The 41568-nt window shown below is 49.9% G+C and carries 39 protein-coding genes; 26 read left to right on the forward strand and 13 right to left on the reverse strand.

What is annotated here, in order from left to right:
* Positions 1-261: 261 nt before the first annotated feature.
* Positions 262-636 carry a hypothetical protein gene (locus FS806_RS18015; protein WP_144939412.1) on the forward strand — a complete coding sequence of 125 codons (375 nt, stop codon included), beginning with the start codon at positions 262-264 and terminating at the stop codon, positions 634-636.
* Positions 623-1090: a hypothetical protein gene (locus FS806_RS18020; protein WP_144939414.1), complete on the forward strand. Its 468-nt coding sequence runs from the start codon at positions 623-625 to the stop codon at positions 1088-1090. The genes FS806_RS18015 and FS806_RS18020 overlap by 14 nt, the downstream gene beginning before the upstream one ends.
* 237 nt (positions 1091-1327) lie before the next feature.
* Here the strand turns inward: FS806_RS18020 and FS806_RS18025 are convergent, their stop codons facing one another.
* Positions 1328-1753, reverse strand: coding sequence for a DUF2621 family protein (locus tag FS806_RS18025; RefSeq protein ID WP_144939416.1), 426 nt, complete (start codon positions 1751-1753; stop codon positions 1328-1330).
* Between the two features lie 146 nt (positions 1754-1899).
* On the opposite strand from FS806_RS18025, the gene FS806_RS18030 reads away from it, so the two are divergent.
* The 8 genes from FS806_RS18030 to tkt all read left to right on the forward strand — a co-directional run bounded on the left by FS806_RS18030 (position 1900) and on the right by tkt (position 12503).
* Positions 1900-3030: a deoxyribonuclease IV gene (locus FS806_RS18030; protein WP_144939418.1), complete on the forward strand. Its 1131-nt coding sequence runs from the start codon at positions 1900-1902 to the stop codon at positions 3028-3030.
* Between the two features lie 83 nt (positions 3031-3113).
* Complete coding sequence (purU, locus tag FS806_RS18035) at positions 3114-4019, forward strand: formyltetrahydrofolate deformylase (RefSeq protein ID WP_144939420.1); 906 nt, start codon at positions 3114-3116, stop codon at positions 4017-4019.
* Positions 4020-5053: 1034 nt separating this feature from the next.
* Positions 5054-6106, forward strand: coding sequence for an ABC transporter ATP-binding protein (locus FS806_RS18040; RefSeq protein ID WP_144939422.1), 1053 nt, complete (start codon positions 5054-5056; stop codon positions 6104-6106).
* The gene (locus FS806_RS18045; protein ID WP_144939424.1) at positions 6099-6977 is read left to right on the forward strand and encodes a carbohydrate ABC transporter permease; all 879 of its coding nucleotides are present in this window, start codon (positions 6099-6101) and stop codon (positions 6975-6977) included. Before FS806_RS18040 ends, FS806_RS18045 begins: the two co-directional genes overlap by 8 nt.
* A gap of 33 nt (positions 6978-7010) precedes the next feature.
* On the forward strand, positions 7011-7841 hold the full coding sequence (locus tag FS806_RS18050) for a carbohydrate ABC transporter permease (RefSeq protein WP_144939426.1): 831 nt from the start codon (positions 7011-7013) through the stop codon (positions 7839-7841).
* A gap of 26 nt (positions 7842-7867) precedes the next feature.
* Positions 7868-9178 carry an ABC transporter substrate-binding protein gene (locus tag FS806_RS18055; RefSeq protein WP_144939428.1) on the forward strand — a complete coding sequence of 437 codons (1311 nt, stop codon included), beginning with the start codon at positions 7868-7870 and terminating at the stop codon, positions 9176-9178.
* A gap of 39 nt (positions 9179-9217) precedes the next feature.
* Positions 9218-9985 (forward strand): glycerophosphodiester phosphodiesterase family protein, encoded by a 768-nt coding sequence (locus FS806_RS18060; RefSeq protein WP_144939430.1) that lies wholly within the window; start codon positions 9218-9220, stop codon positions 9983-9985.
* A 511-nt stretch (positions 9986-10496) separates the two neighbouring features.
* Positions 10497-12503, forward strand: coding sequence for a transketolase (gene tkt / locus FS806_RS18065; RefSeq protein ID WP_144939432.1), 2007 nt, complete (start codon positions 10497-10499; stop codon positions 12501-12503).
* 77 nt (positions 12504-12580) lie between these two features.
* Here tkt and FS806_RS18070 read toward each other — a convergent pair whose 3' ends face one another.
* Positions 12581-13474, reverse strand: a complete 894-nt coding sequence (locus FS806_RS18070; protein WP_144939434.1) for an NAD(P)-dependent oxidoreductase — start codon at positions 13472-13474, stop codon at positions 12581-12583.
* A gap of 249 nt (positions 13475-13723) precedes the next feature.
* Between FS806_RS18070 and FS806_RS18075 the strand changes: the two genes are divergently transcribed.
* The 3 genes from FS806_RS18075 to FS806_RS18085 all read left to right on the forward strand — a co-directional run bounded on the left by FS806_RS18075 (position 13724) and on the right by FS806_RS18085 (position 17067).
* Positions 13724-15079 (forward strand): glucose-6-phosphate isomerase, encoded by a 1356-nt coding sequence (locus FS806_RS18075; protein WP_144939436.1) that lies wholly within the window; start codon positions 13724-13726, stop codon positions 15077-15079.
* Positions 15080-15281: 202 nt separating this feature from the next.
* Positions 15282-15923 carry a YigZ family protein gene (locus FS806_RS18080; RefSeq protein WP_144939438.1) on the forward strand — a complete coding sequence of 214 codons (642 nt, stop codon included), beginning with the start codon at positions 15282-15284 and terminating at the stop codon, positions 15921-15923.
* A gap of 781 nt (positions 15924-16704) precedes the next feature.
* Positions 16705-17067: a DUF4383 domain-containing protein gene (locus FS806_RS18085; protein WP_260982155.1), complete on the forward strand. Its 363-nt coding sequence runs from the start codon at positions 16705-16707 to the stop codon at positions 17065-17067.
* A gap of 124 nt (positions 17068-17191) precedes the next feature.
* Here FS806_RS18085 and FS806_RS18090 read toward each other — a convergent pair whose 3' ends face one another.
* Complete coding sequence (locus FS806_RS18090) at positions 17192-17599, reverse strand: secondary thiamine-phosphate synthase enzyme YjbQ (RefSeq protein ID WP_144939442.1); 408 nt, start codon at positions 17597-17599, stop codon at positions 17192-17194.
* A 160-nt stretch (positions 17600-17759) separates the two neighbouring features.
* On the opposite strand from FS806_RS18090, the gene FS806_RS18095 reads away from it, so the two are divergent.
* Entirely contained in the window at positions 17760-17981 is a 222-nt protein-coding gene (locus FS806_RS18095; protein ID WP_144939444.1) for a DUF1128 domain-containing protein, read from the forward strand.
* Positions 17982-18040: 59 nt separating this feature from the next.
* On the opposite strand, the gene FS806_RS18100 is transcribed toward FS806_RS18095, so the two are convergent.
* From FS806_RS18100 to FS806_RS18120, 5 genes are all read right to left on the reverse strand, one after another.
* Positions 18041-18355: a DMT family transporter gene (locus tag FS806_RS18100; protein ID WP_144939446.1), complete on the reverse strand. Its 315-nt coding sequence runs from the start codon at positions 18353-18355 to the stop codon at positions 18041-18043.
* Positions 18355-18702 (reverse strand): DMT family transporter, encoded by a 348-nt coding sequence (locus tag FS806_RS18105; protein WP_144939448.1) that lies wholly within the window; start codon positions 18700-18702, stop codon positions 18355-18357. The genes FS806_RS18100 and FS806_RS18105 overlap by 1 nt, the downstream gene beginning before the upstream one ends.
* A 72-nt stretch (positions 18703-18774) precedes the next feature.
* Entirely contained in the window at positions 18775-19356 is a 582-nt protein-coding gene (locus FS806_RS18110; protein WP_144939485.1) for a TetR/AcrR family transcriptional regulator, read from the reverse strand.
* Positions 19357-19631: 275 nt separating this feature from the next.
* Positions 19632-19895, reverse strand: coding sequence for a zinc ribbon domain-containing protein (locus FS806_RS18115; RefSeq protein WP_144939450.1), 264 nt, complete (start codon positions 19893-19895; stop codon positions 19632-19634).
* 191 nt (positions 19896-20086) lie between these two features.
* The gene (locus FS806_RS18120; RefSeq protein ID WP_144939452.1) at positions 20087-21058 is read right to left on the reverse strand and encodes a helix-turn-helix transcriptional regulator; all 972 of its coding nucleotides are present in this window, start codon (positions 21056-21058) and stop codon (positions 20087-20089) included.
* Positions 21059-21368: 310 nt separating this feature from the next.
* Here FS806_RS18120 and FS806_RS18125 point away from each other — a divergent pair, with 310 nt between their 5' ends.
* The 6 genes from FS806_RS18125 (at position 21369) to FS806_RS18150 (ending at position 27873) form a co-directional block, all read left to right on the forward strand.
* Positions 21369-23540 (forward strand): PrsW family glutamic-type intramembrane protease, encoded by a 2172-nt coding sequence (locus FS806_RS18125; RefSeq protein ID WP_144939454.1) that lies wholly within the window; start codon positions 21369-21371, stop codon positions 23538-23540.
* A 17-nt stretch (positions 23541-23557) separates the two neighbouring features.
* The gene (locus tag FS806_RS18130; RefSeq protein WP_144939456.1) at positions 23558-23989 is read left to right on the forward strand and encodes a hypothetical protein; all 432 of its coding nucleotides are present in this window, start codon (positions 23558-23560) and stop codon (positions 23987-23989) included.
* A 275-nt stretch (positions 23990-24264) separates the two neighbouring features.
* The gene (locus tag FS806_RS18135; RefSeq protein ID WP_144939458.1) at positions 24265-24867 is read left to right on the forward strand and encodes a pentapeptide repeat-containing protein; all 603 of its coding nucleotides are present in this window, start codon (positions 24265-24267) and stop codon (positions 24865-24867) included.
* A 127-nt stretch (positions 24868-24994) separates the two neighbouring features.
* Positions 24995-26047, forward strand: coding sequence for an ABC transporter substrate-binding protein (locus FS806_RS18140; RefSeq protein WP_144939460.1), 1053 nt, complete (start codon positions 24995-24997; stop codon positions 26045-26047).
* 81 nt (positions 26048-26128) lie between these two features.
* Positions 26129-27079: an ABC transporter permease gene (locus tag FS806_RS18145; protein WP_144939487.1), complete on the forward strand. Its 951-nt coding sequence runs from the start codon at positions 26129-26131 to the stop codon at positions 27077-27079.
* A complete protein-coding gene (locus FS806_RS18150; protein WP_144939461.1) occupies positions 27079-27873 on the forward strand; it encodes an ABC transporter ATP-binding protein in 795 nt (264 codons plus the stop codon). The genes FS806_RS18145 and FS806_RS18150 overlap by 1 nt, the downstream gene beginning before the upstream one ends.
* A gap of 339 nt (positions 27874-28212) precedes the next feature.
* Here the strand turns inward: FS806_RS18150 and FS806_RS18155 are convergent, their stop codons facing one another.
* Both FS806_RS18155 and FS806_RS18160 read right to left on the reverse strand, forming a co-directional pair.
* Complete coding sequence (locus tag FS806_RS18155; protein ID WP_186328419.1) at positions 28213-28701, reverse strand: GyrI-like domain-containing protein; 489 nt, start codon at positions 28699-28701, stop codon at positions 28213-28215.
* 316 nt (positions 28702-29017) lie between these two features.
* Positions 29018-31654 carry a PQQ-binding-like beta-propeller repeat protein gene (locus FS806_RS18160; protein WP_144939465.1) on the reverse strand — a complete coding sequence of 879 codons (2637 nt, stop codon included), beginning with the start codon at positions 31652-31654 and terminating at the stop codon, positions 29018-29020.
* Positions 31655-32237: 583 nt separating this feature from the next.
* Here FS806_RS18160 and FS806_RS18165 point away from each other — a divergent pair.
* The 6 genes from FS806_RS18165 (at position 32238) to FS806_RS18190 (ending at position 38580) form a co-directional block, all read left to right on the forward strand.
* Positions 32238-33542 carry an ABC transporter substrate-binding protein gene (locus FS806_RS18165; protein WP_144939467.1) on the forward strand — a complete coding sequence of 435 codons (1305 nt, stop codon included), beginning with the start codon at positions 32238-32240 and terminating at the stop codon, positions 33540-33542.
* A gap of 112 nt (positions 33543-33654) precedes the next feature.
* Entirely contained in the window at positions 33655-34596 is a 942-nt protein-coding gene (locus FS806_RS18170; protein WP_144939469.1) for a carbohydrate ABC transporter permease, read from the forward strand.
* A gap of 3 nt (positions 34597-34599) precedes the next feature.
* Positions 34600-35511: a carbohydrate ABC transporter permease gene (locus FS806_RS18175; protein ID WP_144939471.1), complete on the forward strand. Its 912-nt coding sequence runs from the start codon at positions 34600-34602 to the stop codon at positions 35509-35511.
* A 134-nt stretch (positions 35512-35645) separates the two neighbouring features.
* Positions 35646-36839, forward strand: coding sequence for an acyltransferase family protein (locus FS806_RS18180; RefSeq protein WP_144939473.1), 1194 nt, complete (start codon positions 35646-35648; stop codon positions 36837-36839).
* 83 nt (positions 36840-36922) lie between these two features.
* The gene (locus FS806_RS18185; RefSeq protein WP_260982156.1) at positions 36923-37861 is read left to right on the forward strand and encodes an AraC family transcriptional regulator; all 939 of its coding nucleotides are present in this window, start codon (positions 36923-36925) and stop codon (positions 37859-37861) included.
* 251 nt (positions 37862-38112) lie between these two features.
* Positions 38113-38580 (forward strand): GNAT family N-acetyltransferase, encoded by a 468-nt coding sequence (locus FS806_RS18190; protein WP_397347783.1) that lies wholly within the window; start codon positions 38113-38115, stop codon positions 38578-38580.
* A gap of 518 nt (positions 38581-39098) precedes the next feature.
* On the opposite strand, the gene FS806_RS18195 is transcribed toward FS806_RS18190, so the two are convergent.
* From FS806_RS18195 to thyX, 3 genes are all read right to left on the reverse strand, one after another.
* Positions 39099-39635: a DUF2812 domain-containing protein gene (locus FS806_RS18195; protein ID WP_144939479.1), complete on the reverse strand. Its 537-nt coding sequence runs from the start codon at positions 39633-39635 to the stop codon at positions 39099-39101.
* Complete coding sequence (locus tag FS806_RS18200; protein ID WP_144939481.1) at positions 39636-39950, reverse strand: PadR family transcriptional regulator; 315 nt, start codon at positions 39948-39950, stop codon at positions 39636-39638.
* Positions 39951-40613: 663 nt separating this feature from the next.
* Positions 40614-41300, reverse strand: a complete 687-nt coding sequence (gene thyX, locus FS806_RS18205; RefSeq protein WP_144939483.1) for an FAD-dependent thymidylate synthase — start codon at positions 41298-41300, stop codon at positions 40614-40616.
* Between the last annotated feature and the right edge of the window lie 268 nt (positions 41301-41568).

Consider the following 41568-nt stretch of genomic DNA (forward strand, 5'->3'; position numbering starts at 1 on the left):
GTTAATTGCGCACGTACGGATCTGTGAGGGGTAAGGGGCACAATCCTCGAAGGAAAGGCCCCGCCTACTCGACCAGGTTTTAATCCAGAAGTCTAGGAACTTATCAAGTTTTTTTAATGCCCTACTAGCAGGTGAAGTGAGAGAGAGACTCCGACAAGTAGGGTTTCCGATTTCCGCACGGTTGAAACTGATTATTTGACTTTTCGAAGATTCATAATGCGGCATTCGCAAAAAAATTAAACACGCAAAGGAATTGAAATAATGGATAAATTTAAAAAATACGTGGAGAACCAACTGGACAAAGTAAAACGGTCGGCATCCCATCTGGTAGCGGACAAGCCGGGATCGGATGGTCAGGAGGAAGATGCCTCCATTGAGCTTGATCCGCAGGATTTCGAGCGTTTGAAGAACAAAGCTGCGCGGGAGCGGACAACTGTGCAGGCTTTGATCAACCGGGCGATCCATAATTTGCTGAACGAGAGTCAGGGCGGGGGGAACATCCATGTGACCGAGGAACAGAAACGAAGAAATCCGTTATTATGCTTGGATGGTATGACTCGCCGTACGGATTTCGGACTTGGAGTCGCGGCTGTGCATGGATCGGGAATGGAGGAGGAAGAAGATGAGAGACAGTGAAAACTGGGATTACCAGAAATCTGTTTTTTTGGATGAGAGCGCCCTGGCGGCATATATGAATCCGGACCATCCCCACTATGGGAAAGCGAGATCTTTCATTATGGATATGGAGGACATGGATCGCCCCTTCGTAACGACCAGCCAAAATATCTTTGATCTGCACGAATGGCTGCGTGATAACTACGGGTATTCCCATGCCGAATATTTTCTTGATATCATTGACCGTTCCGTTCAATCCGGAAGATTGCTGCTTATCTCGGGCAACCCGCAGATTGAGAAGGAGGCGAAGCAATTTCTGATTCAATGTCCGGAGCTCCGCTATTCCCTGCATGAAGCGACCACGGCGGTCGTCCTGCTTACCTATCGGATTCGGCGTATATTTACATTCAATCGCAGCTATCTCAAGCTTCCCGCTCTATACCAAGAGATCCGGGTCATCCCGAGTTCCTTGTAAAAGCGGCATCGTTCATTGAGCCTTCCGATTGGAAGACGTTCGCAAATGATAGAGGTTTCGATCGGCGGATTCATTTATAGCAAGCGCAGCTACGGGACCTTCGTGTTATTGAAACGGGGGTGCATTTTCTTTAGCGGGTAGTCTTCTATTCCCCACCAGCAGAACTAACCAAAAAACAAGGGCCGGGAACCATCAAGAGTTCCGGCCCTATATTTATTTTGGGAATCACCTTCGCGATCATTTGCCGTGCAGCAAATGGCGGAAGGGGGTATAATCGATGTTCTGCTTCTCCAGGAAGGTAACAAGTGCTTTGTAGTCCCTTCTTGGCGTAGCGAGAATATATCCTTCTATACAATGCTCGCGGGTGACTTCATTCGCTCCGCTTTCCAGCGCGACCTGCCCGATCTTCGCGGCAATGGAGTGTCTGGCTATGTCTCTGAATGGGCTTGGCACCGGTTGGACGAGCTTATCCAGAAAAGCCTTGCTCTCTTCCGTCCATAGATGGCGGGAGGCCTCAACATAATGATTCTGCCAGTCCAGTTTAGACATTCCGTCGTTCTTGGGCAGCACCTTCATAAATTTGCGGAACATAAAAAAACCGCCGACGCTCATGAACGCAAGGAGAGCAAATCCCCAAATAATAAGTGTCCATTGGAAGAGCACACATCTTCACCTCGTTATACAGCCTTGTTCGTTCTTGGATTAGTTAGTGATTATAAGGAAATTATACCGCATTTCTGGATTTATTTCGAGTTTATTAGTAAAATAGCAGGAAGGATTCATTTTTATAATGAGTGAGGGAGAGGCCGATGTTAAAAATAGGTTCACACGTTTCCTGTTCGCCTAAAGGGCTTTTGTGTGCGGCGGAAGAAGCCGTATCATACGGGTCCAGCTCGTTTATGATTTACACCGGGGCACCTCAGAATACGAGAAGAAAGCCAATTGAGGAAATGTATGTTTCCGAAGGCTTGGAAGTGATGAAACAGCACGGCATCCCGGAAATTGTCGTTCATGCACCCTATATTATCAATTTGGGCTCCTACAAGGAGAGCACTTATGAGCTGGCGGTCCGGTTTCTCCAGGAGGAGATTAAGAGGACTCACTATTTGGGCGTTCGTAATATAGTGCTCCATCCCGGAGCCTATACCGATAAAGATGCCGAATACGGAATTGCTAGAATTGCCGAAGGGCTTAACGAGGTTCTTAAAGGGGTTAAAGATACGGAGGTTAAAATAGCTCTGGAGACGATGGCCGGCAAGGGTACGGAAGTCGGTCGTTCGTTCGAGGAGCTGGCGGCCATTATCGATAAAGTGGAGGACAATGATCAATTGACGATCTGTCTGGACACCTGCCATATTCATGATGCCGGATATGATATAGTCAATGATTTGGACGGAGTGCTGGAGGAGTTCGATCGGGTGATCGGATTGGACAGGCTAGCCGTCGTCCATCTGAACGACAGCAAGAATCCGCGGGGAGCGGGCAAGGACCGCCATGCTCCTGTCGGATCGGGATACCTTGGGTTCGAAACGATCAGCTCGGTTGTCAATCATGAGAAGCTGAAGCATCTGCCGATGATTCTCGAAACTCCTTGGATCGGGGGCAAGACGGATCAAGGAGAGCGGCCGATGTATGAGGCCGAGATTGCCATTCTTCGCGGAAATGCGGAAGAACGCCTGGGATCGGAGTATCTTGAGGATGTGGACAGGCTCAACCATTTCTTCACCAAGCAAGACCTGGACTCCCGCAAATATGTGTTGGGAGTATGGGATCTTCTGAAGAATGATGCCAAAGCGAAAAAAGAGGATAAAAGAGAGCCCATGGAGCGTTTATACGATATGGTAGTCGCCGAAAATCTGTTCCCCGAGCTGAATGAGGAGCAGATCAATCATCGGCTGACGGGCTGGTTTGCCGCCAAGAGCGTATTGCAGCTGGCTTGAATAAGCTTGTATTCTGACGGGAATTGAATCTATTCATTCCCGTTAGCTAAGGAACAGTGCAACAAGAATGTGGAGGATAGAAGATGAATCGAGTAGTCACTAACGCGCAGCGTAAGAAATTAACCCAACAGAATGAGAATCGTGCGAGAATGCTGATTTCCTGTCCGGATCAGCCGGGAATCGTCGCTGCGGTTTCCCGTTTTTTGCATGAGCATGGCGCCAATATCGTTCAGTCGGATCAATATACGATGGACCCTGCAGGCGGCATGTTTTTCATCCGCATTGAATTTGACTTGAACGATCTGGAGCGCAGACTTGAGCCTCTGGAAGTGGATTTCCAGGAGGTCGTGGCCGAGAAGTTCCAGATGAACTGGAGCATTCATTGCGCAAGCAGGAAGAAGAGATTGGCCATCTTCGTCTCCAAGGAAGACCATTGTCTTCTGGAGCTGCTGTGGCAATGGCAGGCCGGGGATCTGGATGCGGAAATAGCGATGGTGATCAGCAATCACCCGGATATGAGGGAATTGGTCGAATCGTTCGACATCCCGTATCATCATATTCCGGTCACCGCGGATACCAAACCGGAAGCGGAACGAAAGCAGCTCGAGGTGATCGGCGATCAAGCGGATACGATCGTTCTGGCGCGCTACATGCAGATTTTGTCTCCAGTGTTCATTGAGCAATATCCGAATAGAGTAATCAATATCCACCATTCCTTCCTCCCGGCTTTCGTCGGAGGAAAGCCTTATGCCCAGGCTTATGAACGGGGGGTCAAAATTATTGGAGCTACCGCACATTATGTAACCGAGGAATTGGACGGAGGTCCTATTATCGAGCAGGATGTCCAACGGGTAAGCCATCGGGATGATGTGGAAAGTTTGAAGCGCATAGGCCGCCACATTGAGAGGATCGTGCTGGCGCGGGCCGTTTCATGGCACGTCGAGGATCGGATTTTGGTTCATCAGAACAAGACGGTAGTCTTTAATTAATATTTTGTAAATATCAGATGAGAAGAACAGAAGGCCTTGGGAAACCGGGGGCTCTGTTCTTTTTTTTGTACCCGCAAATAGGGAAGGAACACCTGAAGAATAGCTTCTTCTTTTACTTTCGAAAACCGGCATTTCCCCTCATAAAACCAAACGCCAATCGATAATTATTGACAATAAACGATAATATATTAAAATAAAACATGACTATTTAAAAGTAAAAGGTAAATTACGAAAGGGTGACCGCTGCCAAATCATAGCAATTATTTAAAATCAACAGAAAATGATAAGCGAGCTACTGCATTAATGTTTTTTTGAGCATTTACTGAAAGCGCTGTATTTCTTTTGAAAATGATTATGAAAACCCGTAATATCACTCGGTTTACAGATTTTTAACGGAAGGAATATCAATTTCTTATTGACATAAATCATTTTCTGCGTTAACTTATGAACAAAACAAGCAAAAATGAACCGTATGTAGCCATATTTAAGTAATAATTTGCTTGTAAATGTTCTATAAAGCTTAAATCGGACTGAGAATTTGGTAACCACTGGCTTTTCCCTTGGAGAAATATAGAAGAGATAACCGGTGATGTTACAATCATGCTCAGTAGCAGCAAGGTTTTTCGAAAGATTTTTATAGCATGAATGATTTAAAACGACTTTCTGCGTATAAATGAGCGTATATGCACTTTTAGATTTGCCAAACTCTCTCGTTGTCTTTTTATAAAATATAAGAAAGTATAAGTTTCGCCTTATACTTGTTCTCATATTTCATCGGTAAACGCGCCCGTCCCAAGGAAGGCGATAGCCGTTTATCCTTGTTTGTTCGTAATCGTTAAGGAGATATACGCAGACTTTTTTGGAGGAGGTGATGGATAGATCGTTGCATGGTTTTGTGGAAAGCGCTGTCAATGCAGTGATGCATTAAATTTGAATGGTTATTGTTAGGAGCGGGTTGAAGCCGGCAGTAGGTTAACGGATAAGAACGAACAGAGAAGTACTAAGAGAGGTTGATTTGGAAAGGAAGATGGCTCTTGGCATCTATTGAATTTGTGCAGGTTACGAAATCGTTTGATAAGCATGTCATCATCGACAATCTGAATTTAACAATCGAAGACGGGAAATTCACTGTCCTGGTCGGCCCGTCAGGCTGCGGGAAAACGACTCTGCTTAGAATGATTGCCGGACTTGACCCCCAGACATCCGGAAAAGTGCTCATCGACGGCAAGGATGTCACCAGCATAGCCCCCGGCAAGCGAGGGGTGGCGATGGTATTTCAAAACTATGCGATCTATCCGACGATGTCCGTACGGGAAAATATCGAGTTTGGTTTAAAAAATAATAAAGTCGGCAAGGAAGAAAGGACGCGCTTGGTGGAGAGCATCAGCGCGACGGTCGGATTGCAGAATTATCTTGACCGCAAGCCGTCCACCTTATCAGGCGGGCAGCGCCAGCGCGTAGCTCTAGCCCGCGCCATGGTCAAGAAGCCTTCCGTGTTCCTGATGGATGAACCACTCTCCAATCTGGATGCCAAGCTGCGGGTGCAGATGCGTCTGGAGCTGATCGAGATGCATAAGAAGCTGGGTTCCACCTTCGTCTTCGTTACCCACGATCAGGTGGAGGCTATGTCCATGGCGGACACTATCGTTCTGATGAATCAGGGGGAAATTCAGCAAGAGGCGCCGCCGGATGTTATCTACCGCGAGCCCAGCAATTTATTCGTCGCCCAGTTTATCGGCTCACCCCCAATGAATGTAGGCGATCTGGGCATCGATGGGGTCAAGTTCGCCTTTCGTCCGGAAAGTGCGGTATTGTCCGAGCAGCCCGGGGACTTTCATTTTTCCATTAACGGGGTTATTGCAACGAGGGAAATGCTGGGTTCGGAAACGATCTATCAAGTCAGGGCGGAGGAACATTCCTATATGGTGAAATGCACCGAGGACCTGTTCACCGTTGACCAGAAAATTCATCTGGGAGTGGATGCTTCCAAAATTTATTTATTCGGAGCAGACGAAAAACGGATTCATGATGATCATGTCCGCTACACCGATTATATGAGAGCGCTGAGAGGGTTAAGCCATGGATAAACGCAAACTCTGGGAGACGCTCCGCCCGTATTTGTTGATTCTACCCGCCATGGCAGGCATATTCCTGTTCGTTCTGTACCCGGTCGTTTATTTAATCTACTTAAGCTTCTATAAATATAATCTGCTCAACAAAGATAAAAGCGTGTTCGTCGGTTTGGATAATTTCAAACAAATCATGGGCCGTGAAGACTTCTATATATCCGTCGGGAATACTTTCGTCTATACCTTGGGAGTCGTCTTCTTCACCATGATTCTGTCTCTGCTGATAGCCGTATGGCTGAACAAGAAGACCCGTTTCAACGCTCTGGTGCAAGCCGGGATCTTTACTCCGCACATTATTTCCATCGTCTCCATTGCCCTGGTCTGGATGTGGATGATGGAGCCCAGTCACGGCTTGCTTAACTTTATTTTAAAAGCGGTCGGTCTCCCGCCTTCCCAATGGCTGCAGAGCTCGGGAACAGCAATGATCTCCATCATGATCGTTTCCGTATGGCACAATATCGGTTACTTCACCTTAATCATTTTGGCGGCTCTCCAGAGTATTTCTCCGAGCATTTATGAGGCGGCCGCGCTGGACAATGCCAGCAGATATAAAGTTTTTTACAAAATTACTTTGCCTTTGATATCACCGCAGCTGTTTTTTATTTTGATCATTATGACAATCGGTTCCTTCAAAGTATTCGACACCGTAAGAATCATGACCGGCGGCGGTCCCAACAACGCCACGACAACGCTGGTCTATTACATTTATAAATTTAGAACAACCAATATCGGATACGCTTCCGCAACCGGAGTAATCCTGATGGTGCTCATTTCGATTCTAACCTTTGTCTATTTCCGGCTGCTGGCCAAGAGGGTGCATTATCAATGAGATCAAGATGCCAAACAAGGAGGTGCGTGAACAATGACCTTTGATCTCCATCTGATCCGGCGAGTACTCAATTTTGTATTGAAAGCGATCGTTTTGATCATATTTGTGTTTCCGTTTCTTTGGATGATTTCAACTTCGTTGCAGACGTTTGAGGAGACAATGGCGTTTCCGCCCACCTGGATTCCGGCTTGGCCTCAGTGGAAGAACTTTGCTGATGCGATGAGCGCCGGTCCGTTCCTTACTTACTTTAAAAACTCGGTCGTTATCACGTTCTCGATTATCGTTATTCAATTCATCGTAATGATTCCTGCCGCCTATGCTTTCGCCAAATATGAGTTCAAGAGCAAGAAGCTTCTGTTCGGGCTCGTTCTTCTGGCGTTCATGATTCCGGGGCAGGTCACCTTTATCCCCGTGTATCTGATGCTGGCCGACTGGGGGATCATCAATACGTTATGGCCGCAAATCATTCCGTTTATGTCCAATGCTTTCGGCATTTTCCTGCTGCGCCAGTATTTCATGCAGATTCCGCAGGAGCTTATCGAGTCCGCCAGGCTGGACAATGCCAGCGAGTTTAAAATCATTTGGAAAATTATGATACCGATGTCGATTCCCGCATTGGCCACTATCGCGCTATTCAGCTTCGTCAGCCATTGGAACGATTACTTCTGGCCGCTGGTGATGACGGATTCCTCGGCTGTCCGTCCTCTGACGATAGGAATCTCCATGCTTAGAGAGACGGAGGGAATAAGCAACTGGCATATTATTATGGCCGGTAACGTGGTGCTGGTGGTCCCGATCTTGATCGTCTATCTGTTCGCTTCCAAACAAATCGTCCGGGCCTTTGCTTATTCCGGGATTAAGTAAGAAATCGAGAAGAGGGGGATTTTCTAATGAAGAAGAAATTATCCGCTATTTTATTGACCGCTGCCATGTCATCCGTTATGCTGGCCGGCTGCGGCGGGGGTACCGCAGAGGAAAACAATGGAGGATCCGGGCCCAGTCCGGAAGCGAAGACGGAATCTCCCGGAGGTAAGACCACCGTTCAGTTCTGGCATTCCCTGGGAGGGAAAAATGGCGAGTACATAAGTGCCGCCATCGACCGCTTCAACCAATCTCAGGACAAGATTGAAGTGGTCGGCACGTACCAGGGCTCTTATGTGGAGACGGTAACCAAGCTTCAGCAGTCCGTCGCCGCCAAGACCGGCCCGGATATCAGCATGCTGGAGCGCGCTTATGTTCAGATGTTCGCGGACTCTGATGTGCTGGAGGACCTGAAGCCGTACCTGGAGAAGTCGGGCATGAGCCAGGACGATTTCGTCGCCGGTTTGATGGGGCACTCCGTCTTTAACGATCAGCTCGTTTCCCTGCCGTTAAACCGCTCCACCCCGATTCTGCATGTGAACAAAACGATGCTCGACGAACTTGGACTGGAGGTGCCCGGCACCTGGGAGGAGCTGAAAACCGTCGCCGAAGCCCTGGTAATTAAAGGAGGCGGTGAGAATGAACGTTACGGCCTGACGATGCCTTATGACACATGGTATCCTATGGCGATGATTACTCAGGCCAAGGGCAAATTCTTCAACGATGACAATACATCCACCGGATTTGAAGCGGAAGGGGTCAAAGTATTCAAGTTTCTTAAAGAGCTGCAGAATGCAGGCGCCCTTTATTATCCTCCGGCCCAGGATTCCGGCAACATCGTCAATCAGATGTTCGTCAACGGCAAGGTCGGGATGATGTTCCAGTCCACCGGTGTGATCGGCACCTTCTCGAGCAATGCGAAGTTCGATTATGTGACGGCCTTCCTGCCGAAGGACGAAGTGTATGCGACTCCTACGGGCGGGGCTAACATTGCGATGCTGTCCTCTTCCAAAAATAAAGACGCCGCATGGGAGTTCATCCACTGGCTGATGACCGACCCTCAGGGTTCCCTGCAGTTTATTCTGGATTCCGGCTATCTGCCCTTCACCAAGTCTATGGTAGAGTCTCAGCAGATCAAGGATCTCTGGGCGGAAAATCCGAACCGCAAAGTGGCCTTCGAACAGCTTGAGCATGCCATTGACACGAATAAAGACGTAGCCTGGCCGCAGGTCGAGCAGGAGTTTTTCTCCGCCATACAGGCGATCATGTACGACAATAAAGATATAGAATCTACGCTTGCAACCTTTAAAAAAGAGACGGAACGGATTCTCGGCAACTAGCACGGATCCCGTTCCGAATGGAGAAGAGAGGAACTATACATGATAGAAAGTGTTGAAAATCATAATTCCGTCGTTGTGTCTGGGCATCGGGGATACAAATCGGCTTATCCGGAAAACACGCTTCTTGCCTTCGAGCAGGCGATCCGATTAGGAGTGGATATGCTGGAGTTCGACCTGCGGTTGACCAGGGATCAGGAAATTGTCGTGATCCATGACGAAACGGTCGACCGGACGACGAACGGCACCGGGAGGGTAAGCGACTTTTCCCTGGCTGAGCTTAAGGAGCTGGATGCGGGAAGCTGGTTCGGAGACGAATTTGAAGGGTTGAAAATTCCGACTCTGCAAGAGCTGTGCGAGCTGCTTCAGGCATATCCGCAGACCCTCTTGAACGTTGAAATCAAACGCGGTCCCAACGCTAAAGAGGCGGCTGACCGGGCAATCGCCATGCTTGAAGAATACGGGTATCTTCCCCGCTGCGTATTCACCTGCTTCGATGCCGATGTGATCGCCCACATCTATGACACTTATCAATTGAGAACGCAGGGCTTCCCGGAACAACTGATGTCCAATTTCCGCCCGGGGCCGGGCGGAACCTTCAGTAAAATGTGGGCGGTAGGGATCAGTATGGAGCTGTTATCCCCGAAGACAGTGGAGGAGTTCCAAGCCATGGGCCTGCTGGCCTGGTGTTACTGTCCTGACAACGACAAGCAAGTGTATTACGCATTGGGCTGTGGAGCCACTCTAATGACCTGCAACGATCCGCTGCCGGCTCTGCGCATACGCAGCCAGATGGGAACTCATCAGTAAAGCGAGCAAAACCATACTCAGCGCTCATACCGTTTTTAATCGGCCGGTCCTGGCAAGATGCCCGGCCGATTTTCCCGTATAACGGAGCATGATATTTACTTAGTCTAGTCACCTTCCAAGCGCTTGGTTATACCCGCTTCCTGACAGCATCCTGCCGAAAGTTAGGGATAATTTTACCCGGCTAATATGGCACAGTTGAAGAGGGAATGGTACAATAAGGGGAATGGACAATCGATCATCGGCCATCCCTGATTGTCGATGAAAACTGGATCAACCGGAGATAACAGATAAGAGAGAAAATTAAACCGGCACCTCTGAACGGCGGTAAGGCTCTGAAACCTTATTCAAGAGATTAGCCGCTGTCGGAAAGAAAGTCATTGTAACTAGCAAGGAATGGGAAGAGCCTGTTTCCAGCGATTACGTGATAGTCAATCCCGCAGTCCTATCCGGACTGGCGATGACAGGCGGTCATGGAGACAGTGCTGGCAATAACAATGTAGGGGGATTACTTATGACGACTAAGAGTCAATTGGAACAACTAGCGATTAATACGATTCGTACACTCTCCATCGATGCGGTGGAGAAGGCTCAATCCGGCCACCCTGGTATGCCCATGGGGGCTGCACCTATGGCTTACAAGCTGTGGTCGAAATTTATGAATCACAATCCCGCCAATCCGGAATGGTTCAACCGTGACCGGTTCGTGCTGTCTGCGGGACATGGCTCCATGCTGCTATATAGCCTCTTGCATCTGTTCGGATACGATCTGTCCATTGACGATCTGAAGAATTTCCGTCAATGGGGAAGCAAGACTCCGGGGCATCCGGAATACGGACATACTCCCGGAGTAGAGGCTACGACCGGCCCTCTGGGACAGGGAATCGCCATGGCAGTCGGAATGGCGATGGCTGAGGAGCATATGGCGGCTGTCTATAACCGGGATAACTTTAGCATTGTGGATCATTATACTTACGTCATTTGCGGAGACGGGGATTTGATGGAGGGCATCAGCAGCGAAGCCGCTTCGTTGGCCGGACATCTGCAATTGGGCAAATTGATTGTTCTGTACGATTCCAACAATATTTCTCTCGATGGAGAATTGAATCTGTCCTTCTCCGAGAATGTGCTGCAGCGTTTCGAAGGGTATGGCTGGCAGGTGCTCAGAGTTGAGGACGGCAATAACCTGGAGGAAATTCATGAGGCGATCGCGGCAGCGCGTGCAGACTATCGTCCGACCCTTATTGAAGTGAAGACGGTCATTGGCTTCGGAAGTCCTAACAAAGGCGGTACTTCGGCCGCTCACGGTACTTTCTTGGGCAAGGACGAAGTGCAGTTGACCAAGAAGGTCTATGAATGGCATGAGGAAGAGGATTTCTTCGTCCCGGATGTAGTGCGGGCCCACTTCGAGGAGATGAAGCAGCAAGGAATCAAGAAGGAAGAAGCTTGGAACGAGCTGGTAGCGGAATACAAGAAAGCTTATCCGGAGCTGGCGGCTCAATTCGAGCAGGCGGTTAAGGGAGAATTGCCGGAAGGCTGGGATGCCGATCTGCCGGTGTATTCCCCTGAAGACAAGGCTATTGCCACCCGCAAAGCTTCGGAGAACGCCTTGAATGCTATCGCCAAGAACGTGCCTGCGCTGATCGGAGGCTCTGCGGATCTGGAGAGTTCGACATTTACGCATATCGCATGCAGCGGGAACATGACTGCCGCAGACAACGGCGGCCGCAATATTTATTACGGCGTTCGCGAGTTCGGAATGGGGGCGGCCGTTAACGGAATGGCGCTTCATGGCGGAGTCCGGCCTTACGGCGGAACGTTCTTCGTCTTCTCGGATTATTTGCGCCCGGCCATTCGTCTGGCTGCACTGATGAAGCTTCCGGTTATCTACGTGTTCACCCACGACAGTATCGGAGTAGGGGAAGACGGGCCTACCCATGAGCCTATCGAACAGCTTGCCGCACTTCGCTGTATGCCGGGAATCACTGTGCTTCGTCCGGCGGATGCCAACGAAACAAGCCAGGCTTGGCGTTATGCGGTTGCGAACAAAGAAGGCCCGGTGGCTCTAGTTCTTACCCGTCAAGGAGTGCCTAACCTGGAAGGAACTGCGGAACTGGCCAAGGACCATCTGTCCAAAGGAGCTTACGTATTGGCGGATGCGCCGGACGGCAAGCCTCAGGCGATCCTGCTGGCTACCGGTTCGGAGGTCAGCCTGGCTATGGAAGCCCGCAAGCAGTTGGCCGAACAAGGAATCGGCGTGCGCGTCGTAAGCATGCCAAGCTGGGAGCTCTTCGAGAAGCAATCCCAGGAGTATAAAGATTCCGTCCTGCTCCCGGATGTCAAAGCCCGCCTAGCTGTCGAGATGGCTTCTTCCCTTGGCTGGCACAAGTATATTGGCGACCAGGGAGATACGCTATGCATCGACCAATTCGGCGCTTCGGCTCCAGCCGGCATCATTATGAAGGAATACGGCTTTACGGCTGACAACGTAGCGGCTAAAGTTAAAGCTTTATTGAAATAAACCGAACAGGCAGCCGTAATCCGGCTGCCTGTTAATCCATATGTGAAGGAAAGTTTCGGGAGGAGCGGCTGTCTCCTCTACCTGTCTTTTTCGATCCTGCGGCCTATCCATTCCTCATAGCATTGAATGACCGAGCACAAGTCTTGATCGCCCAGTCCTTTGCTCAGGGCCATCTGGTATAACGTGGAGGCGGAATGGAGCAGGGGAAGGGGCAGTTGAAATTTGGAGGTTTGATCGGCGGCCAGCAGCAGATCCTTAAGCATGAGCTGCAGGGAGAACTGTACGTCGAAATTGCGGTCTATAATCTTCGTCCCTTTCAGCTCGGCTTGTCTGCTGTTGGCAGCGCCCGACGTGACGATGCCGAGGAATTTCTCGGGGTCTAGATTGGCTTTGGCGGCCAGTGCCATTCCTTCAGCCAATGCCAGCGCATTGATGCCGACGATGGTATTGTGGGCAAGCTTCGTATAAGAGCCGGAACCGGATGGCCCCATGTATACAGCCTTGCTGCCCAAGGTTTCGAACAGATCGGCATGCTCCCGGAACACCTCTTCCTTCCCGCCTACCATAAATACCAAAGTTCCATCGATCGCGGCCGGCTTGCTGCCGGTTACCGGCGCATCGAGGAAATCGCCCCCGCGCGCAGACATTTCCGCTTCTATCCGGCGGCTTGTTTCCGGGGCAACGGTGCTGCAGTCAATCATGGTCAGACCGGGATGGGTGCCCTGCATAATTCCATCCTCATCGAAGGTCAATTTCAATAGGACTTGATCGTTGCTTACATTGGTGAAGAGAACATCGGCCGAGCGAGCGGCTTCGGCAGGTGTGGCGGCCCACTTGGCCCCCGCTTCCAGCAGCTTCTCCGCTTTGGAAGGCGTGCGATTATATACAGTAAGGGGATAGCCTTGCTTCAATAAATTCGAGGCCATAGGAAATCCCATGGTTCCCAGGCCGATAAATCCGATTGATTTCATGATCCGGTTCACCTCTTCCGCATATTTGCCTTTATTTTAGCATTAGAGGCGTCTTGCGAAAACTATAAGAGCAGGATTGCAGCGATATTTAAGATACTGTATCTGACAGGCAGGCTTTCGGAGGTCAGTATGCATGTGGGATAGCTTACCGATAGCCTCGTCGCCCGTCAACTTGCATTTCCTTGCATCAGCCAGTATTCTTAGCATATGAATACATCCGCTTTAGAGCTAACTACAAGGAGGATAACCATGAGTTCGAAACTTCATTTTGACTACAGCAAAGCACTGCCTTTCTTCGGCAGACATGAGTTGGATAATATAGCGGCATCCGTTCGTTTGGCCCATGACCAACTGCATCAGGGAACCGGTGCCGGCTCGGATTATTTGGGCTGGATCGACCTTCCCGTTAATTATGATAAAGAAGAATATGCTCGCATACATAAAGCGGCCAAGCAAATCCAATCGGACTCCGATGCGCTCGTCGTTATCGGAATCGGGGGCTCCTATCTCGGTGCGCGTGCGGCGATCGAGATGCTGTCTCACTCCTTCTATAATCTGCTGCCGAAGGATAAGCGGAAGACACCGGAGGTTTACTTCGTAGGCAACAACATCAGCTCCACCTATGTCACTCATCTTCTCCAGCTTCTCGAAGGCAAGGACATTTCCGTCAACGTCATTTCCAAATCCGGAACGACGACGGAGCCGGCTATAGCCTTCCGGATTTTCCGCGAGCTGTTGGAGAAGAAGTACGGCAAGGAAGAAGCCCGCAAGCGGATCTATGCCACAACGGACAAGGCCCGCGGCGCATTGAAGAAGCTGGCGGACGAGGAAGGCTACGAATCGTTCGTCATTCCCGACGATGTAGGCGGCCGTTACTCCGTACTGACTGCCGTAGGCTTGCTGCCGATTGCGGTAGCCGGAATCGACATCGATGCCATGATGCAAGGCGCTGCCGATGCCCGGGAGGCTTACTCCAATCCGGACTTGAACGAGAATGAAAGCTACCAGTACGCTGCCGTGCGCAACATATTGGCCCGCAAAGGTAAAGGCATCGAGCTGCTCGTCAATTACGAGCCGTCCCTCCACTTTGTTTCCGAATGGTGGAAGCAATTGTTCGGCGAGAGTGAGGGTAAGGATTACAAAGGAATTTACCCGGCCTCCGTCGACTTCTCGACCGACCTGCATTCGATGGGACAATTCGTCCAGGAAGGGACGCGCAATTTGTTTGAAACCGTCATTCAAGTGGCTAAAGTACCGGAAGAGATCGTGATCGGTACAGACAAGGACGATCTGGACGGTTTGAACTTCCTAAGCGGAAAGACGATGGATTTCGTCAACAAGAAGGCTTTCGAAGGAACGATGCTTGCCCATACCGATGGACAAGTTCCCAATCTGATTGTCACGCTGCCGGATATGTCGCCATATACGTTCGGCTACATGGTGTACTTCTTCGAGAAGGCTTGCGGAATCAGCGGCTACCTGCTCGGCGTCAATCCGTTCGACCAGCCGGGAGTGGAGGCTTACAAGAAGAACATGTTCGCTCTGCTCGGCAAACCGGGCTATGAGAAAGAGAAAGCGGAGCTGGAGGCCCGTTTGAACGGCTAATTAAAGGTTTTCGGTCATCCGGTGTTTAACAGGTTTCGCCAATAGGGAGACCTTGAAGGGCGATTCATTCCACTCAGGGGATGGGTCGCTCTTTTGTCTATATGATCTATGAGAAAGGCGCGGGGACAGGGGAGGAATCCTCGGAGCCGGGATACCGTTAGCTTTCGGAGGAAGAGTTGAGGAAACGGAGGGATCAGGGCTGATGCTTGCTCAATACAAGACCGTTAAACAATATGGCGCTAAGGAAATTGTGATCAAAAAATCGCGCTTTATCGGCCACGCCAAACCGGTGCAAAGCGAGGAGGAGGCTCTGCAATTCGTAGAGGCCATCCGTAAGGAGCATTGGTCGGCCACGCATAATTGCTGGGCATATGTAGTCGGAGAGCGGGACGAATATCAGAAGCAATCCGATGATGGGGAGCCTAGCGGAACGGCCGGAAAGCCTATTCTGGAAGTGATCAAAAATCAGGGGCTGAAAAATGCCGCCATCGTGGTGACCCGCTACTTCGGCGGAATCATGCTGGGGGCCGGGGGACTGATCCGCGCATACACGGACGGAGCGGTGGCGGCGATCGAGGCCGGCGGACCGGTATATAAAGTGCTGCACCAGGAAGTGTATGTGGAGATAGACTATCATTGGCTGGGGAAAGTGGAGAACGAACTTCACATGAAAGGCATTCTCCGCGGGGAATCGAATTTTACCGATAAGGTTTCTCTTCTGTGCCTTCCCCTTCTGGAGCAGACGGATTCTTTCGTAGACTGGATGACGGATCTGACCCAAGGTCAGGCTGCGATTAGCAAAGGGGAAGCATTATACCGCGAATATGATGAACTGCCTGATTAACTGGATGATGCCCGATAACCGATAGCGGAACTCTGGCGCCGGATAGTGTAAATCAGGGCAGGTCTTTATGTGAAAGATCCGTGCGATGCGTGATTCTAAAGCGAAACTGCAGGTCTTTTTGCGAAAGGCCACGTCTCGCCTGAATCTAAAGCGAAACTGCAGGCTTTGCAACTGCAGGTCTTTTCGCGAAAGGCTGCGTCCGTGCCTGAATCTAGAGCAAAACTGCAGGTCTTTTTACGAAAAAGTCGCGATATGCCTGAATCTAGAGCAAAACTGCACGTCTTTGAAGCGGATTTTGTGAAATTGCGCCATTTTGTCCAAAAAGACCTGCACAATTGAGCGTCTTTTGCCCTTTTTGGAGATAAAGGCCGGATTTTAATGTACTTTTGTTCGTCTTTTGCAACACGTCCATGTTCGTGATGGGCGGGTGCTTTGGCGAATCCGGTAAATCTATCACAAGGAAGATAAGATGCGCAAATAGTTAGGTTTACTCTTCCATAAGAAAATTAGCCGCTCCATCGCCAAATCACTAACAATCTTACCTGCACTATTGCTTGTCATTTGCGGATTTCGCCTATATTCCTTCAAAAGACCTGCGTTTCTGCTGATCAATTTGTAACGCTGTTTGACGCTTTCTGCCAACGGATTCAATCGGCTTCTTGCCGTTTTTTGTCCATATTTTTAGCAGATATAGTCATTTTTAGGCCGGGCCTGTTCATAAACTGTACTGTGTCGAGGTTTGTACCGATAGCCAAATACCAATCCAAAGGAGGAGTTGTCGGTGATAAGAGGATTCGCCAAATGGTCCGGGATCGTCTTCTTGCTGTTGGGGATTTTCGGATTTTTCATCAAAGAATTGCTGAATTTTATCCACTTCGATGCAGTACATAATGCGATTCATCTCCTGATCGGAGCTTGGGGGCTGTGGGCGGCGAAGAAGGAATCCCATGCCGCTCTGTACGCCAAAATCGTCGGAATCGTTTATTTGATCATCGGCTCTTTGGGAGTTTTCTCTCCCAGTCTGTTTGGAGTGATGGACCTGCAGATGGCCGAAAGCATTTACCATCTCCTCGTCGGTGCGGCAGGCACCTACGTCGGATTTGTTCTCGCCGAGCCGAAATCCGGCATGAAAAAAGCGATCTAACGGCATGGTGCTTGCAGAAATCAGCAGCAGTACAGCAGTGACCCCGCTTTCCTTCCCTTAACCGGAGAGCGGGGTTCTATTGTTTCGCGTCAGATTTGCCGCCTTTTCGCCAGGAGCCCTAGCGTTATCCCTGGTCCGGCATTAATTTGACATAGCAGGTGCGGCTTCGGGGGCCGTCAAAATCGCAAAAATAAATCCCCTGCCACCGCCCGAGAAGCAGTTTTCCCTGGTCGATAATGACGGTTTGGGAAGAACCGACCGTCATAGCCTTAAGATGGGATGCCGTATTCCCTTCTATATGACGATACCCGGGATGGTTCCAGGGATAAACCTCGTCCAGGCGAAGCAGCACATCATGCTTGACATCCGGGTCCGCATTTTCGTTAATGGTAATGCCGGCTGTCGTATGCGGACAATAAACGACGGCAAGCCCTTGCCGAATACCGGAATCGCGAATCAGGCGTTCAATGCGGTCTGTAATCTCCAGCATCTCGTCACGTTGTCTGGATTGAATGGTAAAGGAATGAATCATCGTGGAAAAGTCCTCCTCGCGGCAATTTTATTTTCAGTATACCAGAACATGACGGGCCATTAACGATCTCCCGGTTTGGAAAAATGACTTCAGTAGCGATTTTTAAGCTTGGGCGTGGTACAATGAAACCATACCGAAAGGGAAAGGATGACTGCGGAATATGAGCGACAAAGTAGCCAGCGAGGTCGAACAAATGCTGGAAGCGATTAAATCGAAGCTTAGGGTGGCCACGGGCTCGGCTATTAAGGCCAGCCATTTTGACTACAATAAATATGAAGATTTGGTCGATATTCATGATCTGGTGATGAGCAAGAACAATTTCAGCGTCAGCGAGATGGATGCCATTGTTATGGAATTGGGGAAGCTGCGCAGGGAAAACTGATCCATCGAAACCAAACCAAAGGCTCCCTTCCGATTGGAGGGAGCCTTGCGATTTTATTATTAAGAAATCAGCTTCAGCCCGATCGCTGCGGATAGAACCATTGCGATAAACACGATGCGCAGAACGCTCTTGGACTCTCCGTATATAAACATTCCGACCAAGGCGCTGCCTACCGTGCCAATTCCGGTCCAGACCGCATAAGCGGTGCCCATGGGAATGCTGTTCATCGCGAGCGACAAGAACAGGAAGCTGAGAGTAAAGCCCCCGATCAAATAAAGAAACGATTGCCAGTTGCGGTTGCGATTCACCTTGTTAATTCCGGTGACCCCAACAACCTCGAAGCTTCCGGCCAGAATGAGAAACAGCCAACTCATCAGACTTTCGCCCCCTCTTCAGCATCATCCGTTTCTTTAGTAATTAATTTCAATCCGATAATGCCCGTTAACAACAGCAGAATGAGCAGAACTTTCGCCCATTTGAACGGTTCCCCGAATACGAGAAATTCCATTAACACCGTTCCTGAAGTCCCCAGTCCGGTAAATACGGCATAAACCGTTCCGACGGGCAATCTCTTGCTTGCCAGAATTAATAATCCAAAACTGACAATAATAGCTATAGCTGTACCGGCCCATTCCAGCCAAGTGTTGGCGTGCTTAAGACCGACTACCCAGCCGACTTCGAATAGCCCGGCGATAAGCACATAAGCCCAATTTCGATTCATGGACCGTTCCCTCCTTATGATGTGATGTTGCAGCAGATCCGGCGGTAACGAAAAATGTAAATCTTTAAACCGTCACTGCCCGGGATTCAGGGCCTTCCAATAGATAAACCAGGAAGCATTCAGCCGTTTGGCAAATCTTTCGCGGCCGCCATACAGCATTTCCACAAGGACGCTATCCATCAATCCGATGAAAGCGACAGCGGCCCGTTCGGCTCCGACCGGTTGGATGTTTCTGTCGAGGATAGCTTTTTCAAATATAGGGATCATTAATCCTTCCAGATTATCTAAATAAGTGTAGACATACACCATTACTTCCTCATACAGATGAGTGGGGGGGAAGAAGATCGTTCTCAGCCAAAACCGGGACTTATCGTTATGCTCGAATCGCTCCTGATATTGGACAAGCAGCGAATACAGCCGATCTCCCAAGGATGCCTCAGCCGAGGACTCGATAAAATTCACGACAAACAAAAATTCATCGCGTGCCACATCCTCAATGACGCTTAAAAAAAGATCGTCCTTCCCTTTGTAATGTGCATAAATGGAAGGTTTCTTGATCCCCACATCTGCGGCAATGCTGGTTAGCGACGCCCCTTCGTAACCGTCCTTCGCAAAATGAGTGAGAGCCGCTTCTTTAATCCGTTCCGAAGTCACAGCCAACCTCTCCCTTCCTACCGGTCGTTAGGTTGAATTCTCTCACAGCTCCGCCCGATTGTCAATACGAAAAAATATAAAGTTCATTAATGACTAACGGAATATAATTAAAGTATTTTGCGGAACGAAAGCATAGGGATATGTTCGGAGAAAATAAATTGAGGCCGCACCCCAAATCGATAGGATGCGGCCTTGCTTTGTGCCGATATAAGATGTACAGCCGTCAGGATGGCGAAAAAAAACCTTAGATGCCATTTCTGCAGCTTCCCAGCGTCCTACGCCCCGGCGGCTTTCCATCTCGACAGGGTGGGCAACTGCTCCTGCAGAATGGCGCGCGCCTGCTGCTCCGGCATGCCGGTTTCTTTCATATAAGGGACGCAGATTTCGATCATTTGCTCCATCGTTAGTTCCGGTTGCTTGAACTCTCCGTTCTCATAGCAATAGAGACAGAATTCTTCATTGACGGTCCCGTCCATTTCCCTGGCCCTTTGTTGTTCCTCCATGGGCATTCCGCAGCTCTGGCAGTAACTGGCTTTCATTCTTAATTCCTCCTTATAACGTTGTTAGGTTTAAAACAGGATTTCATGCCGGTCCAAGGGGCTCTGCTCCCGGGAAAGAGCCCCGAAGTTCCGTGCGTTCAAGAATCGGACTAAAGATAGCTTCTACGGACTCCAATTATTGCAACCGATCCTATAGCTCCAGTTTAACCGGCAATGATGACAACGTTATGTCAACGTTTGGAGATCGTCCTGGATGATAAGTTGGAATGCTCATATACACTCACTATGCCTGCGGCTGTTTCCCGGATTCGCCGGCGAATCTTGTCCGGGGCGATCACCTCCACTTTATCCCCGAAGCCAAGGATGAAGCCGTACAGCCAGTCACTCTCGGGATAGTCGGCTTCCACGATGAAAGCCCCTTCTTCAGTCTCTTGGAGCGACCACGGATCGAACCATTCCTCGGCCAAGCCTCTAAGCTCAGGCTGGAACTTTAGAATAAGCCGGATTTTATTGGCGGGGTCGTGCCATTCCTTCTCCCAGGGCAGCTGATCGGGCTGGACGTTCCGGCGTCGAAATGTTTCGGTGAGAACCTCTATGTCTTTCATCCGTATAACTTTGAAGAGGCGGAAATTTTCTCTGGTGCGGCAATAGGCGTACAGATACCATTTCTGCCCCTTGAAAACAAGGGTATGCGGCTCCGCTTCCCGTCGGGAGACTTCTCCGTTTGCGCTTCGGTAAGTAAATCGGATGACTTTGGAGGTAAGGGCGGCCTCCTGGAGAGCAGAGGTTCTTTCTTTATATCCCGGATCTTTGTCCCAAGGGCTGTAATCGATAAACAAATGGGAGGTTTTCGATTCAAAGCTTTCGAATTCGTTATCGCGAATCATCGTTTTGATTTTCTCCAGTGCCCGGGCGGCTTGGTCGTCTCTATACGATGAAGAAACGCTTTGTAGAGCAACCGTGATGGAGGCCAGCTCGTCCTGTGTCCAGACGTTCTTATCCAGCTTAAAGCTTTCCACAATACCTATTCCGCCGTTAAGGCCGGGGTAACTGACGATAGGTATGCCTGCCAGATTAATGGCCTCGATATCCCGATAAATCGTTCTCGGGGATACCTCGAACATTTGAGCCAATTCCTTGGCCGGAATTTTCTTGCGATTCATAAGAATCATCGTAATGGCCAGAAGCCGGTCTAATCTCATGGATAACCCTCCCGTCGGGCTGTTCTCCCGGTGATTGCAAGTATCCATAGTATAGCAAAGTCGTCCCTGTAAAGGGAGCCGCAAGGCGGAGCAAATGGGCCGGGACAAACGGACTATCTCCTTATAAAAGTACGAAGCAGATGCTGCTGAAAATTGCGGCGAATGTAGGAAGACATTAAACAGCGGGGGTGCTATCCTATGGGCTATCCTCGGTGCATGTTTAATTAGCCGGTTTCCGGTTGAACTAACACATACATATATCTGTCCATATCGGTTGGAAGAAAAAAAGCAGAATGGGGGAGATGCATTTATGGCGAATGATGCGTTAAGCACTTTGAGCTGGTGGAGGAAGGCGCGCCTGGAGATTAGGGCGGCTTTGGAAGCCGTCTACGGATGGGGCCAAAAGCTGATGGAGAAGTATCCCGTTCTGGGGAAGGTCTACGTCCTTTATTGCTGGATGGCGCTCACCGTTCTGGTGTTGAGCCTGATTTTGTTCCCGGATTCCCGTAAGATGGCCGTTCAGTTCTTATGGTCGTTCTATGTCGTGATTCAATTCTGGGTATTGTGTCGGGGGAAAACCATCTCTTGGAAAAAATATATGATTTTTTTCCTGAGCGGAGCTTATTTCGTTACTCCCTTTACGGCTCTGGTTGTAACGGAGCTGACTGACTGGCTCGGGGGAGTGACCACCATGCAATTTTGGAGCCAGGCTATCCTCACCCCTATTGCCGAGGAGTTATTCAAGCTAATTCCCTTGGCGGTCTATCTGTTTCTGTCACGGCGGGCTTCATCACTAAGCTTAAGTGATTATGCCCTGATTGGGGCGGCTTCGGGGGCGGGATTTCAGTTTATGGAGGAAGCAACCCGCAGGCTGACGACAGGGGGCCTTTTTGAATACGGTTATTCGTGGCTGGGAGGGCAGACGCTTCACTGGAATTTGTTCGATTTGTTTCCAGGTTATTTGAAAGAAAGTTATTTCCCCTTGAACATGACGGTCAGTCATGCTGTACATACGTCTATGATTGCGTTATCCATCGGGTTTGCGGTAAGATTTTTTCAACGAATCGGGCATTATAGTCACTTTATTCCGGTGTTTTTCTTTGCATGGGGAACGTTGGACCATGCCATGTTCAACGGCCAATACGGCATGCCGGAATGGCTGCGGAAGTTTCATGGCTTGCTGGGCAGCGGGTTTTCGACCAAACCTTTGTTTCTGTTAATGCTGGCGGCCGCCATTATTCTTGACTACTGGATGCTGAACAAGATGGTCAAGCAGCTTCCGCTATTGGCGGGTGAAAAGGTGCTGAACCCTCTATCCGAGCTTTGGAGAATGGGCAAGGCGCTCTTTACCGAGAGAGGCAGAGCAGGGGTATTGATGCATTTTTACAGGGAGAGGAAGGAGCTCGGGTTTACCCTGCTGTATGGAAGGTCCGAAGCGAAAGAGCTTCTGCCGTCGTTGCGGAAGACGGTATACAAGTTTTACAAACCGTTAATCGTCGCTTCGGGGCTGCTTGCGATCCTTCTGTTTTTGAAAGATGCTGCGCTCGGGGCGACAGGCTCGGAGAACGCTTGCTTCGCTTGTCTGTTCGATGACCTCCAGAGATGGTGGGACCGGCTCGAATGGTATGAGCAAGGGGCGGTGGTGCTGATCGCTTTCGCGACTGCACTGCTTTTCGTCGAGTTCTGGCCTGCGGTAGGAATGGCACTGACCGTTAGCAGTGTTGCGGGAAGCGGGCAGGAGATAGCGGCGAATATTCGCGACCCGAAGCGGATGCTCTCACCTTCCGTTGCCATAGCCCTGGGGACTGAGCTTGTTATAAACCGGATCCCGATTGGCCGGCTTGGCCCATGGCTACAAGCGCGATTGCAGAGATTCGCCGACAATGTCATGAATACCGGGGCGGGTAAGAAAGCGAAGGACCCGCTTGCGCCGAATGCCGGCCATCAAGGCCCCGGCGCCGGTCGCAGCCACGATACGCCGGAAGCCGGAGCCGGCAGTGGCGGCAAGGGCGGCGACGGCAGCGGCGGCAAGGACGGCGACGGCAGCGGCGGCAAGGGCGGCGACGGCAGCGGCGGCAAAGGCGGCGACGGCGGGGCGACAAAGGTGGACACGGAGATGCGACAGTCGATGCTCGACAGCCCATCCAGCGACAAGTGGGGAGTGCTTCCTGACGGGACGAATCAGGGAATCCGGCATTTCGCCGATTATTGGGAGAAATACCCGGAACGGATACCCTCTCTGGCTCAGCGGCTCGGCGTCGATCCTTCGGATTTCGAGCTTAGTGTAAAGGGCTTTGAGAATTTTACGAATCAAGCGGAACGTGTCGCCCAAAGTTCCATGCATAGACATGTGGATGGCAAAGACATTTATTTTATTGAGGGTGCGGAGAAGGCCAAAAAAGGGGTTGTCGTTATCATAAAGGACGGAAAATTGCAGACGATGATGCCGAGTGACCCGAAATCGTTTAATAAGCTTCAATAAAATTAGGGGGGAACGATATGGAGACAGTTTTGATCGAACAGCTATGGGCAGATGGATACGAACGGAGGGCCCGAATTTTTCTGGAAAGCAGAAATCTTGCGGTCTGGTGCCATTTTCTCCAGCATGATGAGTATTTGGAGGCAGGTGAACCGTCGAGCCGTCTATCCGCAGGTGATCGGCTGCAAGCGGAGATTAGCATTCAAATGGTGACGGAATGCTCTGTTCTGGATCGGGTGGAGAAGCTTCAACACCGGCAGCCTATTGATAACTCTCCGCATATTGAGGCTGTGGGAAAGGTGCTTGAAGTCCAGGACGAATATTGTTGTATTTGTGATTTCGGTGCGCTTGGAGGGTATGTGCCGGTGGAAACGGAGATGGAGGTTGAACTGAAGGAGGGGGACATAATAAAGGTTCGGGGAAGTCTTGAAATGGAGGTAGAAGACAACTAATTGGCCTCGGCAGCGGGCGGCTGATTGTCACTGGCGCAGCGATACCGTATCTATCGGTTATCGGTTGCGCCTTCACTGTTATATGTGGCAGTTTCATCCCCTAGGGCCCAATACCCGCAGGAACCATGAATGAAAGTGTTATCATTTTGAGCTTATACCTGTATAATAGAATCGGTCTGCCATGTCAAAGGTTGTCGTGAGGGTGAGGGTATAAAAAACATGGAGTGAAGGTCTGCTGTTGTTTATCCTAACGATATGAGACAGGAGGGAACAGCTTGCTTGCCAGCCACCAAACCTATTCAAATGAAAATTTCGACGGAATGGACTTAACGCGACAGGAGTTGAAAGGAAGCCGATTTACTCGCTGCAGCTTCGTCGGGGCAAGGCTTCAGGAGCTGAATACGGAAAGCTGTCAATTTATAGAGTGTAATTTTACATCCGCGCAATTAAATGCATCAACACATTTCCGTTCGGCGTTCATGAACAGTTTGTTCTGGCATACCAATCTCTTTATGGCCCGCTTCGAAGAATGCAAAATGACCGGCTCTGTCTTCGAAGAGGCGCAGGTTACCGGATGGACCCCTCTCGGGGGAGACTGGTCCTATATCCATATGCGCCATCATGTGCTGCCGAAGACAGACTTTAGCGGAGCAAAGCTGAAAGAAGCAGACTTCTACGGTTGCAATCTGGAGATGGCCAAATTTGTCAGGGCCGATTTGACGAGGGTTATTTTTCAGCAGGCCAGGCTTAAAGGAGCGGATCTTCGAGAGGCTGTTGTGGAAGGTATCGATTTTACCGGGGTTAATCTGCGCGGAGTCCGGATGGATATGCTGCAGGCTGTCTTCGTAGCAAGGTCCTATGGGGCATTAATTGATTAGGACATCGAACCAAAAAAGGATGAAAAAACTAATTGTTCAACGATTGACGGGCACCGGAAAGCATAATAAGATAACTGTAATGCTTTTGTGCGTTGAAAGTTTAAACGAATAAGGGGAGGGCATAAAGATGAAACTTAGAAAATTATTTCCATTAATGATTGCAGTGCCGCTTCTGTTCTCTGCATGCGGAGGACAGGGCAATTCAGGGGGAGCGTCGCCGAAGCCGGAAGGTGCAGGTGAATCCAAACCGGAACAAACCCAAACGGTTAAAGTCGGAATTGCTCAGCTGGTAGAGCACCCGTCTCTGGATGCGATTCGCGAGGGCTTCCTGGCCGCACTGAAGGATAATGGGTACGAAGACGGCAAGAACATGGAGCTGGATTATCAGAATGCCCAGAATGAACCGCCTAACAACTTGTCTATTGCGCAAAAAATGGCTGGCGACAAGAAAGACCTGATTCTGTCCATTGCTACTTCTACCTCGCAGGCCATCGTCCAGCAGGTTAAAGACACTCCGGTGCTGTTCGCGGGAGTTTCCGATCCGCTCGGAGCCAAGCTGATATCCAATATGGACAAGCCTGGCGGCAATGTTAGCGGATCTGCCGATTACAATCCGGAAGCCATTGTCAAGCTGATGGATTTTATCGCCGCGGAGTTTCCCGATGTGAAGACGGTCGGATCGGTCGTTAACGAAGGAGAGCCGAATTCTGTAGTTATGATCGACAAGGCGGAGGAAGCGTTGAAGAAGCATGATATTAAATTGATTCGGAGAGCCGCCACGAACACTTCTGAAGTGAAGCAGGCGGCGGAATCGCTCGTTGGAAATGCGGATGCCATCTTTATCGCACTGGACAACACCGTAGTCAGCGCGGCAGACGCGATCATCCAAGTAGCTAACGACAAGAAGATTCCTTTCTTCTCCAGCGACCGGGATACGGTGGAGAAAGGCGCGATCGCGACCTACGGCTTCAAATACTATGATCATGGCTACCAGGCCGGAGAGATGGCTGTCGAAATTTTGAAGAACGGCGCCAATCCCGGAGATATGAAGGTAACTCTCCCGGATAAGCTCGACCTGATTATTAATGTAGAAGCCGCCAAAAATCAAGGAGTGGAAATTACCGACTCCATGAGAAACAAGGTTCAGGATAAAAACAACATTTTGAATGATTCGAAATAAAGCATGACAGGGAGCGGCTGATCCTATATGGTCCCCGCTCCTTATTCTGTTGGCAGGAGGGTTTACATCGTGATTGAAAGGCTGCTATCGGCTGGTTTGGGCTCTATCGAGCTCGGTTTGCTATATGCACTGATGGCTCTTGGTGTTTATATTACGTTTAGAATATTGAATTTCCCCGATTTGACGGTGGACGGCAGTTTTACAACAGGGGGCGGCATCGCCGCAATTATGATTACTAGCGGATATTCCCCCCTGCTGGCTACCGTTTGCGCTTTTGCCGGCGGAATGCTGGCCGGAGCGTGCACGGGTCTGCTGAATACCAAAGGGAAAATTAACGGCCTGCTTTCCGGAATATTAATGATGATAGCCTTATACTCCATTAATTTAAGAATAATGGGCAAGCCGAATATTTCTTTGTTGGGTGAGAAGACCGTGTTCAGCAATCTCGGCAACCTCATCCCGTTTCTAAGCCAAACCTGGAATATTATTATCGTGCTGGTCGTCATTGTTCTTATCGTCAAGCTGCTGCTGGATTGGTTTCTTTACACCGATTTCGGATTGGCTTTAAGGGCAACGGGAGATAACTCGCGTATGATCCGCAGCTTCGGGGCCAATACGGATACGACTACGATTGTCGGAGTCAGCTTATCGAACGGATTAGTGGCCTTATCGGGGGCATTGGTTGCGCAGCAATCCGGATTTGCGGATACGACGATGGGAATAGGGATGATCGTTATCGGGCTCGCTTCCGTCATCATCGGGGAGACGCTGTTTGGCGCCAGAAGGGTTATCATAGCGACATTGGCGGCGGTTCTTGGCTCGATCGTTTACCGCTTCGTCTATGCGCTCGGTCTGCAAATGAGCTGGTTGAAGGCGTCCGATTTAAAACTGCTGACGGCGCTTATTGTTATCTTGGCATTAACTCTGCCTATGATTAGAAATTCTTTCAAGGCCAAATCGCTGGCACGCAAAAGAATTATGCAGCTGGAGAAGGACGGCGCCGGGCGGACAGTAAGCGGAGGTGGACGATAATGCTGAGAGTGGAACAGGTATCGAAACTGTTTAACCCTGGAACCCCTGATGAGAAGGCGGCTCTTTCCCAAATTAATCTTCACTTGAATCCGGGGGATTTCGTAACGATTATCGGAAGCAACGGCGCGGGAAAGTCTACATTGATGAATATGATCTCGGGAGTACTCCTGCCGGACACGGGCAGGATACAAATTGGCGGCCGGTCGGTCGAAATGCTGCCGGAGCATCGCAGAAGCCGATGGATCGGCAGAGTTTTCCAGGACCCGATGGCGGGAACTGCCCCGCATATGAGCATTCAAGAAAATTTGGCGATGGCTTATGCCCGGAATAAAGGCCGCGGGCTCAGCCTGGGTGTAAATTCCAAGAAGAAGGCCCTGTTCCGGGAGCAGCTTCAGCGGCTGGGGATCGGGCTGGAAAATCGGTTAACCGCCAAAGTCGGTCTGTTGTCCGGGGGAGAAAGGCAGGCGCTCAGCTTGCTTATGTCGACCTTTACCAAGCCGGATATTTTGCTATTGGATGAGCATACGGCCGCATTGGATCCTTCCCGTGCCGAGCTGATTACACGATTGACCAAGGAAATCGTAGAAGAATCCAAGTTAACGACATTGATGGTTACCCATAACATGGAGCAGGCGATTCGACTGGGCAATCGGTTGATTATGATGGATAAGGGAAGAATTATTCTCGATGTACCCGCCGAAGAGAAGAAAAATTTGACGGTGGAAAGATTGCTGCAGGAATTTGAAAGAATACGCGGAGTTAAGCTGGCGGACGATCGGGTGGTTCTCGGGTAAATCATTATTCAAAGAGACCATGTCTCCGTGACCGGCTAGTTTCGGCAGCGGTTAATCCCGCTATTTCGGGGCCGGCCCACAAGGTTATAAGGACGGTCCGGCTCCAAATTATAAGCAAAGAAGCCTCCAATACCGCCAAAGGTGGGGATAGAGGCTTTTTCCTACCTGATTCCGAATATCTCCGAACAGCTTCAGTTCTTCTCCGCCGGAGCATAGGGACCATAGTCAAGAGTCTCAAAATGTTCCTTCAAAAAACTGGTCGGCCCACCTTATCCCAGCCTTGCTTGTTAATCTGAAGAAGTCCCATTCTTCCTCACGTAACGGCATTGTAATCTCCTCCTAGGAATTTTTCAGAGCAATATAGATATCTACTTGTGCGTTGGCGGGATCTTGGCATCTGGCGTCGTAATATTCAAAGTCGCCGGTGAAAGAACGCAGTGAATGTGTACGATCCCACTCCCATATTTCCTGCCACAGCCGGGGGACAACCTGCGAGATATCTCCTCTTTCCGTTGTGAATACCGCATATTTCGAAGCGGGTATAGTACACGCGGTCATTCCTTCGGGAACAGGATCGGTAGAGCTCGCTTGGCAGCCTAACAATATGGAGTACATTCCGGATGCTCCGTTCTCGTAGTCTGTATAGACTCCATAAGTGACGCCGGGGTTCAATGAATTAGGGATTCGGTTCATTACCTGTTCTTCATAAAATTGCTGCCATAAGCCCGGAATCAAGGCCTCGTTGGAGGCTTCACGCTGATTGCTGGTGCGCACGGATATTCCGATGAACCGGAGCTCCTCTTTCGATATCATTCTGGGAGTTGCCATAGACGATGTCTCCTTCATATGAAAATAGTTGTTATTCTTCTACCGTATAGTTGTCTATAAGTATCTGCATACTTTCATCGACAAACTGTACGTCCTTGGCAGGACGCCGATAGCCGATTCTTCTTGTAGAATAACAAACAAGTGTTCCTGTGTAAAGTGATTTGTCGGCGGTTTGCAAGGGGATAAGGCGGGGGAAGGTGCGATAAGTTTAGCCGTTATAGACAAAAAGGGACGTCCGCGGCAATTTTCAACAGCGGACATCCCTATGTACGTTTAACTTGAAGTCTATTTCATCAAACCGTGATGGGTACTCTTACTATCGTTTGTTCCCGTTTTGCGATTGGGCCGGACGAACTTGTACCTTGAACTGGGCGGATTCCGATTCATATTTCACGGTAATATGTCCGGTTCCCGGTTTAACGGTACGAATCAGGCCTTCCGGGGTCAGTTCGACCGAACCCGGGCCTTTCTTGACGGTGTAGGACGCTAGTTCCGTCACATCCTCACGGGTTCCGTCAGCATAGACGGCGGTTACATGAAGCTGATATTCCTCGCCGACTATCAATGCGCGCTCCGGAGAGGCGATCTCTATGGATACCAACTCCTTCACTGAATTCTGGACAAGCACGGTTCGAGTCACACTCTTATCCCCATAAGAAGCCGTGATTTCGGCAGTGCCGGGCCGCAAAGCCTGAATTTGCCCATTCTCAATCGCGACTATTCCATCGGGCGATGCCGTCAGTCGAGCGTGTTCCGTCACATCTGCCGAAGCTCCGAACAGATCGACAGTCACGCCGAGGGAATGCTTCTCCCCAACGGCAAGCTGTTCGGGGACCGTCAAGGTTAATCCGGTGACCGTTTCGATTTTCGGCAGCTTCTTCAACCGGGTGGCCTGTACGAAATACAAGTTATCCTCCGAGTCCAGTGCAATCATGGGACTGTCGATCCCAAGCCGCTTATGCATCAGAGTATGCGGATCGACAACCGTTAAACGGCCGGCTATATTGGTATATAAAAATCCGTCTTGTCCCCAGCGAATATAAACCGGGCGCCACATACCGTAATTATCAATCTCCGGATAAATGTTCTTATGCTTGACGATTTCCAAAGTGTCAGGATCGAGAGCGAACAGAACTCCGTTAGCCGCTCCCCAGATCAAACCGTCCTCGGGACCGACCGTCAGCCCGCTGATCATCGGTACTCTGTTTAACCCGTCCAGCTTCAGATCGAACTCCGTCAGCTTCTGCTTGCCTTCCACATCCCATACGAACAGCTTGGCCCGGGAAGCGATCGGGTCATCCCCCAGCCCGCCATTAATGGTGGTGGAACCATATATTTTTCCATCCTTATAAGCAAGGCCCGCAATACTCTGATTCTCTACGACATGGCGATAGGATTCAACAACGGGTTGGCCTGCTTGGCGGGAAGCCTCCGGATCATAGATCGTCAGGGAGCCTCCGTGCTGGCCGTACAATGGAATGGTGCCGACGAACAATTTGCCGCCTCCGCTGGTGACGATAAACGGCCGATCCTGTTCATCAGGGATATAGAACACGGATTTCGGTCCTGTGGTGGAGGACAAGGGCTGTGTAGTATCCCATGCGGCTATATCCGCTTTCGGATACAACCCGAAATACATCGTGTCGCCCAATGCTCCCATGCCTTCGGCCTGGCCGAGAGGGAAGTGGACGAACGTATCGGTTGCCGGGTCATACTGTGCCCCGATTGTCCCCATATAGCTGCTGATATAGAGCTTGCCGTCGGGACCGGTTTCCAAGCTCTGCAAATTGTTGGCCTGACCTTCCGCGAGAGTGCGGATAACGCCTTTTTTCCCGCTATCGGGATCAAGCAGAAGCACTTTACCGTCATAAGAAATAGTAACCATGGCCGTATCCGGGAAATCCGGCTGGTTGGCCACCTTCAGCCAAGCGCTGCTGCGAATGGAGTTATCGAACGGAATCGATTTCTTCTCGGTCAGAGTCTCGACATCGATCTCATAGAGGTGGCCGTCTTTCTTGGACGTATAGACCTTCCCGTTATGCTCCGGCGTAACTGCCAGCAGCCCGCGAACATTTGTAATAATCGTATCCTTCCATTCTTCTTTATCCAAATCGTACACCAGCATGGCAAAAGGGCCGTTGAAGAACGCAAACAGGTAGTGGTCGACGACAGTCATTCCGTAGGTCGTCCCCATCGCATTGTATTTGCCGCCATATTCCGGTCGGCTTGCCGGCTCGGGCAGCTGGAGCTGGGTCTTCTCTCCGGTAGCCGGGTTAATCTTCCATACCCGTCCATTGATGCTTCCGGTTCCGGCATAGACGTGGCCTTGGTAATAAGCGATCGAGCGAACATAATCCTCGGGCTTGCCATCATCGCCGGGAGTCGTACCGTCATCAACGCGTCCGCCAAGCAAATCCGTTATTTCCAGCGTATTCGCATCGATCCGGAACACTCTTCCGCCTATCGACTTGGAATAGATTCCTCCATAGACGTTGCCATTCTCATCGGAGGTCAGCGCCCAGATGGACTCGGTGCCTTTGATCGGCACGCCCAGATCAGTAATCGTCCCGGTTGCCGGGGAATACATGAACATCTTGGCAGAAGCTCCGATGAAGACGCGGCCATCCGGAGTGACGACGTGGCTCCAGGAGCTGGAGGTTCCGGGCAGCGGGAAGGAGCGGAGCAGCTGCTGATTGTCGATGTCAATGACGTTGAAAATAGCCGGGGCACCGCCTGAAGCGCTGCCTGACACCGTTGTATAAATGACATTGGCTCCCTCTTCTTTGCCAAATGCCACATCAACAGTCTGCACGGTTTGGATCGGAGAGCCCAGATCGATAGGCTGCAGCTGCTGCTCTGCGGCCTCTGCTCTGGAAGCTCCTCCTGCGAACAAGCTGCCCGCGATCAGGCAGCCGCTGAGCATGGCCAGAATGGTTTTGCGAGGCTTCCACATGAATAATCATCTCCCTTGATATGATCGTTTGAAATCGTATTCATTAAGCGGTTGCAAAATAGAAAACTCATTCTCCTTTCTTCGAAATCCTCCCTAAATTACCATAGTTTATCCGTTTCGTATTTGTCCCCAGCCATTTACTTTCGTATCCAAAGTTGCTGTGCCGCGAGCATCTTCCTTCTTAGCTCTCCCTTCACTTGTTTTAAAGTGCCATTATAGTTCTCAACGGAAGGCAGGAATTCCCAATGCTCGGGCTGCCCGGATGAAGCAGGACAGGGAAAGGAGCTTGAGCAAGGGGCCGATTGGAAGCGGCGCTTTAAATGGCCGGTTTTCCGCAATTCTTAACGGATAGGCCTATGAATTCGGACAAAAGTCCACGGGCGGCGGGGGAAGATCAGACCAGCAAGAAGTGCGGGAGAAGCCTTCTTAGGAACGGTGCAATAGGAGAAAAATAAACCAAAAATAAACTAAATTTGGACAATTATTCAAGTTTAATGGATTATTTTTCAAACAACCTGACATTGTATGCGTTATCATAAATTAGCATCTTCGGTTAATCACTAAACTAAAAGGAGGTCATCCCATGCGTAAAATTGCCATGCTGTTAAGCGCTGCGGTTATTGTTTCGGCAGCAGCGTGTTCGTCGGGAGGCGTCAAAGAGCCGGGTGAGGGAGGAGAGGGCGATGCCGGAACGGGCGGTAAGGACAAGAAGGTGGAACTCAGCTTCTGGTACGGCTGGACTGGCCCTGAGGGCGAAGCACTTGAACAATTGATCAAAGAATTCAACGAGACTCATGACCATATTCAAGTGAAAGGGCTAAGCCAGAGCGATTATCAGAAGCAGTTGACCGCCATTACCGGAGGCAACCCGCCTGATATCGCTTCCCAATTCGGGCAGAATGTGACGTCCTGGGGAGTCAAGGGGGCGATGCAGCCGCTGGATGAATATATCAAGCGGGATCAGGTTGATTTGAATGACTTTGTGCCGTCCGCGCTTTCCACTGCGCAGTATGAAGGTGTAACTTACGCATTGCCTATCGCCATGCATGTGTCGATGCTGTTCTACAATAAAGACTTGCTGAAGGAGGCCGGCCTGGAAGGTCCTCCCGAGACGATCAGCGATCTGAAATTATATATCGACAAGCTGAGTGTCGTTAAAGAGGATGGCCGCTTGGAGCGGCTCGGCTTATGGCCGGGAACGGACGCCTATACGTTCACTCAAGTATTCGGAGGCAAATTCTGGGACCCGGACAAGAAAGAAGTCACCCCCGAGGATCCGGGCTTCAAGCAGGCGGTTCAGCTTTCCAAAGAGCTGTGGGATAAATTCGGAAGCGAAAATCTGGACCGGTTCTCTGCTTCACTGGGCAAATACCAATCGGCCCAAAATCCGTTGTTCGCCGGCAAGTATGCGATGGCCATTGACGGAGAGTGGCTTCCGACCTTCATCAAGCAGTTTGCTCCGAATCTGAACTATGGTATTGCCCCGATTCCTTATGATGAATCCAAGCCGGAGCGGAAGAATGCAGGCAACATTAACACTAGCGTGTTTTATATTCCCAAGGGAGCCAAGCATCCCGAAGAATCATGGCAGTTCTTGAAATGGCTGACGGAGAAGGAGCAGATGGTCAAATTTACGGCGGCCATCGGCAATTTGCCGACCCGGGTCTCGGCGCTGGATGATCCGGCCTATAACGATGTGCCCGGCTTCAAGGAATTTACCGAGTACGCCAAAAGTCCGAATATGGGCTCCTTCCCGTCCCTTCCGTTCATGAATGAATACATGGACGAAATATCCAAGAGATTTAACGATATTCTTAGAGGAAAGGTTGAGCTCGACGAAGGGCTGAAGCAGATCAAGGAGAAGATCCAGCCGCTGGTTCAGCCCTAGGCTGCGATTGATCAGGTTGGCACGGTCGATACATGCAAAATAACGCTGCGCCGCGAAGGGGACTGTACGCGGTACAGAAGCGGGGAAAGAATGAGAAGAAAGGAGACCGATCATGAGAAGCATATCACCGGGCACGGCCAGCGGAGCGAGGCGGAGTACCCGCAAGGAGAGGCGTATGTTCTGGACCGGATTGGCTTTCGCTCTGCCGTGGATCATCGGCTTCCTTGCCTTTACCGTCTATCCGTTCTTCGGATCATTGTACTTCAGCTTTACGAGCTATGACCTGTTCAATCCTCCGCAGTGGATAGGTCTGGACAATTATAAGGAAATATTGCAGGATTCCAGCTTCTATAAATCCTTGCAGAACACCTTCTATATGGCGTTCATCGCCATGCCGATAGGGCTGATCAGCAGTCTGCTTATCGCCCAACTGCTCAATGTGAAGGTGCGCGGGATCGCTTTATACCGGACGGTGTATTACTTGCCGGCAGTGATTCCTGTAGTTGCCAATGCCATTCTGTGGACCTGGCTGCTTAACCCCGACTACGGAATCATCAATTCCGTTCTGCGGGCCCTGGGTTTGCCTGATCCGGCCTGGCTCTTGGATCCTGCCTTCACCAAGCCCTCGCTTATTCTGATGGGACTGTGGGGCTCCGGCGCAGGATCGCTTATTTTCCTGGCCGCTCTGCAGGGGATTCCCCAGCAGTTTTACGAAGCGGCTTCGATCGACGGCGCCAACATGTGGCATCGATTTCGACACATTACGCTGCCGGGGCTGTCTCCCATCATCTTGTTCCAGCTCATTATGGGATTGATCGGCGCATTCCAAATCTTTACCGAATCGTTCATTCTGACCGGGGGCAACACGGGGAGCCTGGGTGGCCCCGATCAATCCTTACTGTTCTATTCGGTGTATTTGTACCAGACGGCGTTTATGTATTTGAAGATGGGGTACGCCTCCGCGCTGGCCTGGATTCTGTTCGTCATCGTCGTTCTGATTACGATGGTGCTGCTCAAAACATCCGCCCGTTGGGTGTATTACGGAGGGGAATAGATTATGGACGCACGATCTTCCGGAGCAGGAGCCGGCCGCTCCGCTCCTCCTGAATTAAGCAGATCTCCGCAGACCGGTTCCTCCCGGAAGGCCGGGCTGCTGCGCAGTCCCGTCATACCGCATGTTCTGCTTGCCTTGCTTGGAGCCGTCTTTCTGTTTCCTTTCCTTTGGCTATTCCTGACATCGCTGAAAACCCCGGAGGAAATTTTCAAAATCCCGCCTTCCTTCTTCCCGCAGGAATGGCATTGGAGCAATTATATAGGGGCTATTGAAGCGATCCCTTTCTTTCGCTACATGGGGAATACTCTGCTGCTGTGCGCCATCAATATCGTGGGCCAATTATTCTCGGCTCCGCTTGTGGCCTATTCGATCTCGAAAATTCCATGGAAGGGCCGGGGCATCATTTTCTCGCTGGTCGTTGCCACAATGATTCTGCCGGCTCAGGTCCAATTGATTCCGGTATACATCATCTTTGCGAAGCTGGGGTGGATCAATACGTTCCTGCCGCTGACGATCGGCAGCTTCTTCGGAGCCCCGTTCTACATTTTTCTGCTGCGGCAGTTCATGATGGGAATTCCCCGCGAGCTATCCGAAGCGGCGAAGATGGATGGTGCCTCGGAGCTGCGCATCTACATCCAGATTATTATGCCGATGCTTAAGCCTCCGCTGATGACGATCGTGCTGTTTACATTCGTGGGCACCTACACCGATTTCATGGGGCCGCTCATCTATTTGAACGATAATGCCAAATGGACCATTACAGTGGGTCTGCAGGGATTCCTTCAGGATCACGGGGCTCAATGGGAGCTGCTTATGGCGGCATCCGCCATTTTCACCGTGCCCATGGTGCTCTTGTACTTCTTCGGCCAGAAATATTTCATGAAAGCCGGTTCGGCGCTGACCGGTTTCAAGTAACCAACCAGACCCGTTCCGTGACCCCATGCGGATGACCTCGGCATCGCATTCGGGCGGAAGCAGGGACGCATACAGACTATTCGAACAAACCCCGGGGTGACCGGGGTTTGTTCGGCATAAGGGAGGACCGGCATGTGAAAGGGAATAAAGTAACTTATCTTGATGGAGTTCGCGGAGCTGCCGCTCTGGCCGTCGTTATCGCCCATTATTTGCAGGTGTTCGTCCCGGCCGTGTTCGAGAACCGGCCCGAGCTTTCCCACTTCGCATGGGACCGGATCGTGCCCAAGACCCCTCTCAATGTGCTGTTTAACGGTAACTTCGCGGTTTGTCTGTTTTTCGTTCTGAGCGGATATGTGCTCAGCTATAAATTTTTTCGCATGAAGGATAGACGAATAGTAATGGCCGGTTTCGTTAAGCGGTACTTCCGGTTGGCCGTGCCCGCCTTCGTTTCGGTTCTGTTGGCCTATCTGGTCATGGTGAACGGCTGGGGATATTACGACAAAGTTCGCAATCTGACGATGGCCACAATGCCGGATCCGTATATGGTAATACCGGGTATTCCCGAGCTGCTTAAGCAGGGCCTGTATCATACGTTCTTTACCTACGGCATGGCGTATAATCCTGTGCTGTGGACGATGACTTATGAGCTGTTCGGTTCCTTCATCATCTTCGGGATGCTGCTTATCGCAGGAACCTTCCGCTTCCGCTACCTGCTCTATATCGCAGGAATCCTGTGGTTTCACGATTCCTACTATTTAGGCTTCTGGCTCGGATTGCTGCTTAGCGACCTGGCGAACTCCCGGAGCGGAAGCCGGATTCGTATCCATTCCAAGGTCCTATTGGCGTGCCTGACCGCAGCCGGCATTTATTTAGGATCATATCCTTATGTCGATCCCGCCGGAACGGTCTACGGCTGGCTTCCTATCGGCGGCGGATTATTGACTAATGCGATTGCATATCGTACCATCGGCGCCTTCCTCCTATTGGCCGTCATGCTGAGCAGCCGGTTGGGACAGAAGATGTTCGCCAGCAGGCCGCTGGAATATTTGGGGCGCGTATCCTTCTCGTTATATTTGGTTCATTTTGCGGTGTTGTGCAGCTTTTCCAGCCTGCTGTTCCTGCACTTATCGGACCGGCTGGCTTACGGGTGGAATGTTCTACTTACCACTGCAGTCTCCATGCCGCTCATTTTTATTCTTGCCCATCTGATGTACATCGGCGTAGACGGTCCTATCGTCCGGCTGCTGTCCCGAATAAATTTTCGTCCGAGCCGTCCGCAAGTTTCCGGGGCCCGGCAAGCTGGTTCGAAGTCATTTCGCCAGTCCTAGGATATTTGGCTCTTCCGCAGGCCTGCCGCTTGTGCCAGCCTTGTAGTTGTTCCCCTACAAAAATCATCGAGTGGGTGATGAACTTGAACTATGTATGGGCTAATAAGAAGCATGACGAACTATCGAAGCAGGGAGTGATCTTCTTTCATTCCAAGATCGAGTTTCTGGAGAACCATCCGTGCAAGCTGTATAAAATCGATGAAAAATTCGGCAACATTTACGACCATACCCACGATTATTTTCAGATTTGGTATGTGCTGAAGGGTGAATTTCTCCATTCCGTCAATCGTAAAAAGTACAAAATGGTTCAAGGCAACTTATTTGTCATCCCTCCTTTCGCGGTTCACCGGGTAGAGATCGTTCCCGGGAAGCAGATGCAGATCATCGGATGCGAATTTCTTCCTCACTTTATTAACGATCGGTTCGGACAGTTTCCTTTTTCCAAAGATTTTTTTGACTTTGCGTACTTGGAGCATTTTCTGGTCGATGAGAACGAAATCATTCCGAAGGTGGCTTTAACCGGGAGCAACGATCTGGAAGTGAAAAAGCTGCTGGAGGAAATGTACGAGGAGTATACTACGCAGAAGCCTTATTTTGAGCTGCTGCTCAAAGGGAATTTGCTCAAGCTTCTCTCGCTTATTATAAGGGAATATACGAAGGAATCGATGCCGGGCATGGACGTCAAGCTGCATAAATACCGCCATGTCATCGCCAAAGCCGTGGAATATATTCATAATCACTACCAGGAGGAAATCCGGCTGGAGCAAATTTGCAAGCTGGCGATGCTTTCCAAGACGTATTTCTGTTATCTGTTTAAATATTTCACGGGCAAAACGTTTAACGAATACTTAATTGATCTTCGTGTACGCAAATCAACCGAGCTTCTTTTGCTATCCGACCTGTCCATTACCGATGTCTGCTTCTGGGTCGGATTTAACGATCCGACGTATTTCTCCCGGATTTTCAAGAAGCATACGGGAGTGTCGCCTTCCTATTATAAAAAGAATGCTATGAAGGAGTAGCTTTAGCAAGCTCTTACGATGTAGTGTAAACCGGGTGGGGCTTTGAATCAGACGGTCATAGCCGGTTCTTATTTCAAGAATAGAGGCAGCGTTATTTTGCGGGAAATGTGCTCCCTTTATTGGCAAAGAAGATGATCGGGCTCTCGGTACAAGTCATGATACATAGATAGTTGAACAATGAGATTCCTCTTTCTGGCATGCCCCGCTTCTGGTATAGTCAATGTTGAGGAGATGACAAGACTATGAACGAAATCATTATCCGCCCTCTTGGCAGCGGCGAAGAGCCGCCTATGGAATTGCTGCTGCTGGCCGACCCGTCGCGGGATATCGTGGAAGGATACCTTGGAAGAGGGAAGTGCTATGTGGCCGAGGAGGATGGTGCGGTCATCGGGGTTTATGTGCTGATCCCCACCCGGCCGGAAATGGTGGAGCTGGTTAATGTCGCGGTGGAGGAGAGCAGGCATGGGCGTGGGATAGGCAAGCAATTGGTGCTTCATGCCGTCCGAACCGCAAGAGAGGAAGGAGCATGGACCATCGAGGTAGGGACCGGCAATTCAAGTGTGGCTCAATTGGCGCTCTATCAGAAATGCGGCTTCCGGATTACAGGAGTAGACCGGGATTTTTTCATCCGGCATTACCCGATGGAGATAGTGGAGAACGGCATTCCGTGCCGGGATATGATTCGCTTGTCCCAAGACTTGCATAATAATGCGGAATAAGTTGAATGAGCGGGTCGATATGTCTGCAGTAAGCAGTGGGCCGCTGTTTTGACAGATAGCCGGAGGCTGTCGATTCATAGTGGGAAAGGCGTTCAACAGGATGTTGACTAGTGAAAAGTCCAAGAGCGAAAACGTAACGGATCTGGGAGACCTTATTTCGTCAAAATAGATGTGTTTTTCAGACTAACGGAAACAGTTGCGCTTATTGCTTAGAATTCTCCTACTTGTGCGGGCATTTCTTGGGAATAAGGTCATCTGGTTCCGTTAAAATGACCGAAAGGCCCTTTTGGAGCGATTAAGGTCTTTGGGGTCCGTTAAAACCAAACCGTGCAGGATTTTCGCATGATCTTTGGTAGTATTCCATTAATCGACAGTCTCAGCCGCTCGGTTATCCTCGTTCACCGGCACAAGTCAAAAGCAGACCGTCCCTGCGGGAAACAGTCTGCTTTTTTTGACGAGCACCCTGCTGCATCAAAGCTCTGGCCTGACGAAAAGCGGATCAGGGGGGCTCGCTTATCTTACTTGTTAACATATTTACTTTTTATTGAATGATACATCGTCGCTAAAAAAGTCATTATCATTGGTACTGCGATGACAACCGATATGAAAAACACTACACGAAATACATTGCTAAGCGTACCGGATGCAATCTCTTGTATAATGTAACTTCCCACCATAGCACACGAGGAAATGGCTGCAGCCGGACCGACCGATTTTTGAAGACGCTCGATCTTTCCAACCTTCGATTCCTTATCCGTATAAATCGGCTTCGTGCCCGGTAAAGCTTTAAATAAATGCATGTCATAATGGGAAAATATATGCGTCCACCCGGCAGTCTCGAATAACTCGATATATTCGTCTAACTCTTCTTCTTTCAATTCCCTTATATCGATGCTAAATATGACGTCCTCCGGGTTCCCTTTTTCAAATTCGTATCCCATCTTTTTAAATCTCTTCACAATCCATCCATTTGCTGCTTCTTTGCGCAGCATTTCAAGGTCCTTCTTTTCTGAAAACGCAATTCCGTTCGATATAACATGTTTTGTTTCCCTCATTTACTTATCCTCCTTTAATTCTTGTTCCGCAAATTCCACCATCTTCTTACGTCTTTCAATATCCTGCATTAATACGTTTCTTCCTTTGCTTGTCAGTACATATATCTTCCTTCGTGAATCTGAATCGTCATAAAGCTCAATATAGGACTCCTTCATTAATTTCTTTATAATCGTATATAACGAAGCAGGACCAACCACAACTTGACCTTCAGTAATTTCCTCGATTAAGTTCATTACCGCATAACCATGCCTAGGCTGGATAAACCCCGCCATGATATAAAAAACCGAATCCGTTAATTGATCTAATGACTTCATGTAATTCCCTCACTTTATATCATTAAGTGATATATCCTAAAAACAATATATCACTTAATGATATAAAAAACAAGAAAAAAATGAACAAAGCAAAAGTTTGTTCATTTTTTTAGGCTCAAAACCATAATCAGTGCTTGAAAGAAATCCGTGGCTCCATAATAACTATACGGGCAAAGGAATGGGGTAAACATATTGGTTTTGATGCTGGGCCATCCGATCAGGCACTGCTCTTTATGAAGCAGGATGTGTCGGGGTAACATTTCACTCCAACGTGTGCGGCGGAGTATGGGGTAAACAAAATGCATTTTGTTACGAAACCTGGAAACGTTATTCGGGCAAAACGGCTCTTTTCCATTTTCTTACGAAACTCCATATCGCTATTGACCAAAAAAGAAGGCTATGGAGCAGGATTTCGCCCAAATAACGATTGTAAGATTCGTTATATTTGAAACGGCATCATTTTTAAATCAATAACGTTACCCAGATTCGTTAGCGAGATTGAAACCGGACGGGAGCCGGGCAGATGACCAGTTAGTTATTCCGCAGGTAGAAAATCAAGCACTGATTTTGAGATTGAGCCCTTTTTTATAGTTTCATTGTTCCATTTATCAAGGGAAGGACGATTAACAATGGCGATCAGCTCTATCTTCTTTTGCAACTTGGCTACGATTTAAGCAGCTCTTCCAGAGAGACAGGGAACAACGGCTTGACCAGTTCATATACCGCTTTGGCATATTCCTGAATTTCATATTGCGAGTCGTGGGCCAGCCGCTGGTTTAGAAAATGACTGACTGATTGCAGCGAAGCCGTCCAGTAATAAGCCGTATACATGCCGTATGCGGAAGGAATGAGCAGACGCGCTTGTTCGGCGGCGATCCCATTCTCCAACGCCCATTCGTAATCCTTGATTCCTTGCTCAATCTGGCGAAGCAGACGTTCCGTCGCTTCTCTGCCGATGGATTCGTCTACCGGTTCCCCGCTCCCCTGCTTGGAATGCTCCGGCTTGCTTCTCCACTCGTGCGGCTGGGGGATGTAGTTCTCTACATCAATCGTTATGTAACGCCGGGAGGCTTCGTTCCACGCGTCCATCGTATGGTCGCTGCCAACGACATATTTCCAGTGCTGTCTCGCTACCATCAGCGGGGCATAAAATTCCAACTGAACGGTCGCATGGCGGAAAGGCGACATATGTCCCTCGCGCGCCAGAAACTTAATCAGCTTGATATCTTTATCGGTTAGTTGTTTAGACTCCTTGGCATAGGAGACTCTGGCGCTGTTCACAACAGCCAGATCTCCGCCCATATGATCGACCAGGCGGACATACCCGCGGTCCAGTACATTGATTTTCATATATAGCACTCCTCTATATAAACTGATCGACTACCGGCACCAGGCAATGCGTTCTTGGCAGAACTACTTGGGCTCTACGTCAACGCTCGTCCGTGAAATGATTTCGCGACAGCCTGGTTTTTCTATTTAGACCCCCATGTCTCTGGCCGAGGCACCATCAGATGGTGAAAATGGATGAATTTTCAAGGTAAAATAGAGTTGAATTGCTTCAATAGTGTGAAATTTGAAAACTAAATGGATTTCATACAGTTAGATTTCTATATTCGGA

The organism is Paenibacillus sp. 32O-W (assembly GCF_007679495.1).
Lineage (GTDB): Bacteria > Bacillota > Bacilli > Paenibacillales > NBRC-103111 > Paenibacillus_L > Paenibacillus_L residui.

Excerpts from the sequence above, each read along its gene's own strand:
- FS806_RS18015 (WP_144939412.1), top strand. The coding sequence starts at position 262 with ATGGATAAATTTAAAAAATACGTGGAGAACCAACTGGACAAAGTAAAA.
- FS806_RS18020 (WP_144939414.1), top strand. The coding sequence starts at position 623 with ATGAGAGACAGTGAAAACTGGGATTACCAGAAATCTGTTTTTTTGGAT.
- FS806_RS18030 (WP_144939418.1), top strand. The coding sequence starts at position 1,900 with ATGTTAAAAATAGGTTCACACGTTTCCTGTTCGCCTAAAGGGCTTTTG.
- purU (WP_144939420.1), top strand. The coding sequence starts at position 3,114 with ATGAATCGAGTAGTCACTAACGCGCAGCGTAAGAAATTAACCCAACAG.
- FS806_RS18045 (WP_144939424.1), top strand. The coding sequence starts at position 6,099 with ATGGATAAACGCAAACTCTGGGAGACGCTCCGCCCGTATTTGTTGATT.
- FS806_RS18050 (WP_144939426.1), top strand. The coding sequence starts at position 7,011 with ATGACCTTTGATCTCCATCTGATCCGGCGAGTACTCAATTTTGTATTG.
- FS806_RS18055 (WP_144939428.1), top strand. The coding sequence starts at position 7,868 with ATGAAGAAGAAATTATCCGCTATTTTATTGACCGCTGCCATGTCATCC.
- FS806_RS18060 (WP_144939430.1), top strand. The coding sequence starts at position 9,218 with ATGATAGAAAGTGTTGAAAATCATAATTCCGTCGTTGTGTCTGGGCAT.
- tkt (WP_144939432.1), top strand. The coding sequence starts at position 10,497 with ATGACGACTAAGAGTCAATTGGAACAACTAGCGATTAATACGATTCGT.
- FS806_RS18070 (WP_144939434.1), bottom strand. The coding sequence starts at position 13,474 with ATGAAATCAATCGGATTTATCGGCCTGGGAACCATGGGATTTCCTATG.
- FS806_RS18075 (WP_144939436.1), top strand. The coding sequence starts at position 13,724 with ATGAGTTCGAAACTTCATTTTGACTACAGCAAAGCACTGCCTTTCTTC.
- FS806_RS18080 (WP_144939438.1), top strand. The coding sequence starts at position 15,282 with ATGCTTGCTCAATACAAGACCGTTAAACAATATGGCGCTAAGGAAATT.
- FS806_RS18090 (WP_144939442.1), bottom strand. The coding sequence starts at position 17,599 with ATGATTCATTCCTTTACCATTCAATCCAGACAACGTGACGAGATGCTG.
- FS806_RS18095 (WP_144939444.1), top strand. The coding sequence starts at position 17,760 with ATGAGCGACAAAGTAGCCAGCGAGGTCGAACAAATGCTGGAAGCGATT.
- FS806_RS18100 (WP_144939446.1), bottom strand. The coding sequence starts at position 18,355 with ATGAGTTGGCTGTTTCTCATTCTGGCCGGAAGCTTCGAGGTTGTTGGG.
- FS806_RS18105 (WP_144939448.1), bottom strand. The coding sequence starts at position 18,702 with ATGAATCGAAATTGGGCTTATGTGCTTATCGCCGGGCTATTCGAAGTC.
- FS806_RS18115 (WP_144939450.1), bottom strand. The coding sequence starts at position 19,895 with ATGAAAGCCAGTTACTGCCAGAGCTGCGGAATGCCCATGGAGGAACAA.
- FS806_RS18120 (WP_144939452.1), bottom strand. The coding sequence starts at position 21,058 with ATGAGATTAGACCGGCTTCTGGCCATTACGATGATTCTTATGAATCGC.
- FS806_RS18125 (WP_144939454.1), top strand. The coding sequence starts at position 21,369 with ATGGCGAATGATGCGTTAAGCACTTTGAGCTGGTGGAGGAAGGCGCGC.
- FS806_RS18130 (WP_144939456.1), top strand. The coding sequence starts at position 23,558 with ATGGAGACAGTTTTGATCGAACAGCTATGGGCAGATGGATACGAACGG.
- FS806_RS18140 (WP_144939460.1), top strand. The coding sequence starts at position 24,995 with ATGAAACTTAGAAAATTATTTCCATTAATGATTGCAGTGCCGCTTCTG.
- FS806_RS18150 (WP_144939461.1), top strand. The coding sequence starts at position 27,079 with ATGCTGAGAGTGGAACAGGTATCGAAACTGTTTAACCCTGGAACCCCT.
- FS806_RS18155 (WP_186328419.1), bottom strand. The coding sequence starts at position 28,701 with ATGGCAACTCCCAGAATGATATCGAAAGAGGAGCTCCGGTTCATCGGA.
- FS806_RS18160 (WP_144939465.1), bottom strand. The coding sequence starts at position 31,654 with ATGTGGAAGCCTCGCAAAACCATTCTGGCCATGCTCAGCGGCTGCCTG.
- FS806_RS18165 (WP_144939467.1), top strand. The coding sequence starts at position 32,238 with ATGCGTAAAATTGCCATGCTGTTAAGCGCTGCGGTTATTGTTTCGGCA.
- FS806_RS18170 (WP_144939469.1), top strand. The coding sequence starts at position 33,655 with ATGAGAAGCATATCACCGGGCACGGCCAGCGGAGCGAGGCGGAGTACC.
- FS806_RS18175 (WP_144939471.1), top strand. The coding sequence starts at position 34,600 with ATGGACGCACGATCTTCCGGAGCAGGAGCCGGCCGCTCCGCTCCTCCT.
- FS806_RS18195 (WP_144939479.1), bottom strand. The coding sequence starts at position 39,635 with ATGAGGGAAACAAAACATGTTATATCGAACGGAATTGCGTTTTCAGAA.
- FS806_RS18200 (WP_144939481.1), bottom strand. The coding sequence starts at position 39,950 with ATGAAGTCATTAGATCAATTAACGGATTCGGTTTTTTATATCATGGCG.
- thyX (WP_144939483.1), bottom strand. The coding sequence starts at position 41,300 with ATGAAAATCAATGTACTGGACCGCGGGTATGTCCGCCTGGTCGATCAT.